This is a genomic window from Ralstonia sp. Ralssp110, from assembly GCF_047325135.1.
Lineage (GTDB): Bacteria > Pseudomonadota > Gammaproteobacteria > Burkholderiales > Burkholderiaceae > Ralstonia > Ralstonia mojiangensis.
In genome coordinates this window covers 2,995,006-3,049,077 of the sequence record NZ_CP168610.1, presented here as the reverse complement: position 1 = coordinate 3,049,077, position 54,072 = coordinate 2,995,006, and the positions used below count along the sequence as shown (strand labels likewise).

Here is a 54,072-nt window from a genome sequence, read left to right as displayed (position 1 = left end):
TCACCATCACGCGATGCGCGTGTACGCCAGCGATGACCTTGTCGGCGTGGAGGTGGGCGGTGCCGTGAAGAACGTGCTGGCCATCGCGACAGGCGCCGCAGACGGCCTGGGCCTGGGGTTGAACGCGCGCGCCGCACTGGTGACACGCGGGCTGGCCGAGATGACGCGCCTGGGCTTGGCGCTCGGCGGTCGGCCGGAAACCTTCATGGGGCTGACCGGCATGGGCGATCTGCTGTTGACCGCCACCGGCGACCTGTCACGCAATCGCACGGTCGGGATGCAGCTCGCGCAGGGCCGCACGCTGAACGACATCCTCCACAGCCTGGGTCACGTTGCAGAGGGCGTGCGTTGTGCGCGGGCGGTGGCGGCGCTTGCGCGCGCCAAGGGCGTGGATATGCCGATTACCTTTACCGTCTGCGAAGTCCTGTTCGAAGGGCTTCCTGCTGCGAAAGCGGTCGAGCGTCTGCTGCAGCGCGACGCCAAATCCGAATCGGCACGCTAGCCACGTCGCAATCAACGGTGCGTTTGGTCTGAATCAGGCGCCGCCCGCGAACCCGTTCTGCCGCCACGCTTCGAACACCACCACCGCCACCGTGTTCGATAGATTTAGGCTGCGGTTGTCCGGCCGCATCGGCAGGCGAATCCGCTGCGAAGCGGGAAACCACTCGCGCCGCTCTTCCGACAACCCGCGCGTTTCCGATCCGAAGACAAACCAGTCGCCCGGCTGGAACGCCATGCTGGCAAACGGCGTCGAGCCGCGCGTGGTGAGCGCGAACATGCGCGTGGGATCGGGCTGCGCATCGCGCAGAAAGGCGTCCCAATCGGCATGCACGCGCATCGTCGCGTACTCGTGATAGTCGAGCCCCGCGCGGCGCATCCGGGCATCTTCGAGCGGAAAACCCAACGGTTCGATCAGATGCAGCTGGGCGCCCGTGTTGGCGCACAGGCGGATCACATTGCCCGTGTTGGGCGGGATTTCGGGCTCGACAAGGACGACGTTGAACATGATCGGGCGGCAGGAGGAATTTCGGCGGCGAGCTTATCCACATTGGGAAGGGTTGTCACCCCGCCACAGCTTGGCATAAGTGGCGCGACACAATGTCGCATAAGCACGGAATCAGGGCGTGCGCAAGGCGACAACGTTGGTGACGCGGGTGGCGCCGGCGCGTTTGAGTTGCGTGGCGATCTCGCCGAGGGTCGTGCCGGTGGTCATCACATCGTCGACGACGCCGACATGGCGCCCCGCGATGCGCGCAGGTTCGGCGACAACGAATGCGCCGTGCAGGTTAGTCAGCCGTTCGGCGCGGTCCAGCATGGCCTGCGCGGGGTTGTCGCGCACACGGTGCAGGGCATTCGCATGACCGGGAATGTCCAACTGGCGCGCCAGCCGGCGGGCAATTTCCCACGCCTGGTTGTAGCCGCGCGAGCGCAGGCGTGCAGGCGAGAGCGGCACCGGCAGCAGCACGTCCGGCAAGTCGCCCGGCGCAGCGGCGAGTGCGTTGCCCAATTGGTGCGCCAACCAAGCCGCCAACGGCAATTGCGCCCGAAATTTCAATCCGGTGACAAGGTGGTCAAGCGGCCAGTCGTAGTCGGCAATGACGATGGTCGCGTCAAAGTCGGGCGCACCGGCTAAACAAGTGCGGCAATGTCGGGCGGCGTGCCGCGCTTCCAGCGCAATGGCGCATTGGATGCAGCGCCGCCTGTGCAACTGCGGCGCCAGATCGCTCGTGCAGCCCGTGCACACCAAGCCGCCCTGCACCGCGCCGCACAGCGCGCAGGCGCACGGCAACAGATGACGCAGGCCGGCGCGAAACCATGCCGATAACGCGTGTTTATGCATGCAAAAAGCCACTATCCAAGCCGATTTGCGGCCGCTGCGCTATCGGACGGCACCTCAAACTGCGGGCCGGTATACTTGGCAACCGCAGTATTCCGTCCCGCCTTGTCGATGTCTGATCCCGCTCTTGCCCGTCCTGCCGCCTTGCGGCGCGCCTTTGATCGCCGCGCCGCGCGTTTCGCCGACGTGGATTTCCTGCTGCGCGAAGTGGGCAGTCGCATGCAGGACCGGCTGTCCTACATCAAAGCCACGCCTGCGCGTGCGCTGGATTTGGGTTGCGGCCTGGGACAAGGCCTGGCAGTACTGCGCGCGCAATATCCGGACGCGCAGATTTGCGGGATCGACTGGTCGTCCGCCATGCTGGCGCAAGCGCAGAAACTCGATCCGCAGCGCACCGATGCGGGGTGGCTCGGCCGGCTGCTGAAGAAGCGACCGGTCTTTGATTTTGCCCAGGCGGATTTCCGCGCGCTGCCGTTTGCCGACGCGTCATTCGATCTGCTGTGGTCGAACCTAGCGCTGCACTGGGACCCGGCGCCCCACGCGATCTTTCCGGAATGGCACCGCATCACCACGGAAGGCGGCCTGCTGATGTTCAGCCTGTTCGGCCCCGACACCTTGCGCGAGCTGCGTAGTGCCTTGGCCGGCATCGACGCGGGTGTCCATACGCTGCGCTTTGTCGATATGCACGACATTGGCGACATGCTGGTGCACAGCCGCTGGTCCACGCCCGTCATGGACATGGAACAGCTCACAATCACCTACGAAACGCCGCAGGCGCTGCTGGCCGATGTGCATTTGCTTGGCGGTATGGCTGGCTTGACGGACGAAGCAGGCCGCGGCCTTGCTGGCGCCGGTCTGCACACGCCGCGCTGGCGCCAGCAGCTATTCGACGCACTGGATGCGCAACGCAATCCCGACGGACTGATACCGCTCACCTTCGAAATCGTTTACGGCCACGCCTGGAAGCTTGCGCCGACCCAGCGGCAGGCGCTGGACGAGGAGGGGAGAGCCATGATTCCGATCGATCAGATCGGCCGCAAACCGCGCGCCTGAGATGTTTTTAATGCGAAAACGGCATTGGCGCACCTTGTCAAGCCGGGACTTGCATAAAGGCGCTTTACCTTGTTTGGGGTCAATCGCGGCCATATAATGCGCCAGTTTGTCGCAGCAGTCCCCCCAAAGGCCTATCCCGTTTTTTGCCACGGGCGAACCGTTCGGGTATGCATCCGAGGCAGGAGTGGTTCAATGCACGACATTGAAACCGCGCTCCACCCAGCATGCGGCGCGTCCACCATCTCGGAATCGCCGCGCAAGAACTGGCTCATGAAGCGAAACTGCTCGCTTTCAACCCGCCAGATTGGCTGGTCCACCCCCTTGGTTGTCATTCCCCCGTTCGTAATCGCTTGGTTTTCTGTCTGGCAACGCGCGTGATTGGTGTTGCCTGACGCGGGGCTGGAGGTCGCGATTCTCGGATGGGCATTGCTGTACTATGCCCGCCACGCCTCCGATTACGGGCAAGTCTGGCTGGAAGACGGCCGGCTCGTGATCTAGCAGGTGCGCGTCAGGCGGCGCAAGCTTGCGGACGAGCTTTCCCGGTGTTTGGGACACGGGCAACCAACCCAGGTCTCATGAGCCGCGCACCGGGGCAGAGTGGAATCTGTCAATTGGGTAGATAAAAAATGAAAATGTTGAATAAGACATTGGCAAGTTTGCTGGCGGCAGGCTCTCTCCTCGCCCTCAGTCAAACGGCCCTGGCAGTGGAAGACATGCCGGGCGGCCCCGCAGTGCGGCAGCTCAATCTCGCGCCCCCGGTCACCAAGATCGCCGCCGAGATCCATTGGCTGCACTGGATGATGCTGATCATTTGTATCGTGATCTTCATCGGTGTATTCGGGGTGATGTTCTACTCCATTTTCAAGCACCGTAAGTCGGTCGGCCACAAACCGGCGACGTTCCACGAAAGCACCACGGTTGAAATCATCTGGACCATCGTGCCGTTCCTGATCGTGATCGGGATGGCGCTGCCGGCTACCAAGGCTGTGGTCGCAATGAAGGACACCACCAATTCTGACCTCACCATCAAGGCCACCGGCTACCAGTGGAAGTGGGGTTACGACTACCTGAAGGGCGAAGGCGAGGGCATCTCGTTCCTCTCCACGCTGACCACGCCCCGTGACCAGATCAACAACCAGGCGCCCAAGTCGAACACGTACCTGATCGAAGTCGATAATGAACTGGTCGTGCCGGTCAACCGCAAGGTGCGCATCGTCACGACCGCCAACGACGTGATCCATTCGTGGATGATTCCGGCGTTTGGCGTGAAGCAGGATGCGATTCCGGGCTTCGTGCGTGACGCATGGTTCAAGGCTGAGAAGGTCGGCGTGTATCGTGGCCAGTGCGCTGAACTGTGCGGCAAGGAACATGCGTTCATGCCGATCGTCGTGCGCGTGCTTTCGCAGGACGACTACACCAAGTGGGTCGACGGCAAGAAGAAGGAAATGGCCGCCAAGGCCGATGACCCGAACAAGACCTACACGCTTGAAGAGCTGAAGTCGCGCGGCGAGAAGGTCTACACCGCCAACTGCGCGGTCTGCCATCAGCCGAACGGCAAGGGCGGCGGTCCGTTCCCGGCGCTTGATGGTTCGAAGATCGCCAATGGCCCGCTGGCTGACCACGTTGGCATCGTGCTGCACGGCAAGGGCGCCATGCCGCCTTGGGCTTCGGCACTGAACGATGTCGAAATCGCTTCCGTCATCACTTACGAGCGCAACCACTGGGGCAACCATACCGGTGACCTGCTGCAGCCGACGCAAGTGAAGGATGCGCGCGGCGGCAAGATGCCCGAAGGTGGCAGTGCCAAGACCGCTGCAACTGAATCCGCCGGCAAGGTGGCGTCCCAACAAGCGAATGCGGCCGAAGACCGCAACGCTGGCTGATTGATCGTCTGCGTGACGAACCGAACCCTAGGAGTTCCTCGATGAGCACCGCTGTTACGCACCCGCAAGATCACGCGCACGGTCATGGAGACGACCACGCGCACGACCATCCGCACGGCTGGCGCCGTTGGCTGTTTGCGACCAACCACAAGGACATCGGTACGCTGTACCTGCTGTTCTCTTTCATGATGCTGCTTTCGGGCGGCACGCTGGCCCTGCTGATCCGCCTTGAGCTGTTCCAGCCCGGCTTGCAGTTCTTCCATCCGGAGCTGTTCAACCAGTTCACCACGCTGCACGGCCTGATCATGGTGTTCGGCGCGATCATGCCGGCCTTCGTGGGCTTTGCGAACTGGATGATCCCGCTGCAGGTCGGCGCGTCCGACATGGCCTTTGCGCGGATGAACAACTTCAGCTTCTGGCTGTTGCCGCCTGCGGCGCTGCTGCTGGTGGGCTCATTCTTCGCACCGGGCGGCGCCACGGCTGCCGGCTGGACGCTCTATGCACCGCTGTCGGTCCAGATGGGCCCGGGCATGGACATGGCGATCTTCGCGATCCACATCATGGGCGCATCGTCGATCATGGGCGCGATCAACATCATCGTGACCATCCTGAACATGCGCGCGCCCGGCATGACGCTGATGAAGATGCCGATGTTCTGCTGGACGTGGCTGATCACGGCGTACCTGCTGATTGCTGTGATGCCGGTGCTGGCTGGGGCGATCACCATGGTGCTGACCGACCGCCACTTCGGCACGAGCTTCTTCTCGGCTGCAGGCGGCGGTGATCCGGTGATGTACCAGCACATCTTCTGGTTCTTCGGGCACCCCGAGGTGTACATCATGATCTTGCCGGCGTTCGGCATCGTCAGCCAGATCGTGCCGGCCTTCGCGCGCAAGCCGCTGTTTGGCTACAGCTCGATGGTGTACGCCACGGCGTCGATCGCCATCCTGTCGTTCATCGTGTGGGCGCACCACATGTTCACGACCGGCATGCCAGTCACCGGCCAGCTGTTCTTCATGTACGCGACGATGCTGATTGCGGTGCCGACCGGCGTGAAGATCTTCAACTGGGTGGCCACGATGTGGCGCGGCTCGATGACGTTCGAGACGCCGATGCTGTTCGCGATCGGCTTCATCTTCGTGTTCACGGTGGGCGGCTTCACTGGCCTGATCTTGGCCGTGGCCCCGATCGACATCCAGCTGCAGGATACCTACTACGTGGTGGCGCACTTCCACTACGTGCTGGTGGCCGGCTCGCTGTTCGCGCTGTTCGCGGGCTTCTACTACTGGGGTCCGAAGTGGTCGGGCTACATGTACAGCGAGACGCGGGGCAAGATCCACTTCTGGGGTTCGATGATCACCTTCAACCTCACGTTCTTCCCGATGCACTTCCTGGGCCTGGCTGGCATGCCGCGTCGCTATGCCGACTATCCGCAGCAGTTCGCCGACTTCAACGCCGTGGCGTCGATCGGTGCACTGGGTTTCGGCCTGATGCAGGTGTATTTCTTCTTCTTCGTGGTGCTGCCGTCGTACCGCGGTGGCGAGAAGGCCGCCGACAAGCCGTGGGATGGCGCGGAAGGCCTGGAGTGGACCGTGCCGTCGCCGGCGCCGTTTCACACCTTTGAAGAACCGCCGCACGTCAAGTAATGCAGGTGTCGCGGGGCCGGCTGCCGATACTGGCGCTGGCTCCGTGATCCTCCGGACAACGATGTCGAATCCAGAAAAAAGCCCAACGCCCGAGCAACGCGCTGCCAACCGCCGTCTGGGTCTCATCCTCGGCACCATCGCGTTGGTTTTCTTTCTGGGTGTGATTTTCAAGCGCGTGGTATTCGGCGGCTAGCCGGGCAAGCGACGCGCTGATCGCTGAACCGAGATTTCGCGAGACCTCTATGAGCCAGACACCGGCGCAGCCGGATCCGACCCAAAACGACAAAGCCCTCGAGCGCGGCCTCAACCGGTCCATGCTCGGCAAGCTGGCCGTGGTGGTCGTGATCATGTTCGGCTTCGGCTACGCGATGGTGCCGCTGTACAAAAAGATCTGCGAGCTTACGAACATCAACGTGTTGAACACACGGGATGAAGATGGCGGCGCGCTGCGCAATTCGCAGGTCGACAAGACGCGCACGATCACGGTGGAATTCGATTCGAACAGCCAAGGGCCGTTCCGCTTCCGCCCTGTGAAGAACAGCATGGATGTGCATCCCGGCGAGATCAACCAGATCGTCTACGAGGTGGTGAACAAGGAGGGGCGTACGGTCGAGGCGCAGGCCATCCCAAGTTACGCGCCCAAGCAGGCAACCGAGTTCTTCAAAAAGATTGAGTGTTTTTGTTTCAAGCAGCAGACGCTGACGGCCAACGAATCACGTGAGATGCCGGTGGTGTTTGTGATTGATCCGGATCTTCCCAAGGACGTGAAGACGATCACCTTGTCCTACACTTTCTTTGAAATCCACGCGCCGTCGGCTATTGCGCCGGCGATGCCGAACAAGGGAACGTGAGGACATGGACGAACTGAAGGAGGCGACCAAGCGACGCGCATCATTCGCACAGACGATGAAGGCGGTGTTCTGGTCCTTCTTCGGTGTGCGCAAGGGCCGCGATCATGACCGTGACATGGCGCAGTTGAATCCCGTGCACGTGATCATTGCGGGCATTCTGGCGGCGGTCATGTTTATCGTTGTGCTGCTGTTGATCGTGCGGGCAGTAGTCGGTTAAGAATTGAGAAGGTTGAGGAGACGGCCCGAGCAGCATGGGCCGGGCAACATCGATTGGATTCTTAAAAAAAATAGAGCTGGAGAAAAAGAGATGAGTGCGAATCGAGCAAACGCTCCGTACTACTTCGTGCCCGGGCCGTCGCGGCATCCGATTACGGCAAGCCTCGGCCTGCTGATCGTGCTGTTGAGCTCCGCTGCATGGGTGAATGCTCAGCCCTGGGCCCCGTGGACGTTCCTGGTCGGCCTGCTGTGGTTCCTCTTCGTGCTGCGCGCGTGGTTTGCTGACGCCATCTCCGAGTCTGAGACCGGCAAATACGGCGACCGCGTGGATGCGTCGTTCCGCTGGTCGATGAGCTGGTTCATCTTCTCGGAAGTGATGTTCTTCGCGGCGTTCTTCGGCGCGCTGTTCTATGCCCGCACGATTGCCATGCCGTGGCTGGGTGATCTGAACAACAAGCTGCTGTGGCCTGACTTCAATGCGCTGTGGCCGAACGCTGGACCGGCCGGCACGGTCGCTCCATTCACGACGATGGGCCCGTGGCCGATTCCGACCATCAACACGGCGCTGCTGCTGACTTCGGGTGTGACGCTCACATGGGCACACCATGCGCTGCGTGAAGGCAAGCGCGCGCAGGTCATCCAGGGCTTGCTGCTGACGATTCTCCTGGGCTTCACGTTCATGGGTTTCCAGGCGTTCGAGTACATCCACGCCTATCACGAACTGAACCTGAAGCTGACGTCGGGCATCTACGGTTCGACGTTCTTCCTGCTGACGGGCTTCCACGGCTTCCACGTGACCATGGGCGCCATCATGCTGTCGGTGGTGCTAGGGCGTGTGATCAAGGGCCACTTCACGCCGGAGCATCACTTCGCATTCGAAGGCGCTGCGTGGTACTGGCACTTTGTGGACGTGGTGTGGCTGGGCCTGTACGTGGTGGTGTACTGGCTGTAAGACAGCATCGGATTGGGGCGGCGCAGCGTCGCTCCATGACCTGGCCAACGGCCGGCGAAGACAATGCCGCAGACGGGACACCGCTGCGGCGTTTTCGCTTTTCTGGCCTGACTGATTTGACTTGGGTTATTGGCCGAAACGGATGCCGGTACTGTGGATCCACCCCAGACGGTTCGCGACGAGGATGAAGATGAACAGCGCGATCGAGAAACCGACGCGGAACATCAACGAGCGAACGGTGCGGTTGCTGTGGCCCTTGTCGCGCATCAGGAAGAACAGCGCGGAGGCAAGGCTGCCGAGGATCAGCAGAAACGCAATGGCAACGACGATGCGCATGGAGGGCTGCCGGTTGGGCAATGACGGGTTGAAAATGACTGCCGAGCATTATCGCACCGGGGCCGAGCGATGACCGGGCGCGTGCCGATGCGGCAGTGGTTTGCGCCTGTGCCGATGTTGGCAGGCGTGGCGCTGATCGCGCTGACGTGCTCGCTCGGGCGTTGGCAGCTTTCGCGTGCGCACGAGCGCATCGAGCGCCAGGCCCGCATCGTGGCGCTGGAAAATGCACCCGCCCAGCGCATCACCGCGCAGCCCGTGACAGCAGAGTCCGTGATGTACCGGCCGGTGCTGCTGCGTGGAACGTTCGACGTGGCGCACACGGTGCTGCTTGAGAACCGTCCGCACGTCACCAACGACGTATCGCGCCCGGGTTTCGAGGTGCTCATCCCGCTGAGGCTGGAAGGCGCCGGCGGGCGCGCCGTGTTGGTCGACCGGGGCTGGTTGCCGCGCGATCCGGCCGACCGCACGCGCATCGCGCCGTACACCACGCCAGCGGGCGAAGTGCAGGTCGAGGGGATGGCGGTGCCGCATGCCAGCCGGGTCTTCAGTCTGGGCAGCAAGGACGGCGCTGATGAAGTCGGCCAGCGACTTAGGCAGAATATCGACCTCGACACCTTCTCGCGCGAAATCGGCGTGCCACTCCAACCGTTCGTGGTGCAGCAGCAATCCGACGTGGAGGACGGCCTGTTGCGCGATTGGCCGCGCGCAGACCTGGGCGCTGAGCGCAATTACGGCTACGCATTCCAATGGTTTGCGATGGCGGCGGCAGTGTTTGGGCTGATGGTCTTCTACAGCGTGCGGCGTTATCGCCGCTTGGTGGGCACCTCCGAGCCCGCCTGAACACGAACTCGCGTTGCGGCTTAGTGCCGCAGCGGAATGTATTGGGAATCACATGGTGAATCAGGAATCCGCACCCGGCGCGCCGGGCACACTCGGGGCGTCCGAAGACCCGCGCATCGACGCGCGCACACGTCGGGGCCGCTGGATGATGCTGTTGCTTCTGTTGGTGTGTGCCTCTCCGGTGATCGCGTCGTACCTCGCGTATTACGTGTTCACCCCGGCCGGCGGCAAGGCGGCGTACGGCGCCTTGGTCGATCCGCAGCGCCCCATCCCGAGCGGCCTGATGGTGCAGGACGAGCACGGCGCTGAAGTGCCGCTCGCCAGCCTCAAGGGCAAATGGCTGATGGTGTCGGTGGATAGCAGCGCCTGCGACGACAACTGCGCGCGCAAGCTGTTCACTATGCGCCAGCTGCGCATCGGCCAAGGCCCGGACCGCGACCGCATCGTCCCCGTCTGGCTGGTGACCGACCGCGGTGAAATCGACCCCCGCCTCATCAAGGCCTACAACGACGATTACGGTGCCGTGCGCTTCCTGCGCGCCCCCGATCTGCCGAAGAACTGGCTTGCCGACGGCAAGACGCCGCCGACGGACCACCTCTTCCTGGTCGATCCGCTTGGCAACCTGATGATGCAGTTCCCGAAAGATCCGGACCCGAAGAAGGTGCGTGGAGACATGACGCGGCTCTTGAAGTATTCGCGCATCGGATAAGCCATGCTGCTGCAACTTGCTTCCATCGGCATCCTGATCGCGCTGATCCCGCTGTGCTACGTGCTGGTCAAGGGGGATCGCAACAAGTACCGCAAGCTGGTGTGGATCACCGCTTTCCTCACGCTCGACCTGATCATGTTCGGCAGCTTCACGCGTCTGACGGATTCAGGCCTCGGTTGCCCGGACTGGCCGGGCTGCTACGGCACGTCCAACCCGTTCCACGCCCGTGACGACATCCATGCCGCACAGGCCGCCATGCCGAGTGGCCCGGTCACGTGGATGAAGGCGTGGATCGAGATGACGCACCGCTATTTCGCGCTCGCGCTGGGCGTGCTGATCATCACGCTGGTGGTGCTGGCGTGGGTCAAGCGCAAGGAGCTGAAGCAATCGCCTTGGTATGCGACGGCCGTGCTGGCGCTGGTGTGTGTGCAGGGTGCCTTTGGCGCGTGGACGGTCACGCTCAAGCTGCAGCCGGCCATCGTGGTGACACACTTGCTGCTCGGCATGTCGTTGCTCGCCGCGCTGATCTGGCTCGGCTGCAAGAACGATGTGCCGCGTGTGGTGGACGAGCGTGGCGCCTCGTTGCGCATGGCCGCGGCCATCGGGCTCGTGCTGCTCGTTGTGCAGATTGCCCTGGGCGGCTGGGTCAGCACGAACTACGCTGTGCTGGCCTGTACCGATTTCCCGCTGTGCAACGGCCAGTGGGTTCCGCCAATGGACTTTGCGCACGGCTTCACGGTCTGGCGCCAACTCGGCAAGACCGCCGGCGGCGACTTTATCTCGCACGATGCGTTGGTGGCTATCCATTGGACGCACCGCGTGTTTGCAGTCGCTGTGCTGAGCTACCTGGCGTGGCTGGGCCTGCATGCGCGTCGCATCGACGGCATTGGCCGTGTCGCGACGGTGCTGCTCGTTGTGCTGGCCGTGCAATTGGCGACCGGACTTTCGAACATCGTGCTGGGGTGGCCGCTGCTGGCCGCCGTGGCGCACAACGGCGGCGCGGCCGTGTTGCTGTTGCTGATGGTGCGTCTGCATTACCTGATCGGGCTCGCGCAAGCGCGGGCGCCGATGCCTGTGGCGGCTGCCGTCGTCTGAATGCCGTCTGAACGTCTTTTATGAATACCGTGGCAACCCCAACAACTTCCACTCAACTTCCTGGCTGGCGAACGACCGCATCGCAGTATGCGGCGCTCACCAAGCCGCGCGTCACGCAGCTTGCCGTGTTCTGCGCCGTGATCGGCATGTTCCTGGCCACGCCGGGCATGGTGCCGTGGCCGGTACTGGTCGGCGGCGCGGTCGGCATCTGGCTGTTTGCCGGCGCCGCCTTCGCCATCAACTGCCTCGTCGAGCGCAAGATCGACGCGATGATGCGCCGCACGGCGTGGCGCCCCTCGGCCAGCGGCGAGCTGGGCACGCGGCAGATCCTGGTGTTTTCAGTGGTGCTGGGCGGTGCGGGCATGTGGACGCTGCACGTGTTCGCCAACGACCTGACGATGTGGCTCACGTTCGCGACCTTCATCGGTTACGCGATCATCTACACGCTGCTGCTCAAGCCGGCCACACCGCAGAACATCGTGATCGGCGGCCTCTCGGGGGCGATGCCGCCAGCGCTGGGCTGGGCGGCCGTCGCCAACAGCGTGCCTGCCGAGGCGTGGATCCTGGTGCTGATCATCTTCTCTTGGACGCCGCCGCACTTCTGGGCGCTCGCGCTGTACCGCCGCGCAGACTACGCAAAGTCCGGCCTGCCGATGCTGCCAATCACGCACGGCGAGAAATACACGCTGCTGCATATCCTGCTCTACACCCTCATCATGATTGCCGCGACCATCCTGCCGTTCGTCTACGGCATGAGCGGCTATATCTATTTGGCGACAGCGCTTGTGCTCGGCTTCGGCTTCCTGTCGTATGCGTGGCGCATGTACCGCAAATATTCGGATGCACTGGCGCAGAAGACTTTCCGCTATTCGATCATCTACCTGTCGATCCTGTTTGCCGCGCTACTGGTGGATCACTACTTCAAGTTCGGCCCGGCGCTCATGCAAAGCGCGGCGCTGTGACGCACAGCACCGCCAGCAAGCGTGTGCCGTTGGCGGTACGCTAGGCGGTCTGTTCCCAACACGATGACCATGCTCTCTTTCCGACACTTCCGCGCCGCGCTCTTCGCCATGCTGGCCGTCGCTGTGCTGGCGCTGACGGCGTGCAGCGACAAGCCCGCCTTCAAGAACCTCGACATCACCGGGTCCAAGAGCTTTGGCACCGATTTCTCGCTGACGGACCACACCGGCAAGCGCCGCACACTCGAAGATTTCCGCGGCAAGGTCGTCGTTATGTTCTTCGGTTACACGCATTGCCCCGATGTTTGTCCGACCACGCTGGCCGAACTGCGTGCTGTGATGGAAACCCTCGGCAAAGACGCCGATCGCGTCCAGGTGCTGTTCGTCACCGTCGACCCGGAGCGCGATACGCAAGACTTGCTGGCCAAGTACGTGCCTGCGTTCGATCCGCGCTTCATTGGCCTGCGTCCGGCAAACGAAGCTGAACTCAAGAAGGTCGCGTCTGATTTCAAGGTGTTCTACAGCAAGGTGCCGGGCAGCTCGCCCGACAACTACACCATGGACCACACTGCCGGCAGCTACATGTTTGATCCAAAGGGCAACCTGCGTTTGTTCATCAAGCACGGCCAGGGCCCCGAGCCGATCGCCCACGACATCAAGCAATTGCTGGCCGACTGATCTCCGGTCGCCGCGCAAAGAAAAAGCCCGCCAAATTGGCGGGCTTTCTTTATGGCGAGGCGGGCAGCTTAGGCGAAGGCCTGCAGCGCACCCTTCATCTTCTTCATCGCGGCCGATTCGATCTGGCGAATGCGCTCGGCTGACACACCAAACTCGTCAGCCAGCTCGTGCAGCGTCGAGCCGCCCGATCCGTCGTCATTCACGTTCAGCCAGCGGGCTTCAATGATGCGGCGGCTGCGGTCGTCCAGCTTGGCGAGGGCAGCTTCGATGCCTTCACTTTGCATGCGGTCGTTGCCGCGAGCTTCGATCACGCGGGTCGGCTCGTTGTGCGTGTCCGCCAGATAGGCGATCGGGGCAAACGACTCTTCGCCGTCGTCCATCTGGCCTTCCAGCGCGATGTCGCCGCCCGAGAGGCGCGTTTCCATCTCGCGCACTTCAGCGCCCTTGACGTTCAACTCGGCCGCTACGGCGTCGATCTCATCCGAAGTGAAGGTCGCCTGCGCATCCTGCTTGTGGCTGCGCAGGTTGAAGAACAGCTTGCGCTGGGCCTTGGTGGTGGCCACCTTGACCATGCGCCAGTTCTTCAGGATGTACTCGTGCATCTCGGCCTTGATCCAGTGCATCGCGTACGAGACGAGACGCACGCCCTGATCCGGGTCGAAGCGCTTGACGGCCTTCATCAGACCGATATTGCCTTCCTGAATCAAGTCGGCATGCGGCAGGCCGTAACCGAGGTAGCCACGGGCAATCGACACCACGAGGCGCAGGTGCGAGAGCACCAGCCGGCGGGCGGCATCGAGATTGTCGTTGTCGCGGTATTCGCGGGCCAGACGCTGTTCTTCTTCGGCCGTCAACATCGGCACACGGTTGACGCTCTGGATATAAGCGTCGATGTTGCCCAGGTTGCCGGGGAACGCCAGCGCCCATCCATTACCGGCGTTGCCGGACGGCTGGGTGGCGATTGCGGAAACGGTATTCACGGGGATGACTGCGTTCACTCAGGACTCCTGTCGAAATCCAGTGGAGGTTTGGAAAGGCATCTTAGCACTCCAACCGGATGAGTGCTAATAGGACATTTTTGTCCGGTTAATAGTTCCCGTAAATCAGGGTTGATTTTTCAATAGTGTGATGTTTGCGGCGCAACAAAAAGGGCGCCGCACCCAGTCATAGACCGCAGCGGGCGGTATCGGTTCTCGACTACGCCGCCGTGTTACGGCCGCGTGACTTCGCCCAGTAAAGTGCGCGATCGGCTTCGCGCAGGGCGGCGTCGGGGTCACGTACTTCGGGGCCCGGGCAGGCCACGCCAATGCTCGTTGTGACGTGGAGCACCGTGCCATCGGGCAGGTGGATCGGGGGGCGGATCGCGCCAACGGTCTTCTGCGCGGTGTGCAGCGCATCATCCGGGGCGTCGATGGGGTCGAGCAGGATGATGAACTCGTCACCTGCGAGCCGGGCGACGGTGTCGGTGCGGCGCACGGCACGTTGCAGGCGGTGCGCGACCTCCACCAGCACAGCATCGCCGGCGGCGTGGCCGTAGGTGTCGTTGATGTGCTTGAAGTGATCCACGTCCAGATAGAGCACGCCCAGCGGCGCGGGCAGGCGCTGCCGGCGTTCCAGCGCGGCGCGCAGGCGCTCGTAGAGTTCGTAGCGGTTGGGCAGGCCGGTGAGGGCATCAAAGCGTGCCATGCGCGAAAGCTCCATCTCGCTGCGCTTGGCTTCGGTTACGTCCTGCACGAAGGCGTAGAAACCGCAGCGGCCGTCGCGCGCTTCTCCGGCATCGGGGACGAGCTGGCCGCGGAAATGCCGGGTGCGGCTGCGCGGGCCGTTGGCGTGCGGCTTTTCGTACCAAGGCGCGGTGATCTCGAATTGGACGGATTCTCCGCGCCGGGCGCGCACCAGATACGGTGCCAGCAAGGCGTACGTGCCCGGCGTGAACACGCGCTCCGGCATCTGGCCGCAGACCTCCTCGGGCGTGCGCTGCAGCCAGCGTGCATGCGTGACATTGCAGAAGGTGAAGACGCCGTCGGGGTTGATGTGCGACACCAGCAGCGGCGCGTTGTCGAGCACGAGCTTGAGTGCGCGTTCACTGCGCGCCAGGGCCAGCTCGGCGCTCGTGCGGGCCGTCAGATCCTGCAGCACCGAGAAATAGCCGCGCAGCGTGCCGCGATCATCATAGTCAGGAAAGTAGTGGCCGCTCAGGTAGCGGGGCACGCCGGTGCGCATGGACTGGATCTCGAATTGCACCGGGTAACCGGCCAGCACCTCCGTCATGTAGGGCAGCAGCGCGCGGTAGTCCTCGGGGGCGTAGATGTCGCGCACATGGCGGTCGAGCAGCTCGTCTTCATTGCGGCCGAAGGCTTCGAGCAGCGTGCGGCTGGCAAAGCGGACGATGCCGTCAGGGTCGACATAGCTGAGCTGCGCGGGCACGTTGTCGGCCACCAGGCGCAGTTGTTCGCGGCTGGCGCGCAGGGCGTCACGGCGGCGCTCGAGGCTTTCGTTGGCGGTGCGCAGCGCACGTTCGGACGCGGCGAGCCGGTTGGCAAACGGCCGTACCGTCAGGCGAATGGCCAGCACGCTGCCAATCATCAGACACAGCATCAAGGCCGCAAGCCGCTCGAACTGCACACGCATCGGGGCATACAGCTCGGCGCTGGCGATCTTGCTGATCAGCGCCAGACCTGTGTGGCCGATGGGCGTGTAGCTGAACGACGTCGGCATGCCGTGGATGTCCTGCCACTGGCCGTAGCCGGCCTGACCCGCCAGCGCCAAGCGCGACGGCAGCGGCCGATGATCGACCGTAAGCTGCGGCAGCTCGAACACATACGCGTCAAAGCGCTGCGGAAACGACATGGCGCGGCCGCGCGCATCAAAGCCCGACATCGCCAGCGTTTCCGTCATCCCCGTGCCGCGTTGGTTGGTGTAGCGGCCTGTCATGTGGGCGAGCGGTTGCTCGGCGACCAGCCAGCCGATCTGCATGCCGTCTGCCATGACCGGTGTTTCGGTGCGCATGGCAAAGCCATGTACCCATTGCAGCGTGACGCGCTCGGGCGCGAGGCCGGCGTGCAGCGGTATCGACAGTTCGGGTTCAAGCGTTTGCGTCCCCAGGCTGACGATGCCCTCGCCGGCGAGCGTACGCAGTTGCAGGTACGAGTAGCCTTGCTCGCGATACGCCTGCAGCGCGCTCGCGCTGCGCAGGCGCGCTGCGTTGTCGGCCGGATGGCGCAGTACTTCCTGGATGTGCGTGGCAGCAGCCACCAGGCGCGGGTTTTCTGCACGCATGGCGAGCAGTTGGTCGAATTCTTCAGCGTAGCTGGAAAGCGCACGGGCCCGCGTGGTACCGAATGTCAGGGTGGCGCTATCCACCTGGATGATGAATGCCGTGATGGTGGCCCCCAGCCCTGCCACCACCACACAGCCGCCGCTGATCCAAACGATGGTGTCTTCCGGCGACAAGCGCAGGCGCAACAGGCCAGGATGCCTGGCCACCGCGGCGCACAGCACGCCCGTGACCACCAGCAGCGAGCAGACGGCAGCCACGTCCGAGGCGCGCCACCGCAGCCACGCCGGATACAGATATTCGAGTGCCATGGCGCGGCCCAGCAGGTCGCCCGCGCAGAGCAGCATCGCCAGGCCGAGGAGCCCACAGAACCACCGCGCGCGGTGCGGTTTGTGCAGCGAGGGGACGAGGCTTAGGGCCGTCGCCGATGCGGCCATCGCCAGCGCGTGGCTGGGGTGCATCCCGCCAATCCATCCGGTCACCCATTGGCGGTCGAACCAGGCGTGCAGGCCAGGAAAATCGAGCCCGATCGACCATCCCGTGATCATCTCGGCCAGTCGCAGCGTAGACAGCAACGCCACCGCGCCACTCAGCCCGCGTGCCGTCAGGTCTGCCCACCGGGCGTTGGGTCGTACCGTCCCGACCAGCAGCGCCCCCAGGCCAGCGCCCAGCAGCGTCAGGTTGATCCCCGTGGCGAACACGATCAGCAGCCGGTCCGTGCCCAGCTTCACTGCCCATGGCCAATGCTGCAGCCAGCCGACCATCACGGTCAGCCCGACAAGGACGAGGAGGAAGCCGATGCCGCCGGCAATGGCGACAAGCGGCCGGCGAGGAACCATGCAGGTGAGGCGTAAGCGGGGCGGTTTCAGGGCGGGATGTCTTCTAACCGGAAGATCGGCGTAAAACCGCGCCGCTTGAGCGTTTCCACCCAAATGGGTGGGCCAAATTGCCATGTCTGCAATGTCGCGTGATCGACGGGTCATTGAATGCGGTGCACCCCGCACATGGGCTCACGTCCCGTGCCGTCACGCAAGTTAGCTACACTGCCCGGACATCGCAGACACCGTTACAGGAGCCGTCATGACCATCGTCGTCAGCAAGGACACCGAAGGCCTTTTCCGTCACAAGATCACCTTCCCCGAAGGCGTGACCTACACCGACGTGCCCAAGCCGGCGGGCGAGGGCAGTGCGCCCGATCCGCACGCCTACTTTGATGCAGCATTGGCAAGCTGCAAGGCGCTGACCGTGACGCTGTATGCACGCCAGCGCAAGTACCCGCTCGATTCGATCGATGTGGCCGTCGAGCACGACGGCACCCAGGAGCGCCAGGGCCGTTACAAGCTGCGCACGGTGCTGACCCTGCACGGCGACCTGAGCGACGAGCAGCGCGCCGACCTGCTGCGCGTGGCCGGCAAATGCCCCGTTCACAAGCTGATGACCGAAGTTGAGATCAGCGTCGACACCGAACTTGCCGAGCGCGTCTGAGGAGCTTTCCACCATGACTTCCATTCAGCACATCATCGGTCCGCACGTGCGCGACCTGGGCGGTTTCTCAGTCAAGCGCGTGCTGCCCTCGGCGGCGCGCCAGACGGTCGGGCCGTTCATCTTCTTCGATCACATGGGCCCCGTGGATTTCGCCCCGGGCGAGGGCATCGACGTGCGCCCCCACCCGCATATCGGCCTGGCCACCGTCACGTATTTGTTTGACGGCAGCATGGTCCACCGTGACAGCCTTGGCAGCGTGCAGACCATCACGCCCGGTGACGTGAACTGGATGACGGCCGGCAACGGCATCGTCCACTCCGAGCGCTCCTCGCCCGAGGGACGCGAAAAGGGTGCGCGCGTGCATGGCATCCAGACCTGGGTGGCGCTGCCGAAGGATCAGGAAAAGGTGAACGCCAGCTTCGCCCACCACGCCGCCGACACGCTGCCCAAGCTCGAATGCCCTGGCGTGCAGGGCGTGGTCATTGCGGGGGATGCGTTCGGGCTGACGTCGCCCGTGAAGGTGAGTTCGCGCACGTTGTACGTGGCACTGGAACTGGCGGCCGGTGCGTCGCTGGTGATTCCGCCTGAGCATGCAGACCGCGGGCTGTATCTCGTCGACGGCGCCGTCACCATCGACGGCGAGGTGCTCGACCCGCAGCACCTCGCCGTGCTGGAACCCGGCGGCGACGTAACGCTCACCGCGCAGGCATCGTCACGCGTGATGCTGCTGGGCGGCGACCCGACCGACGGCCACCGCCACATCTACTGGAACTTCGTCGCCAGCGACAAGGCCGACATTGAAGACGCCAAGCAGCGCTGGGAGGCCGACGCCTTCGCCCACGTGCCGGGCGAGACGGAGCGCATTCCGCTGCCGTCCAAGTAAGACCGAGCGATCGATCAGGCAGCCTGCGCCGGTCGTGCACACCGCACGATCGCGCGGACCTGCTTGGCGATCGGCTCCGGCACCGGCTGCTCGCCGTTGAGCACCGCTTCAATCCACCGCGCCGTTGCCGCCACGTCCGTCCCCGCAGGCAATTCAGGCGGCGCATCGCTTGACCCTTCCACCGCTTCAATCACGGTTTCGTGTGAGCCGTCGTGCAGCCACTCCACCGCGCTGCCGCGCCGAGCATCGGCCACGGTCTCGCCTTCGGTGCCGCGGGCGAGCAGCACATTGGCCGGATGGCGCAGGAAGTAGTCGGTGAGCGTGTCGCGGTATTCCGGGTGCGTGTAGCTGACCAACCGTAGCGCCTCGTGCGGGGCGTGTCCGCCAATGGGCTGCAGCATCTTCACCACCGTGTGGGCCGAATTGCGCAGGCCGACGATCTCGCGCTTGTCCAGCAGCGACGCCAGCTCGGGCGATAGCACGTCGATCGGCACGTAGGCCAGGCGATCGCTCTCCAGGCGCTCGCGGGCGTCGTCCATGTGTTCGCAAACGGGCCAGCCGAGTGCTTCGAACAGCGCCGCCGTGGTGATGCGGCCGTCGAAGCGGCGGATGCCATGCACCAGCACCGGCACACCTTCGCGCGCCAGCAGCTTGGCCAGCAGCGGCACGAGGTTTGGCTGGCGGCGGGCACCGTTGTAGCTCGGGATGACGACCGGCAACGCGCGCTCGGGCGTATCCGGTGCCGGCAGCGGCCGGCAGTGCGCATGCGTGGCTTCCAGCATGCCGTCGAGTTCTTCCGGCGTCTCTCCTTTGATGCGGTAGGCCATGAGGATGGCGCCGAGCTGCACGTCGGAGATGCGGCTTTCCAGCATGGCGGTGAAAAGCGCGCGGGCGTCGTGCTTGACCAGGGCGCGGGCGCCGTCTGCGCCGCGGCCGATTTCCTTGATGAAGCGGGCAGCGGGGAAGGGGCCGTTGGCGAAGGCGTCTTCAGTGGCGGTGGCGGGGAGGATGGGGGGAGCGGGCATCAGGATGTGGCGGGGGTGTTTGCTTGGGTTTGATCATAGCGCTGGGGTTTGCGCTGGCGCTAGCGTGGGACGTGGGATGTTCTTTGTTGGTGGTGCATCTCTTATTTCATCCCCTGCCGGGGCTGAGTCACTTTCTTTGTCTTGCCAAAGAAAGTAACCAAAGAAAGGCGCGCCCGAGATGGCGAAAGACTCCTTGAATTTATGTCGCAGGGAGGGGAAGGGAAAAACTCGCTTCGCTCAGACAGTTTCCCTTCCTTTTTCCTCCCTGCAACAGAAATTCAAGGCGCCATCTAGGGCAAGAACTTCAACGGCCACACCGGCGGTGGGCCGGGCGTGGCGATGTGCACGTCGTTGCGTTGGCGCCGGGTGTCACGAACTGATGGCGGCGGGATCCATCCAGATGGCTTCCCAGATGTGGCCGTCCAGGTCGGCCAGGGCGCGGCCGTACATGAATCCCAGGTCCTGCTTCGGGTTGATGTCGGCCGTGCCGCCGCATTTCACTGCTGCATCGTTCATTTGGTCGACGGCGTCTTTGTTGTCGCAGGTCAGGGCGAGCATCACTTCGCTCGACCCGCTTTGCGGGAGCGGGCGGCTGGTGAACGTTTGCCACTTTGCGTGCGTGAGCAGCATCACGAAGATCGACTCGCTCCACACCATGCAGGCGGCCGTGTCATCGGTGAATTGCGGGTTGTTCGCGAAGCCGAGGGCTTCGTAGAAGGCTTTGGATTGCTGCAGGTTTGCGACCGGAAGGTTCACAAAGATCGACTTCGTCATGACAGGTCTCCTTGGTTGAGGGCGAGCACCGCGCTTGCCTGCCTGAACGATACGGGCGCGAAGATCGTAGGCGCATTGACTATTGGTAAGACGCGACCCAGCTCACCCAACACCAAGGGCAATCGCCTTTCTCACACGGCTCAGGCTCTCGGGAGTAATACCAAGCCAGGCGGCGATGTGATGCTGCTTCAGACGCCTGTGCAGATCGGGTTCACTGCTGATGAAATTGCGATAGCGCTTCATGGCGCTGTCGTGGCGGAAGGCGATTTCAACCGGCTCCTTTTCGATGATCCAGTGGCGCTCCATGTAATGGATGTAGAACGCCGCGATATCCGGGAAGCGCGCCGTCAACGACCGAAACGCGGCGAAGTCGTACTCCAGGACGCTGCAGTCTTCGATGGCGGTGATCGTAAATTGGCTGGGTTTGCCAAGCAGCGTCGCACTGACCGAGCCGGCAATCCGGCCCTCCGGAAAGAAATACTTGATGACCATGTCTCCCTCGGGCCCGACATAGTGCTGGAAGAACAGGCCCTCAAGAACAAACGCAAACCGTGTCGGCACTTCGCCCGCGGCCACGAGCGACTCGTCCTTCCGGTATTGCCTGGGTTGCAGCAGAGAAGCCCACGCCCGCTCAGCCTCTTCCGAGATCTCCGCATAGGTCCGGACTTTCTTGAAGAACGCTTCCGTGTCCACTCGATCACTCTCCTGGCTTGGCAAAGCGAACTACCCCGAGGGAAAGCTGCAGGGTCAAAGCTCGCCCCCGCATTTGTACCAGAACGGTTTTCCACCAACCCAGCCAGAGAAAGCATCAACACAGATGAAGTGTCCAGGGCATCCAAACAGGGAGCGAAGCGAACCGCCCACCTACCACCAACGCTAGAGGTTTACGCAAACGGCCAAACCACGCCGGTTTGGCCGTTGAAGTTCCTGCCCTAGATGGCGCCTTGAATTTCTGTTGCAGGGAGGAAAAAGAAGGGAGGCCTGTTTGAGCGAAGCGAGTTTGCCTCCCTTCCCTCCCTGCGACATAAATTCAAGGGGATGTCGCCATCTCGGGCGCGCCTTTCTTTGCTTACTTTCTTTGGCAAGACAAAGAAAGTGGGTCAGCCCCGGCGGGGGATGAAAGGGAGTCAGACCACCAAGGCCAAAATCAAAAACCAAAAAATCAGGCCGCCTCCGCCACCGGATGCCTCTGCTTCCGATACAGAAAATCCAACACCGCCGTCCGGCAAGCGTGATAAGTCGCATCCTCCGCCAACGCCATCCGATCCCGCGGCCGCGGCAAATCCACCGTCAACACTTCGCCAATCGTCGCAGCCGGCCCATTCGTCATCATGACGATGCGATCCGCCAGCAGCACCGCCTCATCCACATCGTGCGTGACCATCACCACCGTGCTGCCGGTCGCGGCCACGATCTTCAGCAGCTCATCCTGCAGATGCGCCCGCGTCAGTGCATCCAGGGCGCCAAAGGGCTCATCCATCAGCAGCACCTTAGGCTCCATGGACAGCGCCCGCGCAATCCCGACACGCTGCTTCATCCCGCCAGAAATCTCGTGCGGATGTTTCTGCTCTGCATGCGTGAGTCCCACCAGCGCCAGCGCCGCATGCGTACGTTCACGCAACTGCCCCTTCGTCTCCGTCTTCCCAAACACACGCTCGACGGCGAGATACACGTTGTCAAAGCACGTGAGCCACGGCAGTAGCGAGTGGTTCTGAAACACCACCGCCCGATCCGGCCCCGGCCCCGCAATCTCGCGCTCGGCGAGGATCAATCCACCCGTGGTCGGCCGCGTGAGGCCGGCAATGAGATTGAGCAACGTTGATTTGCCGCAGCCCGAGTGCCCGATGAGCGCGATGCACTCACCGCGCGCCACCGTCAGGTCGATGTCGCGCAGGGCGACGAACGGGCCGCGCTTGGTCTTGAACGTCTGTCCGACGTTTTCGATGCGCAGGAATTTGTCTGTCATGGCGCTCCCCCAATGTCCTCAAACCGCGTCGTACGAGAAGCGCCGCGCAATCGCCAGCAGCGCGTGCTCGAGCAGCAAGCCCACCACCCCAATCACGAAGATGGCGATGACGATGTGTTCGACCTTCAGGTTGTTCCACTCGTCCCACAGCCAGAAGCCGATGCCGACACCGCCGGTCAGCATCTCCGCCGCTACGATCACCAGCCACGCCGTGCCGATGGACAACCGCACGCCCGTCAGCATGTACGGCAGCACCGCCGGAAACAGCACGCGCGTGAACACCTTCCATTCGGACAGGTTCAGCACGCGCGCCACGTTCAGGTAGTCCTGCGGCACGCGCGTCACGCCCACGGCAGTGTTGATCACCATCGGCCAGATCGAGCAGATGAAGATCGCCCAGATGGCCGCCGGGTTGGCGGACTTGAACAGCAGCAGCCCAATCGGCAGCCACGCCAGCGGCGACACCGGCCGCAGCAGGCTGATGATGGGCGAGGCCATCGCGTTGAGAAACGCAAAGCGCCCGATCAGGAAACCCGCCGGAATGCCGATGACCGCCGCCATGCCAAAGCCCGCACCCACGCGCGCCAGCGATGCGAGCACATTCCAGCCTACGCCCTGGTCATTCGGCCCATTGCGATAGAACGGATCGGCGAAGAGCGCAACGGCCGCTTTCCACGTCACCGCCGGTGTCGGCAATGCGGGGATGGCCGTGGCAATGCCCTGCCACGCCAGCACAAAAAGCACCAAGCCCAGCACCGGCGGAAAGCCGCGCACCACGGCAGCGACAAACCAGTCGCGCGCAACGAACCGGCGGCGTTCAGGGGCGGCGTCGGACTGCACGCCGGACAACGTTTTGACGAGCGTGTTCATGTCGGGCTCCATCGACGTGAGGACCGCAATCAGAATTCAGGTGGGCAACGGCGTCAGGCTTTCAGCTTGAAGCCGTCCGCATACGCGGCGGGGTTCTTCGCATCCCACACCACGCCGTCGATCAACTTGGCCGTGCGCATGTCGCTCTTGGGCAGCGGCGTGCCGGTGGCGGTTGCCGCCTGCTTGAAGATGTCGATGCGGTTGACCTGCTTGGCGACGGCCAGGTAATCCGGATGCGCCTTCAGCAACCCCCAGCGCTTGTGCTGCGTGAGGAACCACATGCCGTCCGACAGGTACGGGAAGTTGACCGCGCCATCGTGATAGAAGCGCATCGGGTCCGGGTCGTCCCAGGTCTTGCCCAGGCCGTTCGAGTAGCGCCCCAGCATGCGGTCGAGAATGATGTCCATGTCGGTGTTGACGTAGGACTTGGCGGCGATGGTCTCGGCCGTCTTGCGGCGGTTCGAGGCCGACGCATCGATGAACTTGCTTGCCTCCAGCACCGCGGCGGTGAGCGCACGCGCCGTGTTCGGATACTTCTGCACGAACTCCGCCGTGGTGCCGAGCACCTTTTCGGGGTGGTCTTTCCAGATGGCCTGTGTTGTCTCGGCGGTAAAGCCGATGTTGTCGGCAATCGCGCGGGCGCCCCACGGCTCGCCCACGCAGAAGCCATCCATGTTGCCCACGCGCATGTTGGCCACCATCTGCGGCGGCGGCACGGTGATCGCCTTGGCATCCTGCAGCGGGTGGATGCCGTGCGCGGCCAGCCAGTAGTACAGCCACATCGCATGCGTGCCGGTCGGGAAGGTCTGCGCGAACACATATTCGCGCTTGTCCTTCGCCATGACGGCTTTCAACGACGCGCCATCCTTGACACCTGCTTCCTTGAGCTTGGACGACAGCGTGATCGCCTGGCCGTTGTTGTTGAGCGTCATCAGCACGGCCATGTCCTTCTTGGGCCCGCCAATGCCGAGCTGCACGCCGTAGATCAGGCCGTACAGCACGTGCGCCGCATCCAGGTCGCCCGACACCAGCTTGTCGCGCACGCCCGCCCACGAGGCTTCTTTCGACGGCGTGATCTTGATGCCGTACTTCTTGTCGATGCCCAGCGTGGACGCCATGACCACCGAGGCGCAGTCCGTGAGCGGGATGAAGCCGACCTTCAGCTCCGTCTTCTCGGGCGCATCGGAGCCGGCGGCCCAGGCCCCGGCACGCACCAGCGGATCGATCAATGCCACGGCACTGCCTCCTGCAATCGTCGCCGCGGCTTTCATGATGCTGCGGCGCTTGGGGTTGATCGGGTTGACGAGAGCGTCGGTCTTGTCTGGCGCGGCCATCCATGGCTCCAAAGAAAAAGCGTCCCGACGCACGGCCGCCGCCCATCCGCAAAGAGGGTCGCGCTGCCGTGCATCGGGACGCCGTTGTCCCGTGCCGATACCCACGTTGGCACCGGCTTCGCAGCGACACTTGCAAGGGGTATGCCAACGTTGAGGGATGGGGCTCGGCGTTTCGCGTTCGGAGCTCCACGGGCCGAGCTTTTTGCTCGGCGCCCCGAGCTCAGAGCTCCGCGTGCGAGGCTTTTTGCTCGGCAATTGGAGCTCAGAACTCCGCGCGTGAGCCTTTTAGCTCGACGATTGGGGTTCGGAGCTCCGCGCGTGAGGCTTTTAGCTCGGCGGTTGAGGTTCGGAACTCGGCGCATGAGCCTTTTAGCTCGACGATTGGGGTTCTGAGCTCGACGCGTGAGGCTTTTAGCTTGACGGTTGGGGTTCGGAACTCGGCGTGTGAGGTTCGGAACGCCGCGCGCGACTGGTGCGTTTCCAGCGCCGGAGTTGTGCGGCGCACCAAAACTGGGCGGCGGCCCGACCGCTCAACTGGCCATCACATCGATCACGCGTTGGGCAGCTTCCACCAGCTTGATGTTGCGGTCCATCGCCATCTTGCGCAGGCGTTTGAAGGCGTCGTCTTCCGACAGGCTCATCTGCTTCATCAGGAGGCCCTTGGCGCGTTCCAGCACTTTGCGTTCGGCCAGCTGCGTCTTGGCGGTGTCCAGCTCGGCGCGCAGTGCACTCTCATGCTCGAAGCGAGCGTAGGCAACATCCAGCACGGCCTTGACGCGCGTGGGCTTGATGCCGTCGACGATGTAGGCCGTAATGCCGGCGGCAAACGCCGTCTTGATGCGCGTGGCGTCGTCGTTGTCGGTAAACAGCACGATCGGGCGGGGGGCGTGCTGCGTGGCCACGCAGACGTGCTCGATGGTGTCCCGCGCGGCCGATTCGGACGCGACGATGACCATGTCGGGCTGTGTCTCGGCAATGCGCTCTGGCAGCGTCAGGTCGGCATCCGCCAGGCCCACATCCACAAAGCCCGCCTCGGCCAGTCCGGCGCGGATCAGCTCGAGGTTGATCTGTTCAGCATCGAGCGGATCGCGCACCAGCAGCACGCGCATCGGCGCAGCCGGGTGCGGGGCGGCGGGCGGGGCAGATGGGGCGGGTGGTTTCGTTTGCATGGTGCAAAGTGGGGCAGAGTGCACGCCACTCATGCAAGAACCGCGCCGGGCCGGTGCGGGTGTATTCTCGCAAACTCGTCGGTCGCCGGGGGGCGGTGGCCGCAGTGTCCCCACCTGTTCCAATCCAGCTTAGCCTCAGGAGACCCGCATGACCGAGTTCGTCGTCACCCCGCCCGCCGTCAATGGCATTCCCGTCCGTGGCGGGCATGGCCAGTTTCCGGTGCGCCGCGTGTATTGCGTCGGCCGCAACTACGCCGCCCACGCCCGCGAGATGGGCTCCGACCCCGACCGCGAACCGCCGTTCTTCTTCTGCAAGCCGGCCGACGCCGTGCGCTACATCCCCGACGGTGAGACCGGCCAGTTCGTCTACCCGACCGAAACCAAGGATTGCCACTACGAGATCGAACTCGTGGTCGCCATCGGCACGGGCGGCCGCGACATCTCCGTGGAAACCGCGGCCAACCACATCTACGGTTACGCCATCGGCCTGGACATGACGCGCCGCGACCTGCAGAACGCCGCCAAGAAGGGCGGCCGCCCGTGGGAGACCGGCAAGGCCTTCGACGGCTCGGCGCCCATCGGCCCGATCGTGCCGGCCAAGGATGTCGCCCGCGCAGACAAGGGCGCCGTCACGCTGTCGGTCAATGGCCGCGAACACCAGCGCGGTGATCTGTCGGACCTGATCTGGTCGGTGCCGGAAACCATTGCGTATCTGTCGCGTCTGTTCGAACTGCGCCCCGGCGATCTGATCTACACCGGCACGCCCGAAGGCGTCGGCCCGGTCGTCGTCGGCGACTTGATGGTTGGCAAGATCGAGGGCGTGGGCGAGCTGCACGTGAAGGTCATCTGATAGACCCGATAGAAGAGTCAGAAGCCATGTCGATCAAGCTGTACAACTATTTCCGCAGCTCGGCGTCGTTCCGTGTGCGCATTGCCCTGGAGATCAAGGGCCTGCCGTACGACTACGCCCCGGTGCACCTGCTCAAGGGCGAGCAACTCGCGCCGGACTTCGTCAAACTGAACCCTGATGCGTTGGTGCCTGTGCTGTGCGACGGCAACGACGTGCTGAACCAGTCGTTGGCGATCGTCGAATACCTGGAAGAGACGCATCCCGAGCCCACGCTGCTGCCGGGCTCGCCGAGCAACCGCGCCCACATCCGTGCGATTGCGCTGGCCATCGCCTGCGAGATCCATCCGCTGAACAATCCGCGCGTGCTGAAGTATCTGAAGAACACGTTCAACGTGGAAGAAGAAGCGCGCAACGACTGGTATCGCCACTGGGTGAAGCTGGGGTTTGCGGCGCTTGAGGCGCGGCTGTCACAGTCGCCGCTGACGGGCGCCTACTGTGTTGGCGACACGCCGACGCTGGCCGACGTGTGCCTCGTGCCACAGGTATTCAACGGCAAGCGGTTTGATGTGGCGGTGGAGGATTACCCGACGCTGGCGCGCATCTTTGAGCACTGCATGGCGCAGGAGGCGTTTCAGAGGGCTGCGCCTGGGGCGCAGCCGGATGCGGCTTCCGCGTAATCTGCAGCGTCACTGCGCAAAACAAAACGCCCTGACCGAGTCAGGGCGTTTCTACGTTGAAGCGTTGCGCGCGAGGGTGGTCAACCCAACAACGCATCCGCAAATTCCCGCGCAGAGAATGGCTGCAGGTCTTCCACCTGCTCACCCACGCCGATGAAGTACACCGGCACCGGCCGCTGCCGCGCGATGGCGGCCAGGATGCCGCCCTTGGCAGTGCCATCCAGCTTGGTGACGATCAGGCCCGTGAGGCCTAGTGCTTCGTCAAAGGCTTTGACTTGTGCGAGGGCGTTCTGCCCCGTGTTGCCGTCGATCACCAGCAGCGTTTCATGCGGCGCCGTGGCCATCGCCTTGGCGGTTACGCGGCGCACTTTCTTGAGTTCTTCCATCAGGTGCAGCTGCGTCGGCAGGCGGCCGGCGGTGTCCGCCATGACGATGTCGATGCCGCGTGCGCGCGCTGCGTTCACTGCATCGAAGATCACCGCAGCCGGGTCGCCCGATTCCTGCGCCACGACCGTGACGTTGTTGCGCTGACCCCAGATCACGAGTTGCTCGCGTGCGGCGGCGCGGAAGGTGTCGCCCGCTGCCAGCAGCACCGATTGACCGTAGGTCTGGAAGTGCTTGCACAGCTTGCCGATGCTGGTGGTCTTACCGGCGCCGTTCACGCCCGCGATCATGATCACCATCGGCTGTTCGCGGCCGAGCACCATGGTCTTTTCCAAGGGGTGCAGCAGCTCGACCAGCAAGTCGCGCAGGGCGGTCTTCACGCCTTCGGCAGTTTCGATGCGCTGAGCCTTGATGCGGCGGCGCAGTTCTCCCAGCAGGTATTCGGTGGCGTCGACCCCGGCGTCGGCCATCAGCAGCGCGGTCTCCAGTTCTTCGAACAGCGCTTCGTCGACCTTCACGCCAACGAACAGCGTGGTCAGGCCCTTGCTCGTCTTCGACAGGCCGGAGCGCAGGCGCGACATCCAGCCCTTGCGGGCCTGTTCGATCACGGCGGGCGTGGGCACGGTCTCGACATCGTCGGCTTGCACGTCGAGTGCAGGCTGCACGGCAGGCGCGTCCGGCACGGCAATGTGAGCCGGGAGGGCAACAGGTACGGGAGCAGGTGCAGCGACGGGCTGGGGGCCGCAACCGGGGCGGGTACGGGCGCGGGGGTAGGGATCGCAGCCAGGGCAGGTGCCTGCGCGGCTTCAGGCGCCGCTGCGGGCGTGGGTTCGGCGGCCGGTTGGGGCTCTGCCTTGCGCTTCTTCCAGAAACTAAACATCGTAAAAGGCAGTCTATTTCGCCGTTAGAATCAAGCGTCGAATTTTATCAGACAGCCCTTATGCGCTCTTCCATGCGAATCGTTTCAAACCGGGCTCGGTCGCGAGTCTGGCAATTGGCTGCGGCGGCCCTGGCGGCAGGCCTGCTGGCCGGCCATGTTGGCGCGCAGGAACTTGCTGCTGCGCCCGGGCGGCCGGTGGCTACCGCCAGCGGCGCCAAAGTGGGCGCCAGCCAGTCCGACACGCACGAATACAAGCTGCCCAACGGGCTGCAACTGATCGTCAAGGAAGACCACCGTGCTCCCACCGTGGCGCACATGGTCTGGTATCACGCCGGCAGCATCGACGAGCACAACGGCACCACGGGTGTCGCCCACATGCTTGAACACATGATGTTCAAGGGCACGAAAGCTGTTGGCCCCGGCGAGTTCTCCCGCCGCGTGGCAGCGCTGGGCGGCCGTGAAAACGCCATGACCACGCGCGATTTCACGATGTACTTCCAGCAGATCGAGAAATCGCACTTGGCCGATGTGATGGGGCTTGAAGCCGATCGCATGGCCAATCTCCAGCTGACCGACAAGGAGTTCAAGCCGGAGATGAACGTGGTGAAGGAGGAGCGCCGCATGCGCATCGACGACTCCGCCCGTTCCACCGTCTACGAGCAGATGCTCGCCACGCTGTTCAACGCCGCGCCGTACCGGAACCCGACCATCGGCTGGCCGGGCGACCTCGACACGATGACGGTGCAGGACGCGCAGAACTGGTACCACGCCTGGTACACGCCCAACAACGTCACCGTGATCGTCGCGGGCGATGTGAACCCCGATGAAGTCTTCCGCCTCGCACAGCGCACCTACGGCAAGCTCAAGCCGCATGCGCTGCCGCGCCGCTATGCGCAGGAGGAGCCCAAGCAGATCGGCGTGAAGCGCATCTGGGTGAAGGCGCCGGCCGAGAACCCATACGTTGTGCTGGCGTACAAGGTGCCGCGCCTGAACGATGTGGAAAAGGACGTCGATCCGTATGCGCTGGAAGTCCTGTCGGCCGTGCTCGATGGCTATGACAATGCGCGCCTGTCGAGCCAGCTCGTCAAGGGTGAAAAGCGTATCGCCGACGACGTCAACGCCGGCTACGACGGCCTGAACCGCGGCCCGTCGATCTTCCTGATGGACGGCACGCCTGCCGACGGCCATACCACCGCCGAGATCGAACAGGCGCTGCGCGCGCAGATCGAGCGCATCGCCAAGGAAGGCGTGACCGATGCCGAACTGAAGCGCGTGAAGGCACAGGTTGTGGCCGCGCAGATCTACAAGCGCGACTCGGTGTTCGGCCAAGGCATGGAGATCGGCATGAACGAGATGAGCGGCCTGTCGTGGCGGTCCATCGATCGCCAGCTTGAGAAGATCAAGGCCGTGACGTCGGCGCAGATCCAGCACGTGGCGCAGACGTACTTCAGCGAAGACAACCTCGTCGTCGCCACGCTGCTGCCGCAACCGATCGATCCCAACAAACCGGCGCGCAAGCCTGTTCCGGGCATGCGCGATGAAGGAGGGCTGCGTTGATGCGCGCCATGTCTCTGACCCTGAAGATGGCGCTGGTCGCCATTGTTGCAGCGGCGGCGCAGAGTGCTCTGGCCGCGCTGCCTATCGAACACTGGACGGCCCCGACCGGCGCGCGCGTGTTCTTCGTGCCGAGCCCGTCGATTCCGATGCTGGACATCAATCTCGACGTGGATGCGGGCTCGCGCTATGAGCCGGCAGCCAAGGTGGGCCTGGCCTCGCTCACAGCGGGCATGCTCGACAAGGGCGTCGCGGCGCAGGGCAACGCGCCCGCCCGCGATGAAGCGGCGATTGCAGATGCGTTCGCCGATGTGGGCGCGAGCTTTGGCGGTGGCGCCGGTGGTGATCGCACGAGCCTGCGCCTGCGCACGCTGTCCGACCCCGTTGAGCGCGGCCCGGCCATCGCGCTGATGACGCAGATCATCTCAGCGCCGACCTTCCCCGACACCGTGCTCGCGCGGGACAAGCAGCGGCTGGTCGCGGCCATCCGCGAATCGCTGACCAAGCCGTCTGTGCTGGCCGAGCGCGCGTTCGGCAAGGCCATCTACGGCACGCATCCATACGGGCAGACCGCTTCGCCGGAAACGGTGGAGAGCATCACGCGTGACGACATCGTGCGCTACTACCAGGCCAACTACACGGCCAAGCGCGCAGTGGTAACGCTGATCGGCGCGATCAGCCGCAAGGAAGCCGAGGCCATCGCCGAGCAGATCACGCGTGGCCTGCCCGCTGACGGTGCCACGCCGCCGGCGCTGCCCGACGTGAAGATGCCGCTGGCGAAGGCGGAGACGATCCGCATACCGCACCCGGCGCAGCAGGCGACGATCATCCTCGGGCAACCGGGCATTGCGCGCGGCGACAAGGATTATTTTCCGCTGCTGGTCGGTAATTACGTGCTCGGTGGTGGCGGTTTCAGTGCGCGCCTGACTAACGAAGTCCGCGAGAAGCGCGGTCTGACGTACAGCATCGGCAGCTACTTTGCGCCGGCCGCGCAGCCCGGTCCGTTCGAGCTGGCGCTGCAGACGCGCAAGGACCAGACCGAAGAAGCGTTGGGCGTCGTGCGTGACACCATTGCCAAGTTCGTCGCTGACGGCCCGACCGACGCGGAACTGAAGGCCGCCAAGGACAACCTCGTCAACGGTTTCCCGCTACGCCTGGACAGCAACCGCAAGCTGCTGGACAACGTGGCCAACATCGGCTGGTACAACCTGCCGCTCGACTACCTGGACACGTGGACGCAGCGCATCGCGGCTGTCACGCGTGACCAGGTGCGTGCGGCATTCCAGCGCGCGCTGCAACCGCAGACCATGGCGACGATCGTGGTGGGCGGTCCGGGGAACGTCGCTGCGAACTGACGCACGGTGGCTGAATCCGAAAAACCGGCGGCATCTCCCGCCGGTTTTTGTTTGCGCTGGCACTACAATCGCGCCCATGGCACCTCGTACTTCCAAAGGCCCCAAGGCCAAGACCACCACGTCGCATGCGCGCGCACCGCAGCAGGTGCGCATCATCGGCGGGCAATACAAGCGCACGCCGCTCCCGGTGGTCGACGCCGACGGCTTGCGCCCGACCAGCGACCGCGTCCGCGAAACCGTCTTCAACTGGCTCGGTCAGGATCTGACGGGCTGGCGCTGCGCCGACATCTTTGCCGGCACCGGCGCGCTCGGCTTTGAGGCGGCTTCGCGCGGCGCCGCGCACGTGACGCTCATCGAAAACCATGCCCCGGCCGTGCGCGCGTTGCATGCGATTCGCGACAAGCTCGGCGCACGCATGGTCGACATCGTCTCCGGCGATGCCTTCGCCTGGCTCGCTCGCCAGCCCGATGCCGCGCTCGATGCGGTTTTCATCGATCCGCCGTTTGCACAGGACTGGACGGTGCGCGCACTGGAAGCCGCAACCCGGGTGGTCAAGCCAGGAGGCGTGATCTACGTTGAAGCGTCGCAGCCGTTAGTGGATGTGAGTACTGATTCACATGGCGATCAGCCGGCCGCCGGCATCGCGCTGCCTGCCGATATGGTGCTTCACAAACACCTGCGCGCCGGTGCGGTGCATGCGCATTTGCTGCTCCGCAAAAACGGTTAAACTACGCCGCTCGCAACCGATGCATGAGCATCGAGCGGCACCTGCAACGCGGGTGCGCTCGGCCCGCATCGGTGGCACAGGCGGCAGGCTCGGGACCTGCCGTGCTCGATAACGCAACGGTGTCCGAATGCAGTACCGGCGCGGCCATGTCCCACGCCGACGCTTGCGGATGCTCTTTTCCCCTTGGTGGAGGAACCATGGTGATCGCGGTTTATCCCGGCACTTTCGATCCGTTCACGCGCGGCCACGAAGACCTCGTGCGGCGGGCGTCCAATATCTTCGACGAGCTGATCGTCGGGGTGGCGCAGAGTCCGAACAAGCGGCCATTCTTTGCGCTGGAAGAGCGCATCGAGATCGCCCGTGAAGTGCTCGGCCATTACCCGAACGTGCGGGTCGAAGGCTTTTCTGGTCTTTTGAAGGATTTCGTGCGCAAGAACGGCGCGCGCGTCATCGTGCGGGGCCTGCGTGCCGTGTCGGACTTCGAGTACGAATTCCAGATGGCCGGCATGAACCGCTACCTGCTGCCGGACGTAGAAACCATGTTCCTCACGCCGTCGGATCAATACCAGTTCATCTCGGGCACGTTCGTGCGCGAAATCGCCGTGCTTGGCGGCGATGTGAGCAAATTCGTGTTCCCCTCGGTCGAAAAGTGGCTCAAGGAAAAGACCGGCAAGACGGAAGGGTCGGGGAAATCGGAATAAAATGACGTTTTGGCGAGCGCGGGCTCGCTGGCCATTTCAAGGAAGGCATCATGGCGCTCATAATCACCGATGAGTGCATCAATTGCGACGTATGCGAGCCTGAGTGCCCCAACGGCGCGATTTCGATGGGCCCGGAGATCTACGTGATTGACCCGGGCAAATGTACCGAATGCGTCGGCCACTTTGACGAACCTCAGTGCCAGCAGGTCTGTCCGGTGGATTGCATCCCCGAGGACCCGGCCCATGAGGAAACGCACGAGCAGTTGATGCAGAAGTACACCCAGCTCACCTCAGCACCACCACGGGCGGCGTGAGGAAAAAAAAGAGACGGCTTTGGCCGTCTCTTTGCATTGGTGCCTACCGTTTCGTTGGCAGCCCGTTTACTGGATTGGCAGGAGGTCTTCCGGCCCTTCGTACGCATAGCCCGGCTCGCAGACGATGCGGTAGTGCGGGTAATGCGGACGTGGCGGGCGCGGCACGACGGGTGCGGGCGCCACCGGCGCTTGTGCGAACGGCTTCGGGCCATTGCTAGGTTGGCGCAGCGCGCCAGCGGGCGGTGTGGGAGGTTGGCGAATTACCGGCATCGGCGTCGGATAGGGTTGCGGGTAAGGCGCCGGATACGGCAACGGCCCCACGTAGACGCGATGGCAGTAGCGCACGCCTTCCTGCGCAACCACCACTTTCTGCCGTTGCTCGCGGCGTGCCTGTTCTGCCGCCTGCGCCGCCATCTGGGCTTGGCGAGTGTCTTCCGCCGCCTGCGCTTTGCGGCGCGCGGTTTCCATCTGCTGCACTTCGGCGGCTTCGGCGCTGGCGCGTTCGCGGGCAGCCTTTTGATCGGCGGCGCTGGGCGTGTTGTCGATCATGGGCACGGGCTGCGCGCGCGTACCGCAGGGATGGTCGGAATAGATCGTCTGGCCGTTCTCGCTGCAGCGATACACCTGCGCTTGCGCCGGCAGGCTGGCCGCCAGGCCGAGCGCCAGACCCGCCAGCACGGCGGCGCGTGAGGTCAGTATGGCGAACCGTGTCATGGCGGTGTCCTCGGTGTTGGCGGATCAGCGTGCGGTGTGCAGGCGCATCATGGCTTTCTCGGCGTTGCCGGCAATCAGTTCGGGTAGCGCATCCAGGCTCTGATCGATGGCGCGGTCGATTAGGTCCTGCTCTTCCTTGCGAGGCGCTTTGAGCACGAAGTTGGCAACGTCATGCTGGCCGGATGGTGACGAGCCCGGAGGCAACAGGTTGCGCGGGTGGCCGATGCCCAGCCGCAGCCGCCAGAACTGTTGCGTGGTCAGGTGTGCGGCAATGTCCTTCAGGCCGTTATGCCCGCCGGAACCGCCACCGAGCTTGAGCTTGACAGCGCCGGGTGGCAAATCCAGTTCGTCATGCACGACTAGGATTTCATCGGGCATTACTTTGTAGAAGCGGGCCAGCGCTACGGTGGCCAGGCCGGAGCGGTTCATGAAGGTTTGCGGCTGCAGCAGCCACACCTCGTTGCCCCAAAGGTTGGCGCGGGCTGCATAGCCGTGAAAGCGCGTCTCGCTGCGCAGCGTCACGTTGCCGATGCGCGCGAGTTGGTCGACCAGCCAGAAGCCGGCGTTGTGTCGTGTCGCCGCATATTCGGCGCCCGGATTGCCGAGGCCGACGATGAGTTTGATCATGCGATTCGTATCAGGTTGAGGTGCAGGAAGCGCCCCTTGATCGTACAAGCATAGCTGCTTTCCGCAGCCTGGAGGCTGTGCGGCGCGCGCCGCTCAGGCAGAAAAAAAGCCCGGCGAGACAGGCTCGGCGGGCTTTTTTCGCTCGCACCGAAGTGCGAGGTGCGGCAACTTAGGCTGCCGGCTTGTCTTCGCCTGCAGCAGCAGCGCCTTCTTCGGCGGCAGCGGACTTCTCGCCAGCCGGCACGCTGATGTTGGCAACAGCAGGGTTCTCATCGCCACCGTGGGTGAGGATGGTCACGCCCTTCGGCAGCTTCAGGTCAGCGATGTGCAGGGTCTGGCCGATTTCCAGCGTACCCAGATCCACTTCGATGAACTCCGGCAGGTCGGCCGGCAGGCACGATACTTCAACGTCGTTCAGGATGTGGTTCACGATACCGTGGCCCAGCTTCACGCCGGGTGCGGTTTCCTGGTTCAGGAAGTGCAGCGGCACCTTGACGTGGATCTTTTCCTTGGCCGACACGCGCTGGAAGTCGACGTGCAGAACCAGTTGCTTGAACGGGTGCAGTTGGAAGTCACGCAGCAGCGCCTTTTCCACCTTGCCAGCCACTTCGATGTCGAGGATCGACGAGTGGAAGGCTTCCTTCTTCAGCGCGTGGTACAGCGCGTTGTGATCGAGTTCGATCAGCTTCGGCTCGGCGCCAGCGCCGTAAATGATGGCCGGGGTTTTGCCGGAATTGCGCAGGCGGCGGCTCGCACCAGTGCCCTGAACGCTACGCTCGAAAGCGACAACTTTCATGATTGCTCCAAACGAAAAAGACGACTCGCGACCAAGCCGTCTGGTGAACGGGGCGCCATATTGCGCCCCGCAGACACCGCAGAAGTGCCGTCTAACCGACGTTTTCTGCAGTAAAGCCTTGAATTATAACAGTAAGCCGCTCGGGTGCCGAATTATTCAGCAAACAGCGACATGATCGAATCACCGCGCACGATGCGGGTGAAGGTCTCGGCCAGCAGCGGCGCGGTCGAGAGTTGGCGGATCTTGCCGCACTTGATGGCGTCTTCGCGCAGCGGGATGGTGTCGGTCACGACCACTTCGTCAAGCGCTGAGTCTGCAATGCGGGCAGCTGCGCCGCCCGACAGCACCGGATGCGTGCAATACGAAAACACTTGCTTGGCACCGCGCTCTTTGAGCACCTGCGCGGCTTTGCACAGCGTGCCGCCGGTGTCGATCATGTCGTCCATGATCACGCAGTTGCGGCCGTCGACTTCACCGATGATGTTCATCACCTCAGCCACGTTGGCCTTCGGGCGACGCTTGTCGATGATCGCCAGATCCACGCCGAGTTGCTTGGCGAGTGCACGTGCGCGCACCACGCCACCGACGTCAGGCGACACCACCAGCAGGTCTTCGTAGTTCTTCTTGCGCAGGTCTTCGAGCAGGATCGGCGACGCGTAGATGTTGTCGACCGGGATATCGAAGAAGCCTTGAATTTGGTCAGCGTGGAGGTCCATCGTCAGCACGCGCTCGACGCCGGCGACTTCCAGCATGTTGGCCACGACCTTGGCCGTGATCGCCACACGCGCCGAACGCGGGCGACGGTCCTGGCGAGCATAGCCGAAGTAGGGGATGGCGGCCGTGATGCGGCGGGCAGACGCGCGCTTGAGCGCATCGACCATCACCATCAGTTCCATCAGGTTGTCGTTGGTCGGGGCGCAGGTGGATTGCAGGATGAACACGTGCTTGCCGCGCACGTTTTCCTGAATCTCGACCTGGACTTCACCATCGGAGAATCGGCCGACGAGGGCCTTGCCTAGGGGAATGCCTAGGTGCTTGACGACAGCTTCGGCGAGTTTCGGGTTGGCGTTGCCGGTAAAAACCATCAAGCCTTCGCTGCTCATCGGGGCACCTGTTTTTCGACTTCAGACGCGCCGGTCAGTTAAAGCACCAACCGGGCTATTGCTGGGAACATGAGGAAGAAAATGGCAGGGGCGGAAGGATTCGAACCTACGCATGCCGGAATCAAAATCCGGTGCCTTAACCAGCTTGGCGACGCCCCTACACAACCTATTGGTTACCGCCTCCATTGCAGAAGCGATAACTGCAAACCTTACACAGCAAATCCTGCGAGCGGGTGATGCGTCAGACCTGCCGCATACCGACCTTCCCATTCGGAAGGCACCTGATCCGCTACCGCTTGCGCATGCTCGACGTTGTCGAACGGAGCAAACACGCAGGCACCGGATCCGGTCATTCTTGCCAGAGGGCTGAATTGACGCAGCCAGACAAGTGCTCGGGCGATTTCGCCGTATTTCCTTTCCGCCACCGCTTGCAGATCGTTGCGACCGTAAGCGAAAACAATTTGTTGGTCAGGAAAGTCCGTAATTATGGTGAGTGGCGTATCGCGTGTCAACCCTTCATCGGAAAAAATTGCGGGGGTGGGCACATGCACACGTGGGTGAATCACCACGAAGGCAGCCGGCGGCAGCGTGACGGGCGTGAGTTCTTCGCCGATGCCCTCGGCGAAGGCGTTCTGGCCGAACACAAAGAAGGGCACGTCGGCGCCAAGTTTGAGGCCGATCGCCATCAGTTGCGTGCGTGGCAGATCAAGGCCCCAGAGGCGATTGAGCGCGAGCAGCGTGGTGGCGGCATCAGACGAGCCACCGCCAATGCCACCGCCCATCGGCAGACGTTTTTCGATGGCGATGTCGACGCCGTAGGTGCAGCCCGTTTCCGCTTGCAACAGGCGCGCGGCGCGGATCACGAGGTCATCATCGGCGGGCACGCCCGGAATATCGGTGATGCGCACGAGACGGCCGTCGGTGCGGCGCGTGAAATGCAGCGTGTCGCACCAGTCGATCAACTGGAAGACAGTTTGCAGCAGGTGGTAGCCATCGGGCCGGCGGCCGACCACGTGCAGGAAAAGGTTGAGCTTGGCGGGCGCTGGGCAATCACGCAGCTCGAAGGGTGCGGAAGACATGACGAAGCGAGGCGTTACTGGTCGAGCACGAGCCGCACCGAGAGCGGGCCATTGGTGCCCTGCGGGCGGTCAAGATCGAGTCGGCGGATGCTGACCTTGGCGCCGTCGGCGTTATTGCCGTCGTCAGTCCAGGCGACGTAGTGGACAGTCCAGCCGTTCTGCTCGATGGTTTCGGGGCGCGATTGCGCATCACGTGCGACGCGTGCCGGTGTGCCGGGGGCAGGGCGAGCGCGCAGCCAGTCGCGCAGGCCCGAGACCGGCAGCGAAAAGCCAAGCGCATCCTGCATCAGCGTGTCGACTTCGGGGGCGCGGCGCGGCGGCTGGTTCGGCAGTTCGAGCGTGGCGCCCTCGTTGCTCTGGCTGACGATGGCCAGCGTCTGGCCCAGCGGAGACATCAATTCAAGCTGCACGTCGGGCCCGCGCTCACGCCAGAGGAAGCTGCCGACGGCGCTTTGCTCGGCGTTGTTCTGCGTGTAACGGGCCGAGAAGCGACCCTGATAGCGCGTGATGGAGGCATCGGCGTCTTGCGTGCCGGCGAAGAGATCGTTAGCTGGCCGCAAGCTTGCGCAGCCGCTGAACAGCGCGCAGCCAGCGCCGAGCATCAGCGCGCCAAGCGCGCGCGTGAACCGCATCGCCATCAATTTGCACTCACGGGAACATTCGGCACCGGCTGGCCAAAGCGGCGCAGCGTGTCGCGCAGCGTGGTGTCGTTCACGTCGAGCTTGGATGCTTCGGTCCAGATCTGGCGCGCGTCGTCTTGCTTGCCCGATTGCCACAGCACTTCGCCCAGGTGCGCGCCGATTTCGGCTTGCGGGGCGGCAGCCCACGCCTTGCGCAGGATGTCTGTGGCGGCGGGCAGATCGCCGCGACGGTATTTGACCCAGCCCAGGCTGTCGGCGATGTAGGGATCATCCGGCGCCAGCGACACGGCTTTCTCCAGCAGCTCCTGCGCTTCCTGCAGGCGCACGTTGCGATCGGCCAGCGAATAGCCGAGCGCGTTGTAGCCGATGGCCTGGCCGGGGCGCAGGTCGATCACCTTGCGCAGCAGCGTTTCCATGTTGTCGTAGTGGCCGTCGTGCTCTTCGAGCATTGCCAGTTGGTACGTGTATTCGACGTTGTCCGGATCGCTCTTGAGCAGCTCGTTGACGCGGGCGCGGGCACGGCCGTAGGCCTTGGCGTCCATCAGCATGCCGATTTCGGCCTGGCGGATGCCATCCATCAGGGCCTGGCGGCGCGGGCCGTCGGGCACGTCTTCGGAATCGGCGACGAGCTCGTCGAAGGTCTGTTGTGCCTCGTCAATGCGACGCAGCTTGCCGAGCAACTGGCCTCGCTTGATGCCGGCTGCCAGTGCGGTCTGACCGTCGGCGTCGCCATTGGCGGAACCGGTGATCTTGTCGACCCAGCCCAGCGCGCCAGCGTAGTCGCGCTTTTCCTCGGCCAACTGGGCAAGGCCCTGGTAGCCGGGTTCGGGGCTCAGGGTGGGCGACTTGGCTGTGGCCGTGACGTATTCCTTCAGGTAACGCTCGGCGTCATCGTACTGGCGCTGCTGCAGGTTCAGCAGGCCCAGGGCAAGCGTGATGCGCGCATCGTTGGGCGCGATCTTCTTGAGCGTTTCGAATTCAGCGCGCGCCTTGTCCTGCTGATTGCGCACGAGGTACATGCGGGCGAGCGCCAGATGGCCGTCGATGGAGGCTGGCGCGGCTTTCAGGAAGCCGCGCAGGCCGGCGATGGCGGCGTCGGGATCGCTGTCGGCGCGTAGTTCGGCGGCGAGGATGGCGGCGTCTTCATAACCGGGGCGCAGCTTGAGCGCGGTGTCCAGTTCCGTCAGCGCGCCGGGAACATCCTTGGCGGCAACCTTCGCGCGAGCTAAGGCCAGATGCGTTTCGGGGCGCTGCATGTCATGCGAGGCGATGCGCTGCAGCGCGCCTACGGCGCCCGCCGGATCGCTGCTCTTGGACATCTGCTGCTGCAATTGCAGCAGGGCATCGGCACGCTGGCCGGGCGAGACCTTGTTCAACTGCGCCTGCAGCATCGGCTCAACGTCCGACCACTGGCCCGTCGCCACCAGCAAGAGCTGCTGCACCTGGCGTGCCGGCATGGACGTGGGCGACAGTTCCACCCACAGGCGCGACGCGGTCAGCGCTTGCGCGGGGGAGCGCGTCAGAAACGCGATTTCCGTGGCGCGCTGGGCAAAGCGGGGGTCGCGCGTGTCCTGCGCGAGCGCGAGGTAGGTTCGATATGCCGGCTCGACCAGCCCACGCTGCAGCGACACTTCCGACGCCAGCACGCGGTACATGATGTCTTCAGTGAGCGCGACGCGCGGCAGATCGGTGCGCTCCGAATTTAGCAGGCCGGTGCGCGGGCGCGAGCGTTCAATCTGGATGGCTGCGCGGCCGCCCGTACCGCCTTCCTGTGCCGCCTGGGCAAGGAGCGGGGTGCTGGCAACCGACTGCGACGACCAGGCCGGCAGGCTCGTCAGCCCTCCCGCCACCAGCGCGGCCAGAAGGGCCGTTCGGCTGCGCAGGAATCGCCGCGGGCGTTGCGTCGCGGGCGAACGGGAGAGGGCGTGAGGCATGGTCTCGAAGCTCCGGATGGGGGTTCGGGGCATTGTAGCCTGACCGCTACAATCGCCCGCATCGTAAAAAAGGTTGGAGCAGCACATGGGATGGAGGTTCGATGCCTGAGTTGCCGGAGGTCGAGGTCACTCGCCTGGGTTTGCTACCGCATATTACGGGGCGACGTATCGTGCGCGCGGTGGTGCGCCATCACGGCTTGCGCTGGCCGATCGATCCGGCGTTGCCGGAGTTGCTCGCGGGCCTCACTGTCACGCGCTTGCTGCGCCGGGGTAAATACCTGCTCATCGAATGCATGCCCGCGGTAAGCCAATCCGCAAGCCACGCCGATGCCGAGGCCACAGGCGGCTGGCTGTTGATCCACCTGGGCATGACCGGCACGTTGCGCGTGCTGGAGGCGCCCGTGCCGCCCGGCCCGCACGATCACGTCGATATCGAACTCGCCGACGCAACTGGCGTACCCATCACACTGCGCTATCGGGACCCGCGCCGCTTTGGCGCCGTGCTCTGGCACGCCGGGGACGAAGCCGGCTTGGCCGAACACCCGCTGCTGCGTAATCTCGGCATTGAGCCGTTCGATGCGCGATTCGACGGCGACTGGATGTTTGCCCGCACGCGCGGGCGCCGGGTTGCCATCAAGTCGGCGCTGCTGGCAGGCGATATCGTGGTCGGCGTCGGCAATATCTATTGTTCGGAGAGTCTGTTTCGCGCCGGTATCCGGCCGACCACGGCGGCGGGCCGCATCAGCCGGCCACGCTATGCGGCGCTGGCCGATGCCATTCGCGCCACGCTGGCCGATGCCATCGCACGGGGCGGCAGCACGCTGCGCGATTTTGTCGGGTCAGACGGACAAAGCGGCTACTTCCAGCTCGAAGCCTTCGTGTACGACCGCGCTGGTCTGCCGTGCCGAGTGTGCGGCACGCCGATCCGCCAGATCGTCCAGGGGCAGCGCTCCACTTTCTACTGCCCCACCTGCCAGCGCTGACCGCCCTGCCAGGGGCATCGAAAGCCGCCTGGAGACGTCGCGCTGGAGCGATCTGGTCGTCATTTCGCAAGGTTTTTGAAGTGGGGTGTCTGGCCGCCGATGGCATCCCGCAACACTTGTCTGCCCGGGCTGGAGAACCTTGCGGAAAGTTCGCCCGGAAGCTGGCGGTTCCCTGTATCGTTCCACCTAAATTTGTGCATTTCTGTGCCGTAATTGAGCGGAACAGCGATGTCGAGGGCGCGCGCATTTTGTTGCGGTCGGGTCGCGCACACAATAAGACAGAACGATGAACAACACACTGAGCACACAGTTCGAGCAGTACAGCGCCTGGCGCGCTTCGGTACTGCAGTCGGTGGGGGAATTCCAAGACTGGCTGCAAGCCCAGGAGCTGTACGACGCGCAGGCTGACATGCGCGCGCAGCGCATCCGCGGCGTCTTGCGCAGCGACAAGCTCAAAGTCGCCTTCATTGCCGAGTTCTCTCGCGGCAAGAGTGAGCTGATCAACGCCATCTTCTTTGCGGACTTTGGCCGCCGCATCTTGCCGTCGTCGGCGGGCCGGACCACGATGTGTCCGACCGAGCTGATGTACGACGAAAGCTATCCGCCGTCGATCCGCCTGCTGCCGATCGAGACGCGTCTGCATGATGCATCGACGGCCGATTTTCGCGATGCGGGCAGCCACTGGCTGTCGGTGCCGCTCGATCCGTCGTCGCCCGAAGGCATGCTCGAAGCGTTCCGCCACGTGGTGGAAACCGTGCGCGTGCCCAAGGAAGAAGCCGAGCAGTTGGGTCTATATAACGACGCCGATCCCGACGCTGCGTTCTCGGTGGATGCCGCAGGCACGGTCGAAGTGTCGAAGTGGCGTCACGCGATCATCAATTTCCCGCACCCGATGCTCAAGCAGGGCCTGGTGATCCTGGATACGCCGGGCCTGAACGCGATTGGTACCGAGCCGGAGCTGACGCTGCGCCTGATTCCGGATGCGCACGTCGTCGTGTTCGTGCTGGCAGCGGATGCCGGCGTGACCAAGAGCGATCTGGAGCTGTGGCGCTCGCACGTGGGCGGTGGCCAGCGCAAAGGCTGCATCGCGGTGCTCAACAAGGTCGATGGCCTGTGGGATCCGCTCAAGTCCGAAGAGGAAGTCGAGAACGAAGTCAGCCGCCAGATTATGACGACGGCGCAGGTGCTCGATATCGATGTCGAGCGCGTGTATCCAGTGTCGGCGCAGAAGGGTCTGGTGGCCAAGGTCAGCCATGACCATGAGTTGCTGGCCAAGAGCCGGCTGCCGGAGCTGGAGTCGGTGCTGTCGGATCAGTTGATTCCGCAGCGTCGCGAGATTGTGACCGAGCAGGTTCAACTGGCCGTGAAGGACATGGCCACCGGCGCGCAGCAACTGCTGCAGATGCGCCGCCGCGACATCGTCGAGCAGTTGTTCGAGTTGCGCGGCCTGCGCGGCAAGAACCACACGATGGTCAAGCACATGCTGATGCGGGTGCAGGGCGAGAAGGAAGAGTTCGAGCAGAGCATCGCCAAGTTCCAGGCGCTGCGTACGGTGTTCGGCCGCCACAGCGCGGAGATCATCAAGAGTGTGCAACTCAAGCAGATTCGCTCGACGATGCGTGAGGCGCGCGAGAAGATGAAGGAGCGCGTGTTCTCGCGCGGCTTGCGTGACGACATGGACAAGCTCTTCGGCCACCTGACGGGCCTGGTGCGCGATGCCGCCAACCGCATCGACCAACTGCACCAGATGGTCGACGGCATGTACAAGAAGTTCAACGCCGAGCACGGTTTCACGCTGTCGCCGCCGTTGCGTTTCCTGGGCACGCGCTACGACGCCGATCTGAAAGAAACGCTGATGCTTGCGCACAACCACTTTGGCGCGTTCAGCTTCCTGACCCGTCCGAAGCCGCAACTCGTGCATGGAGCGTTCTCGACGGTGGCCAGCCGCGTGCTGGATACCTTTCAGGACATGAACCGTGACATCGAGATCTGGCTGAAGTCCGTCATGACACCGCTGGAAGCTCAGGTGCGCGATCACCAGAAGCAACTGCGCAAGCGCGTGGATTCGATCGAGCGCATTCACGAGGCGACCGATACGCTGGAAGCGCGAATCACCGAACTCGAGGCGCTGCTCAATACGCTGGATGAGCGCAGCGGCATGATCGCCCAGTACACCGACCGCATTCTCGCGGCCGGGACGATTCTGGAGCGGCAGTCCGTCGCGGCCTGACGCGTATCGTTGGTCACGGAGAAGGCGCCTGCGGGCGCTTTTTTCGTTCTGGTAGGATCGCCGCCAGCGCGCATCTTCAGTTCGCCGTTTCCTCATCACACGAATGACCGCCACCCCCCGCCGCACGCGCCGCGCCGCGCAACCTGCTGCCGTTCTGCCTTCGCTACCAGATGATTTCGCCGTGCGCGTCATCGCTTGGCAGCAGCGTCATGGCCGTCACCATTTGCCGTGGCAGAACACGGGCGATGCATATCGCACGTGGCTCTCAGAGATCATGCTGCAGCAGACGCAGGTGAGCGCGGTGCTGGGCTACTACGCACGCTTCATCGAGCGCTTCCCGACCGTGCAGGCGCTGGCCGCTGCGCCGGCAGACGACGTGATGGCAGCGTGGGCCGGCCTCGGCTATTACACGCGCGCGCGCAACTTGCATCGCTGCGCGCAGATCGTGGTGGCGGAGCACGGCGGCATCTTCCCGCGCGATCCCGACGTGCTTGCGACGCTGCCGGGCATCGGCCGCTCGACTGCGGCGGCCATCGCCGCGTTTTCGTACGGCGTGCGCGCGGCCATTCTGGACGGCAACGTCAAACGCGTGTTTGCCCGTGTGTTCGGCATCGACGGTTTTCCTGGCGACAAGCGCGTGGAAGACACCATGTGGCGCGTCGCTGAAACCGTGCTGCCGCCAGCCGAAGGTATTCAGCCGTACACGCAGGGTTTGATGGACCTAGGGGCCACCGTCTGCACGCGTGGCAAACCGGCATGCCTGACGGGCGAACGCGCCTGTCCACTCGAATCGCTATGCGAAGCGCGCAGTACCGATCGCGTGATGGAATTGCCCGTGCCGCGCCCGCGTAAGGCGATACCCGAGCGTGCCGCGACGCTCGTCATCGCGCTGCACGCCGACGCGGTCCTGCTGCAGCGTCGTCCGCAACGCGGTATCTGGGGCGGGTTGTGGTCTTTGCCGCTGGTGGGCGAGATGGACGACGCGCTGGATGAGCATCCGCTGGATGTGGGCACCGTGCGTCGCGCCGCGCAGGTATATGGCGCGGTCTCGACCGTGGAAATGGCAGGCGCGCTCACGCACACCTTCACGCACTTCCGCCTGCATATGCACTTGCTGCGCGCAGAGATCGGCACGCCCGCCGAGCTCGACGACGACTGGCGCTGGGTACCGCTTGCCCAACTCAATTCAGTGGGATTGCCCGCGCCGGTGAAGTTGGCGCTGGAGACGCTGGTGCAGCCAAGCCTGATCTAGCCAACCCGGCCCGGGTTGGCTGATACGGCATCACAGAATGTGATGCTGCTTCATGTAGCGATGGACGATCTCGATGCGCATGCCGGCGTCCATCAGTTCCATCAGCTTCTGCTTGGCCTTGAGTGGCACCGGTAGCAGTTCGCAGAGCCGATTCGCGACCCAGCTCGGGCTGGTCCACTCATAGGGTTCCGCCATCGGGACGTTGCCATCTTCGCGTGATCCGAGTGTGGTGATGATGCGGCGCAGGGCACCCACGCAGTCGTCGAAAAGTTCGCCCTTGCAGTCTTCCACGTCTGCGCCGATGGGCTCGACCGTACCGCGCATGAGGCCGTCGGGCGTAGTCTCGAACGACAGTACCTTGAAGCGCTGCGAGCCGCGCACCTTGATCATCAACAGGCCGAGCTGCTCCATGTCGCATTCGACGATGTGGGCGATGCAGCCCACGTCGACTGGTACGGTCGTGCCGTCTGTGGTGGCCACTTCGTTGCCGCGCTCAATCAGGCAGACGCCGAACGGCGTCTTGTCGCGCAGGCACGTGCGCACCATATCGATGTAGCGGGCTTCGAAAATGCGCAGGGGGAGAAGGCCGCCGGGAAACAGCACCGTATGCAGCGGAAACAGCGACAGCTCGGTGGGCAGCGGCGGCAACGGCGAGAACGGTGAGAGAGCGATGTCTTCTTGCATGGACGGGCTTTCAGCAGACGGCGGCAAGACTTTCGCGTGGCGCCGCGCAAGAAGCCGCATCCAAATGAGGCTGGCCGGCGCGGTGAATGTGTCTGGCGCGCGGTTCAGCCGTCTACGGCCAATTCGCGGTGGCGGACCAACACATTACCATGCGCACGGAAGTACGTGGCAAGCCGTTCTGCGATGTACACGGAACGATGCTGACCGCCCGTGCAGCCGATCGCGACGGTCAAATAGCTGCGGTTGTCGGCGATGAAACTCGGCAGCCACTTTTCGACGTAGGCGCGGATGTCCTCTGCCATCGCAAGCACCATCGGTTGGCTTTGCAGGAAATCGATGACGGGCTGGTCGCGCCCGGTGAGGGGGCGCAGTTGCGTGTCGTAGTACGGGTTGGGCAGCGAACGCACGTCGAAGACGAGATCGGCATCGGTCGGTACGCCATGCTTGAAGCCGAACGATTCGAACATCAACGTGATGTCATGCGGCTCGTCGCTGATGAACTCTTTGATGTACGCGCGCAGGGCGTTCGTGCGCAGCGTGCTGGTGTCGATGCGATGCGCCGGATCGGCCAGCGGGCTGAGCAGCTCCCGCTCCATTTCGATTGCTTCGATGAGCGAGGTGTCGAGGCCCTTGGCGGCCGCTTGCACGTTGGCAGCGGTATCGGGGCGGCCGTTACGGATCGACAGCGGATGCCGGCGGCGCGTCTCGGAATAGCGCTGCACCAGGGCATTCGTGCTTGCTGTCAGAAACAGCATGCGCACGTCGTGTTCCTTGCGCAGCACGGTGACCGTCTCGGGCACCTTGCGCAGCGATTCCCGGCTGCGGATGTCAGTGGCCACGCCCAGATGCGTATAACCCTGGTCCGCCAGATAGCGCGCCAGTTCGGGGATGAACTGCGCGGGCAGGTTGTCGACGCAGTAGTAACCTGCGTCTTCGAGCACGTTCAGGGCGACCGATTTCCCTGAACCCGACATACCGGTGATGAGAATGATCCGCATGCCGCGAGGATAGCATCCCTGTGTTGCAAAGCAGCGACCAACAAAAAAGGCGACCGATCCGGCCGCCTTTTTTCGAGCGAGGTTAAGGGAATGCTCAGCCCTTCGAGAGGCACGCTTTCTGGGCGTTCTTGTACTCGTCGCCCTTCTTGCCCTTGTTGGCCTTGGAGCAGGCTGCCATCTTTTCCTGCTGCGTCATCGGCTTGGCGGCCGCGGCCGGTTTGTCCGACAGGCAGCCTTTCATGAAAGCCTTGCGCTCGTCGCCCTTCTTGCCAGCGGCGTCCATGTTGCATTGCTTCATCTTGTCTTGCTGCGAATTCTTGGCTGCCGGGGCGGCAGCCGGTGCCGCCGGCGCGGCTGCGGGTGCGCTGCCTTGGGCGAAAGCTTGGCCGGCCAGGAACGGGAGCGCCAGGGCGCAAGCGGCAATCAGTTGTTTCATCGTCGTATTCTCCTTGGTACCGTCAGAAGAGCGGGCGAAAACAAGCCGCCGCGCTCGCGATGAACGCCGCCGCGTTGTGTGCTCGGCGCATTCCCTCCCACAACGGGGCGGCCGCACGTCGGGTTGACGTTTCGCAGCGAAAACTAGGGTAAACCGGTCTGAATACGAAACTTTGTGGCGGCTTTGTTAAAGCAGACGACCCTGAGGCGAGTGGGAAGCGGCTTCGGCTTGCATGGCGGCGCGCTGGCGGTCCATGAAGTCGCGCAACGTATCGATGCCGCGCAAGCGCAGGATCGTGTTGCGCACGGCCGCCTCGACCAGCACGGCCAAGTTGCGGCCCGCTGCCACCTGGATCTTCACCATGTGGATCGGCAGACCGAGGACATCGAGGTATTGTGAATCGAGCGGCAGACGCTCGAACTCGCCATCGTTGCGGCGCACGAGCTGCACGATCAGCTTGATCTTCATCTTCCGGCGCACCGCCGTCTCACCGAAGATCGTCTTGATATCGAGCAGGCCCAGCCCGCGCACTTCCAGCAGATTCTGCAGCAGCGGCGGGCAGCGCCCTTCGATAAAGTCCGGCCCGAGGCGAACGAAATCGACCGCGTCATCGGCCACCAGACCGTGACCGCGCGAGATCAGCTCCAGGCCCAATTCGCTTTTGCCCAGGCCCGAATCGCCCATGATCAGCACGCCCATGCCGAGGATGTCGAGAAACACCCCGTGCATCGTCACGCGCGGTGCCGAGATGCGAGACAGATACAAGCGCAGATGGTCAATGACCGCGGCCGATGAAATCGGCGACGTGAACAGCGGCGTGGACGAGCGTGTGCAGCGCAGCTCCAGATCGGGCGGCGGATCCACGCCGTCGGCCACCACCAGAAAGGGTGGCTCCAGCAGGATCAACTCGCCCATCTGGCGCTTGCGGTTTTCTTCCGACAAGCGCTGGTAGTAGGTGATCTCGGGCTTGCCGAGCACCTGTATGCGATTCGGGTGGATGAGGTTCAAGTGCCCGACTAAGTCAGCTGCAGATGTCGCCTCCTTGGCGAAATCCACATCGAACGCGCGGTCCGCGCCCTCCAGGCCGGCGACCCACGACAGCTTTAGATCAGCTGCGTTGTCGTCAAAGATCGATTGGGCGATGACGCCGGTCAGTTCCATAGCAGGGCACAGTGGTGCCGACGGGGCATAGCGCGTTCGCAATCGGTTGCGCTTGCCACCGATCGCGCCGCGATCAGGGCCGCCAGTCGGTCAGTAGCTGGTGAATCGCCTCGGGCGACGGCAGGGTGGCGAGGCCTTCGCGCATGTCACGGTCGGACAGCAGCTGGGCGATTTCAGAGAGGATTTCCAGATGCTGCTGGGTGGCCTGTTCGGGCACCAGCAGAAAGATCAGCAGTGAGACAGGTTTGCCGTCCGGCGACTCAAAAGGCACCGGTTCGGATAGGCGCATGAAGGCTGCCAGCGGTTGTTTGAGCCCCTTGATGCGGCCATGCGGGATCGCCACGCCGGCGCCCAGACCCGTGGATCCAAGCGACTCGCGCGCGAACAGGTTGTCGGTGACGACTGCGCGCGTCACGCCGTGGTTGTTCTCGAACAGCAGGCCAGCCTGTTCAAATACCCGCTTCTTGCTGGTTACGCTGACGTCGAGGGCAATGTTCCCGGGCGGCAGCAGTTTGGCCAAGCGATTCATGTGCAATGCGTGAAATGAGCGGCGTCCTTCTGCACCAAAATGGCGCGCGGACAATGAGGTCATTATAGACCACGTGCCGCGCAGCTTTGTGCGGTGCACCAGAGGTGCACCACGCAGGGCAGAGAGGCGAATCCCCCAGGGCTGCGATCAGCCGGTGCCGGCACTGTGCGCACGGCATCGACCCTGTTTTAGCCAGCATCGCGCCAAAAGCCGCGCCACGCCAGCATTCATACTTTCGTCAGATTTTAGCCCGACTTAAATCCGTTGCAATCGGATTCGTCACGAATGCACCACGGCATAAAAAAACCGCGCCAACTCGGGGCGCGGTTTTTGCGGTGCCGTCCTGCTATTGCTGCATCTGCACGGCCTGGAAGGCTTGGTGCTTCATGCTGTCACGATCGTGCCCCTGCACGCGGTCCTTGTACTTGATCACTTGCCTGTCCAGTTTATCGACGAGTAGGTCGATGGCCGCATAAAGATCTTCATGGTGTGATTCGACGAAGACGTCCTTACCCTTGAGGTGCAAGTTGATTTCCGCGTACTGACGCCGATCCTTCTCCTTGTGGTTATCGACCGATAGCAACACGCTGACGCCAATCACCTGATCGAAGTGCCTGATCACACGCTCCAGTTTCGTTTCCACGTACTCACGCAAAGCGGGCGTGATGTCCAGGTGGTGTCCACTGAGTTTGAAGTTCATAGCGGTTCTCCTTCTCAAGATGAGCCGCACCGGAACTGCCCGCGATGCGGCTATAAAGACTTGCGCAAATTCACTGCAGGGATCTTGAGGGCTTCGCGGTATTTGGCCACCGTCCGACGGGCCACCACGAATCCTTGTTCGCCTAACAGCTCGGCAATTCTGCTATCGGACAGAGGATTCTTCGGGTCTTCGGCTCCTACAAGTTGCTTGATGAGCGCGCGTATCGCAGTGGATGACGCGGCCCCGCCGGTTTCCGTCGATACATGGCTGCCGAAGAAGTACTTCAACTCGAACGTCCCCATCGGGGTCGCCATGTATTTGTTGGTCGTCACACGGGAGATCGTGGACTCGTGTAGACCCAGTGTATCGGCTATTTCCCGCAAAACCAAGGGGCGCATGGCGATTTCGCCGTGCGTGAAGAAGCTCTTTTGACGCTCGACAATGGCTTGCGAGACACGCAGGATCGTATCGAAGCGCTGCTGAATGTTCTTGATCAGCCAACGTGCTTCCTGCAGCTTCTGCTGCAGATTGGCGGCGCCCGATTCACCGCGGCTGCTGCGCAGGATTTGCGCGTACATGTCGTTGATGCGCAGGCGCGGCATGACGTCGGGGTTCAGTTGCGCCATCCAGCCTGCGCTGGTCTTGCGCACGATCACGTCGGGCACCACGAAATCCGCTTCAGCACGCCCGAATGCATGACCCGGAAACGGTGCCAGCGAACGAATCAGCTCATGCGCTGCCTTCAGCGCGGGCTCGTCGACGGACAGCGCTTTCTTCAGGCGTGTGTAGTCTCGCGCGGCCAGCAGTTCGAGATGCTGATTGACGATGGTGAGCGCCAGCGCCTTCGCGGGCGAATCGAGCCGATGCAATTGCAGTGACAGGCATTCAGCAGCTGAACGCGCGCCGACGCCAGGCGGGTCGAAGCTCTGCAGCATGCGCAGCGTGGCTTGCAGTTCGTCGAGTTCGACTTCAAGTTCGGCAGGCAGATCGGCGAGGATTTCGTCGAGCGTGCCAGAGAGGTAGCCTTCGTCGTCGAGGGATTCGATCAGGAAGATGACGAGGCCCTTGTCTCGCATGGACAGCTTGAGCGGCGCGAGTTGTTCCATGAGGAATTCGCGCAGACTTTGCTCGGCCTCACGCAACTGCAGCGGGGCGCGGTCGTCTTCGTCGGATTGCGGTTTGCGGGCGAAGTCGTCAAGGCTCCAGTCGGAGCGGTCGGAGCCGTAATCGCTGTCGAAATCGGCGCCGCTGTCGTGACCGTTTTCGTAGCTGTTTTCCGAGCTGTCGCCGCTGTCGGCACCGTTGGGTACGGGTGGGGGTGATTCGGTGGGCAGGGGTGTGGCGCTGTTGCTTTGCAGCGCGTTCACGGAGCCGTCTGCGCCAATGCGCGCAGAGGTGTCGAGCCACTCGTTTTCCCGCTCCAGCAGCGGGTTTTCGGTCAAGGCCTGCTCAACTTCCTGCTGCAGTTCGATGGTCGACAACTGCAGCAGTCGGATCGATTGCTGCAACTGCGGCGTAAGCGCGAGATGCTGAGAGAGGCGGAGCTGGAGCGACTGTTTCATGCGGGCTATTCTATGCCCAACACTCGGCCGATGGAACGGATTTTGCTTTAAGGTGCGGCTTTGCCACGTCCTTAAGGCGTAAGCGTGCGTCGTGGCTTACATCCGGAAGTTATCGCCCAGATACACCTTGCGTACATCCTCGTTTTCGATAATCTGCTCCGGCATGCCCGCGGCCAGCACGGTGCCTTCGCTGATGATGTAGGCGTGATCGCAGATGCCCAGCGTTTCTCGCACGTTGTGATCGGTAATCAGCACGCCGATGTTGCGGTCTTTCAAGAAGCTGACGATGCGTTGAATCTCGCCTACCGCGATTGGATCGACACCGGCAAACGGTTCATCGAGCAGGATGAAGCGTGGCGATGAGGCCAGCGCGCGGGCAATCTCCACACGGCGGCGTTCACCACCCGAGAGCGACAGTGCGGGGTTGTCGCGCAAGTGGGCGATCTGCAAGTCGTCGAGCAGGCCGTCGAGGCGGCGATTGACTTCGTCTTGCGACAGCTTCTTGCCGTTCTGCTCCTGCAGCTCGAGCACCGCGCGGATGTTTTCCTGCACGTTGAGCTTGCGGAACACCGACGCTTCCTGCGGCAAATACGACAGGCCCATGCGCGCGCGCTGGTGGATCGGCAGGCGGCTGATGTGCTCGCCGTCGAGCACGATGTCGCCGGCGTCCAGCGCCACCAAGCCGACGATCATGTAGAACGAAGTCGTCTTACCCGCGCCATTGGGGCCGAGCAGGCCGACCACCTCGCCGCTTTTCACGTCAAGCGACACGTCCTTGACCACCGTGCGCGTGCCGTAGCGCTTCTTCAGATGGCGGACGACCAGCGTGCTGGAAGTCGTGGCCTGCGGCGCTGCAGTTTTGGGGGCGAGGGTGGTGGCAGACATAAGCGAAACAGAAAAGACAGGCAGTGCGGATCAGGGCTTGGCGGCCGGGGTAGATGCCGGCGCGGCAGGCGTGCTTGTGCGCGGTGCGAGAACCGCGCGCACGCGGCCCGACGGGTTGGCCGAGGTGGCGTTTTCCGCGCCGCCGGAGGCCGTGTAGAACTCCTTCTGACCGTCGTACGTGATGACGGCGCCGCGGATCTCGTCGAGCTGCGTTGCGCCTTGCAGGCGCTCCATGCGTGCACGGGTGATCAGCTTGGAAATCTCTTGTTTGCCGTCGTATTCGATGCGCTCGCCCCAACCCTGGATGTATTCGTCGACGTTGTCGCGCTTCTGGCGAATGAAGGCGAGATTGCCGGGCTTGGACGTGGCGACGGCGTAGTTGTAGCCCTCGGGGTCGGTGCGCAGATCGGCCTGATCGGAGCGCAGCACCATGGTGCCCTTGGTCAGCACCACGTTGCCGGTCAAGTGATAGACCTGCTTCAGATCGTCGTAGCTGGCGTTGTCGGCTTCAAGGACGAGCGGCTTGTCGCGGTCGGCGCGCTCAGCGTGCGCGGGCAGGGCCGGGAGCAGCAGCGCAGCGACAATGGCGAGGCCGGCAGCACGGAGGGAATCAGTCATGGGGATCACGTCGGAGAAGGGCGCGGTCGGTGGGCGTTGTCAGGTGTCGGGGGCAGAGTTTACTGCTTCGGCGCCCCCAGCCCTTCGATTCGGCCGCGCACATTGCCCAGCAATTGTACTTGCCGCGTCACGTTATTGAAGGTGAGGCCGTTGGCGTTCATGATCGACGGCCCACGGTGCAGCTCGACGGGCTTGTCGGTGCGCACGATGTCGTCGTTGAGCAGCACCTGGAAGTAGGTCGAATCGGCCGTCATCAGCGGGTCCTGGCGGGCGTCGGGTCCCTGCGCGCGGATGACCTTGGCGTTGTTGTAGAGATCGATGATGGTGCCGTCGCCGTTCATCTTGCCTAGGTCCGCACGGGCGGTGACCTGGGGGCGGTCGGGCGCATATACGCGCAGCGCGGGATACGTGACGTCGTAGGTCAGGTCGTCCTCATAGTGATTCATGTGGACGCCGGTGAAGCGGTACTTGGTCGTGCCGGTCTCGTCCAGCGCCGTAGCCGAGATGCCGTCCATGGTGTAGTCGGCGATGTGGCGTTTGGGCTGGGTGGCGGTTTCGTCGGTTTGTGGCGTGTTGACCTGCACGAGCAGGAACGTGACGCCACAGACAATCGCCATCAGCAGGATCGGCAGCCCGCGCAGCATGACTTGCAGCACGGTGGAGACGAGGCGTTGGGAGCGTTCGCTGGCCATGGAGTCAGAAGGTTTGCGGGGCTTGCAGCAATTGCGCGAGCAGGGCGTCGTAGGCGCCTTGGGCCTTGAGGATCAGGTCGGCGACTTCACGCACGGCGCCTCGCCCGCCCGTAGCCTGGGCCACGTAATGGGCGCGGCTGCGCAGTTCGGCATGGGCCTGGGCGGGGCAGGCGGTAAAGCCCACCATCGTCATCACCGGCAGGTCGGGCCAGTCGTCGCCCATGTAGCCGGCGTCTGTGGCCTCAAGTTGCGTGGCCGCCAACAGGTGGGCAAACGCCTCGCGCTTGTCGGCTACGCCTTGGTACAGATGTTCGATGCCGAGTTCCCCGGCGCGCCAGGCGACGATTTCGGATTGCCGTCCGGTAATGATGGCCGGCGTGACGCCGGCCTGTGCCAGAAGCTTGATGCCGTGGCCGTCGAGCGTGTCGAACGCCTTGCTGATTTCACCCTCAGGGCCGACCAGCAGGCGGCCGTCGGTCAGCACGCCATCCACATCGAACACCATCAGGCGCACACGCGCGGCACGTTCCATTGCCTGCGGAAAGCGTGCGTCGATGTTGCTGTGGACAGGATCGGCCGGGGTGGTCATCAGTGGCGTGGGCGGGTCAGATGACCTTGGCCCGCGTCAGGTCGTGGATGTGCAGCGCGCCGACCAGCAGGCCGGCGGCATCGACCACCAGCAACTGGTTGATGCGGTGCGTTTCCATGACTTCGACGGCTTCAACGGCGAGCTGGTCGGGGCCGACCGAGCGCGGGTTGCTGTGCATGACCTCGTGGATGGGCACGGTGCGCCAGTCGCGTGGGGTTTCGAGCAGGCGGCGCAGGTCGCCGTCGGTGAAGACGCCCACGGCGCGGCCTTGGGCATCGACCACGGCGGTCATCGCCATGCCCTTGCGGGTGATTTCCATCAGCGCCTGCGACAGCGGCGTGTCTTGGTCCACGCGGGGGATGGCGTCGCCGGCGCGCATGACGTCACGCACGTGCGTTAGCAGCTTGCGGCCAAGCGATCCGCCCGGATGCGAGCGTGCGAAGTCTTCTGCACCGAAGCCGCGTGCGTCGAGCACGGCCACGGCCAGCGCATCGCCCAGCGCGATCTGCGCCGTGGTGCTGGCGGTGGGAGCAAGGTTCAGCGGGCAGGCTTCGACATCGACATGCGAGTTGAGCACCA

At 63.6% G+C, this 54,072-nt stretch carries 58 protein-coding genes, 1 tRNA gene and 1 pseudogene (2 of these 60 cut by a window edge); 27 read left to right on the top strand and 33 right to left on the bottom strand.

Going from position 1 to position 54,072, the window contains the following annotated elements; genetic code table 11:
- Positions 1–502, top strand: the 3' portion of a protein-coding gene (locus tag ACEN9T_RS23205; RefSeq protein ID WP_092973779.1) for an NAD(P)H-dependent glycerol-3-phosphate dehydrogenase. The gene continues 515 nt to the left of window position 1, outside the view; the window shows 502 of its 1,017 coding nt (coding positions 516–1,017); its start codon lies beyond the left edge, outside the window; the stop codon is at positions 500–502.
- 33 nt (positions 503–535) lie between these two features.
- Here ACEN9T_RS23205 and trmL read toward each other — a convergent pair whose 3' ends face one another.
- Together trmL and ACEN9T_RS23195 are read right to left on the bottom strand one after the other, a co-directional pair.
- Complete coding sequence (trmL, locus tag ACEN9T_RS23200; protein WP_092973485.1) at positions 536–1,006, bottom strand: tRNA (uridine(34)/cytosine(34)/5-carboxymethylaminomethyluridine(34)-2'-O)-methyltransferase TrmL; 471 nt, start codon at positions 1,004–1,006, stop codon at positions 536–538.
- 111 nt (positions 1,007–1,117) lie between these two features.
- On the bottom strand, positions 1,118–1,840 hold the full coding sequence (locus ACEN9T_RS23195) for a ComF family protein (protein WP_413707171.1): 723 nt from the start codon (positions 1,838–1,840) through the stop codon (positions 1,118–1,120).
- A gap of 108 nt (positions 1,841–1,948) precedes the next feature.
- On the opposite strand from ACEN9T_RS23195, the gene ACEN9T_RS23190 reads away from it, so the two are divergent.
- The 9 genes from ACEN9T_RS23190 (at position 1,949) to ACEN9T_RS23150 (ending at position 8,438) form a co-directional block, all read left to right on the top strand.
- Positions 1,949–2,890 carry a methyltransferase domain-containing protein gene (locus tag ACEN9T_RS23190; RefSeq protein WP_092973481.1) on the top strand — a complete coding sequence of 314 codons (942 nt, stop codon included), beginning with the start codon at positions 1,949–1,951 and terminating at the stop codon, positions 2,888–2,890.
- A 192-nt stretch (positions 2,891–3,082) separates the two neighbouring features.
- Positions 3,083–3,268, top strand: a complete 186-nt coding sequence (locus ACEN9T_RS23185) for a hypothetical protein (protein ID WP_413707170.1) — start codon at positions 3,083–3,085, stop codon at positions 3,266–3,268.
- A 3-nt stretch (positions 3,269–3,271) separates the two neighbouring features.
- Positions 3,272–3,388, top strand: a complete 117-nt coding sequence (locus tag ACEN9T_RS23180; RefSeq protein ID WP_302848169.1) for a DUF2244 domain-containing protein — start codon at positions 3,272–3,274, stop codon at positions 3,386–3,388.
- 128 nt (positions 3,389–3,516) lie between these two features.
- Positions 3,517–4,773 carry a cytochrome c oxidase subunit II gene (gene coxB / locus ACEN9T_RS23175; RefSeq protein WP_092973477.1) on the top strand — a complete coding sequence of 419 codons (1,257 nt, stop codon included), beginning with the start codon at positions 3,517–3,519 and terminating at the stop codon, positions 4,771–4,773.
- A 41-nt stretch (positions 4,774–4,814) separates the two neighbouring features.
- A complete protein-coding gene (gene ctaD / locus ACEN9T_RS23170) occupies positions 4,815–6,419 on the top strand; it encodes a cytochrome c oxidase subunit I (protein ID WP_092973475.1) in 1,605 nt (534 codons plus the stop codon).
- Between the two features lie 61 nt (positions 6,420–6,480).
- A complete protein-coding gene (locus ACEN9T_RS23165) occupies positions 6,481–6,612 on the top strand; it encodes a cytochrome oxidase small assembly protein (protein ID WP_009277177.1) in 132 nt (43 codons plus the stop codon).
- A 49-nt stretch (positions 6,613–6,661) separates the two neighbouring features.
- Positions 6,662–7,270, top strand: coding sequence for a cytochrome c oxidase assembly protein (locus tag ACEN9T_RS23160; protein WP_092973473.1), 609 nt, complete (start codon positions 6,662–6,664; stop codon positions 7,268–7,270).
- Between the two features lie 4 nt (positions 7,271–7,274).
- Entirely contained in the window at positions 7,275–7,487 is a 213-nt protein-coding gene (locus ACEN9T_RS23155) for a DUF2970 domain-containing protein (RefSeq protein WP_024976749.1), read from the top strand.
- A gap of 90 nt (positions 7,488–7,577) precedes the next feature.
- Positions 7,578–8,438: a cytochrome c oxidase subunit 3 gene (locus ACEN9T_RS23150; protein WP_012761058.1), complete on the top strand. Its 861-nt coding sequence runs from the start codon at positions 7,578–7,580 to the stop codon at positions 8,436–8,438.
- 126 nt (positions 8,439–8,564) lie between these two features.
- Here ACEN9T_RS23150 and ACEN9T_RS23145 read toward each other — a convergent pair whose 3' ends face one another.
- Positions 8,565–8,774 (bottom strand): twin transmembrane helix small protein, encoded by a 210-nt coding sequence (locus tag ACEN9T_RS23145; protein ID WP_024976747.1) that lies wholly within the window; start codon positions 8,772–8,774, stop codon positions 8,565–8,567.
- 69 nt (positions 8,775–8,843) lie between these two features.
- Between ACEN9T_RS23145 and ACEN9T_RS23140 the strand changes: the two genes are divergently transcribed.
- The 5 genes from ACEN9T_RS23140 to ACEN9T_RS23120 all read left to right on the top strand — a co-directional run bounded on the left by ACEN9T_RS23140 (position 8,844) and on the right by ACEN9T_RS23120 (position 13,055).
- On the top strand, positions 8,844–9,614 hold the full coding sequence (locus tag ACEN9T_RS23140) for an SURF1 family protein (RefSeq protein ID WP_413707169.1): 771 nt from the start codon (positions 8,844–8,846) through the stop codon (positions 9,612–9,614).
- Positions 9,615–9,666: 52 nt separating this feature from the next.
- Complete coding sequence (locus ACEN9T_RS23135) at positions 9,667–10,323, top strand: SCO family protein (RefSeq protein ID WP_092973469.1); 657 nt, start codon at positions 9,667–9,669, stop codon at positions 10,321–10,323.
- Between the two features lie 3 nt (positions 10,324–10,326).
- A complete protein-coding gene (locus tag ACEN9T_RS23130; RefSeq protein ID WP_413707168.1) occupies positions 10,327–11,418 on the top strand; it encodes a COX15/CtaA family protein in 1,092 nt (363 codons plus the stop codon).
- 20 nt (positions 11,419–11,438) lie between these two features.
- Positions 11,439–12,380 carry a heme o synthase gene (gene cyoE / locus ACEN9T_RS23125; protein ID WP_092973465.1) on the top strand — a complete coding sequence of 314 codons (942 nt, stop codon included), beginning with the start codon at positions 11,439–11,441 and terminating at the stop codon, positions 12,378–12,380.
- A gap of 69 nt (positions 12,381–12,449) precedes the next feature.
- Positions 12,450–13,055, top strand: coding sequence for an SCO family protein (locus ACEN9T_RS23120; protein ID WP_092973776.1), 606 nt, complete (start codon positions 12,450–12,452; stop codon positions 13,053–13,055).
- 68 nt (positions 13,056–13,123) lie between these two features.
- Here the strand turns inward: ACEN9T_RS23120 and rpoH are convergent, their stop codons facing one another.
- The gene (rpoH, locus tag ACEN9T_RS23115) at positions 13,124–14,017 is read right to left on the bottom strand and encodes an RNA polymerase sigma factor RpoH (RefSeq protein ID WP_394373664.1); all 894 of its coding nucleotides are present in this window, start codon (positions 14,015–14,017) and stop codon (positions 13,124–13,126) included.
- A 235-nt stretch (positions 14,018–14,252) separates the two neighbouring features.
- Complete coding sequence (locus ACEN9T_RS23110) at positions 14,253–17,171, bottom strand: diguanylate cyclase domain-containing protein (RefSeq protein WP_413707167.1); 2,919 nt, start codon at positions 17,169–17,171, stop codon at positions 14,253–14,255.
- Positions 17,172–17,412: 241 nt separating this feature from the next.
- On the opposite strand from ACEN9T_RS23110, the gene ACEN9T_RS23105 reads away from it, so the two are divergent.
- Together ACEN9T_RS23105 and ACEN9T_RS23100 are read left to right on the top strand one after the other, a co-directional pair.
- Positions 17,413–17,817: an OsmC family protein gene (locus tag ACEN9T_RS23105; protein ID WP_092973459.1), complete on the top strand. Its 405-nt coding sequence runs from the start codon at positions 17,413–17,415 to the stop codon at positions 17,815–17,817.
- Between the two features lie 13 nt (positions 17,818–17,830).
- Positions 17,831–18,700, top strand: coding sequence for a pirin family protein (locus tag ACEN9T_RS23100; protein WP_413707166.1), 870 nt, complete (start codon positions 17,831–17,833; stop codon positions 18,698–18,700).
- Positions 18,701–18,714: 14 nt separating this feature from the next.
- On the opposite strand, the gene ybiB is transcribed toward ACEN9T_RS23100, so the two are convergent.
- From ybiB to ACEN9T_RS23065, 7 genes are all read right to left on the bottom strand, one after another.
- Positions 18,715–19,725 carry a DNA-binding protein YbiB gene (gene ybiB / locus ACEN9T_RS23095; RefSeq protein ID WP_092973455.1) on the bottom strand — a complete coding sequence of 337 codons (1,011 nt, stop codon included), beginning with the start codon at positions 19,723–19,725 and terminating at the stop codon, positions 18,715–18,717.
- A 369-nt stretch (positions 19,726–20,094) separates the two neighbouring features.
- The gene (locus ACEN9T_RS23090) at positions 20,095–20,499 is read right to left on the bottom strand and encodes a VOC family protein (protein ID WP_413707165.1); all 405 of its coding nucleotides are present in this window, start codon (positions 20,497–20,499) and stop codon (positions 20,095–20,097) included.
- 102 nt (positions 20,500–20,601) lie between these two features.
- On the bottom strand, positions 20,602–21,192 hold the full coding sequence (locus ACEN9T_RS23085) for a Crp/Fnr family transcriptional regulator (RefSeq protein ID WP_413707164.1): 591 nt from the start codon (positions 21,190–21,192) through the stop codon (positions 20,602–20,604).
- Positions 21,193–21,661: 469 nt separating this feature from the next.
- Positions 21,662–22,465 (bottom strand): ABC transporter ATP-binding protein, encoded by an 804-nt coding sequence (locus tag ACEN9T_RS23080; RefSeq protein WP_092973449.1) that lies wholly within the window; start codon positions 22,463–22,465, stop codon positions 21,662–21,664.
- 18 nt (positions 22,466–22,483) lie between these two features.
- Positions 22,484–23,335, bottom strand: a complete 852-nt coding sequence (gene ntrB / locus ACEN9T_RS23075; protein WP_092973447.1) for a nitrate ABC transporter permease — start codon at positions 23,333–23,335, stop codon at positions 22,484–22,486.
- A gap of 53 nt (positions 23,336–23,388) precedes the next feature.
- Entirely contained in the window at positions 23,389–24,669 is a 1,281-nt protein-coding gene (locus ACEN9T_RS23070) for a CmpA/NrtA family ABC transporter substrate-binding protein (protein ID WP_092973445.1), read from the bottom strand.
- A gap of 530 nt (positions 24,670–25,199) precedes the next feature.
- The gene (locus ACEN9T_RS23065) at positions 25,200–25,838 is read right to left on the bottom strand and encodes an ANTAR domain-containing response regulator (protein WP_092973443.1); all 639 of its coding nucleotides are present in this window, start codon (positions 25,836–25,838) and stop codon (positions 25,200–25,202) included.
- Between the two features lie 148 nt (positions 25,839–25,986).
- On the opposite strand from ACEN9T_RS23065, the gene ACEN9T_RS23060 reads away from it, so the two are divergent.
- Positions 25,987–26,688: a fumarylacetoacetate hydrolase family protein gene (locus ACEN9T_RS23060; RefSeq protein WP_413707163.1), complete on the top strand. Its 702-nt coding sequence runs from the start codon at positions 25,987–25,989 to the stop codon at positions 26,686–26,688.
- 26 nt (positions 26,689–26,714) lie between these two features.
- Positions 26,715–27,365, top strand: coding sequence for a maleylacetoacetate isomerase (maiA, locus tag ACEN9T_RS23055; protein WP_413707162.1), 651 nt, complete (start codon positions 26,715–26,717; stop codon positions 27,363–27,365).
- 80 nt (positions 27,366–27,445) lie between these two features.
- Here maiA and ftsY read toward each other — a convergent pair.
- A pseudogene (ftsY, locus tag ACEN9T_RS23050) lies at positions 27,446–28,629 on the bottom strand (signal recognition particle-docking protein FtsY).
- A gap of 60 nt (positions 28,630–28,689) precedes the next feature.
- Between ftsY and ACEN9T_RS23045 the strand changes: the two are divergent.
- The 5 genes from ACEN9T_RS23045 to ACEN9T_RS23025 all read left to right on the top strand — a co-directional run bounded on the left by ACEN9T_RS23045 (position 28,690) and on the right by ACEN9T_RS23025 (position 33,280).
- Positions 28,690–30,186 (top strand): M16 family metallopeptidase, encoded by a 1,497-nt coding sequence (locus ACEN9T_RS23045; RefSeq protein ID WP_175537158.1) that lies wholly within the window; start codon positions 28,690–28,692, stop codon positions 30,184–30,186.
- Positions 30,186–31,538: a M16 family metallopeptidase gene (locus tag ACEN9T_RS23040; RefSeq protein WP_413707161.1), complete on the top strand. Its 1,353-nt coding sequence runs from the start codon at positions 30,186–30,188 to the stop codon at positions 31,536–31,538. The genes ACEN9T_RS23045 and ACEN9T_RS23040 overlap by 1 nt, the downstream gene beginning before the upstream one ends.
- Positions 31,539–31,614: 76 nt before the next feature.
- Positions 31,615–32,265: a 16S rRNA (guanine(966)-N(2))-methyltransferase RsmD gene (rsmD, locus tag ACEN9T_RS23035; protein ID WP_092973432.1), complete on the top strand. Its 651-nt coding sequence runs from the start codon at positions 31,615–31,617 to the stop codon at positions 32,263–32,265.
- Between the two features lie 197 nt (positions 32,266–32,462).
- A complete protein-coding gene (gene coaD / locus ACEN9T_RS23030) occupies positions 32,463–32,966 on the top strand; it encodes a pantetheine-phosphate adenylyltransferase (protein WP_004633426.1) in 504 nt (167 codons plus the stop codon).
- 50 nt (positions 32,967–33,016) lie between these two features.
- Positions 33,017–33,280 (top strand): YfhL family 4Fe-4S dicluster ferredoxin, encoded by a 264-nt coding sequence (locus tag ACEN9T_RS23025; RefSeq protein WP_413707160.1) that lies wholly within the window; start codon positions 33,017–33,019, stop codon positions 33,278–33,280.
- A gap of 66 nt (positions 33,281–33,346) precedes the next feature.
- On the opposite strand, the gene ACEN9T_RS23020 is transcribed toward ACEN9T_RS23025, so the two are convergent.
- The 8 genes from ACEN9T_RS23020 to ACEN9T_RS22985 form a co-directional block, all read right to left on the bottom strand.
- Complete coding sequence (locus ACEN9T_RS23020; protein WP_413707159.1) at positions 33,347–33,994, bottom strand: DUF4124 domain-containing protein; 648 nt, start codon at positions 33,992–33,994, stop codon at positions 33,347–33,349.
- Between the two features lie 24 nt (positions 33,995–34,018).
- Entirely contained in the window at positions 34,019–34,621 is a 603-nt protein-coding gene (gene pth, locus ACEN9T_RS23015) for an aminoacyl-tRNA hydrolase (protein WP_092973428.1), read from the bottom strand.
- Between the two features lie 169 nt (positions 34,622–34,790).
- A complete protein-coding gene (locus ACEN9T_RS23010) occupies positions 34,791–35,417 on the bottom strand; it encodes a 50S ribosomal protein L25/general stress protein Ctc (RefSeq protein ID WP_004633417.1) in 627 nt (208 codons plus the stop codon).
- 152 nt (positions 35,418–35,569) lie between these two features.
- Entirely contained in the window at positions 35,570–36,520 is a 951-nt protein-coding gene (locus tag ACEN9T_RS23005) for a ribose-phosphate pyrophosphokinase (protein ID WP_004633415.1), read from the bottom strand.
- Between the two features lie 82 nt (positions 36,521–36,602).
- Positions 36,603–36,679: transfer RNA gene (locus ACEN9T_RS23000), tRNA-Gln, on the bottom strand.
- A 50-nt stretch (positions 36,680–36,729) separates the two neighbouring features.
- Positions 36,730–37,599, bottom strand: coding sequence for a 4-(cytidine 5'-diphospho)-2-C-methyl-D-erythritol kinase (ispE, locus tag ACEN9T_RS22995; protein ID WP_413707158.1), 870 nt, complete (start codon positions 37,597–37,599; stop codon positions 36,730–36,732).
- A gap of 14 nt (positions 37,600–37,613) precedes the next feature.
- The gene (gene lolB / locus ACEN9T_RS22990) at positions 37,614–38,237 is read right to left on the bottom strand and encodes a lipoprotein insertase outer membrane protein LolB (protein WP_413707157.1); all 624 of its coding nucleotides are present in this window, start codon (positions 38,235–38,237) and stop codon (positions 37,614–37,616) included.
- A complete protein-coding gene (locus ACEN9T_RS22985; protein WP_413707156.1) occupies positions 38,237–40,174 on the bottom strand; it encodes a tetratricopeptide repeat protein in 1,938 nt (645 codons plus the stop codon). The genes lolB and ACEN9T_RS22985 overlap by 1 nt, the downstream gene beginning before the upstream one ends.
- A gap of 101 nt (positions 40,175–40,275) precedes the next feature.
- On the opposite strand from ACEN9T_RS22985, the gene mutM reads away from it, so the two are divergent.
- The 3 genes from mutM to mutY all read left to right on the top strand — a co-directional run bounded on the left by mutM (position 40,276) and on the right by mutY (position 44,639).
- The gene (gene mutM / locus ACEN9T_RS22980) at positions 40,276–41,157 is read left to right on the top strand and encodes a bifunctional DNA-formamidopyrimidine glycosylase/DNA-(apurinic or apyrimidinic site) lyase (RefSeq protein WP_413707155.1); all 882 of its coding nucleotides are present in this window, start codon (positions 40,276–40,278) and stop codon (positions 41,155–41,157) included.
- Positions 41,158–41,443: 286 nt separating this feature from the next.
- Entirely contained in the window at positions 41,444–43,387 is a 1,944-nt protein-coding gene (locus ACEN9T_RS22975) for a dynamin-like GTPase family protein (protein ID WP_092973418.1), read from the top strand.
- Between the two features lie 103 nt (positions 43,388–43,490).
- Complete coding sequence (gene mutY / locus ACEN9T_RS22970) at positions 43,491–44,639, top strand: A/G-specific adenine glycosylase (RefSeq protein WP_092973416.1); 1,149 nt, start codon at positions 43,491–43,493, stop codon at positions 44,637–44,639.
- Positions 44,640–44,669: 30 nt separating this feature from the next.
- On the opposite strand, the gene ACEN9T_RS22965 is transcribed toward mutY, so the two are convergent.
- From ACEN9T_RS22965 to ACEN9T_RS22910, 12 genes are all read right to left on the bottom strand, one after another.
- A complete protein-coding gene (locus ACEN9T_RS22965) occupies positions 44,670–45,323 on the bottom strand; it encodes an LON peptidase substrate-binding domain-containing protein (protein WP_092973414.1) in 654 nt (217 codons plus the stop codon).
- Between the two features lie 104 nt (positions 45,324–45,427).
- Entirely contained in the window at positions 45,428–46,321 is an 894-nt protein-coding gene (gene rapZ, locus ACEN9T_RS22960) for an RNase adapter RapZ (RefSeq protein WP_027678304.1), read from the bottom strand.
- A gap of 94 nt (positions 46,322–46,415) precedes the next feature.
- Positions 46,416–46,757 carry a PsiF family protein gene (locus tag ACEN9T_RS22955; RefSeq protein ID WP_027678303.1) on the bottom strand — a complete coding sequence of 114 codons (342 nt, stop codon included), beginning with the start codon at positions 46,755–46,757 and terminating at the stop codon, positions 46,416–46,418.
- A 186-nt stretch (positions 46,758–46,943) separates the two neighbouring features.
- On the bottom strand, positions 46,944–47,918 hold the full coding sequence (hprK, locus tag ACEN9T_RS22950) for an HPr(Ser) kinase/phosphatase (RefSeq protein WP_004633393.1): 975 nt from the start codon (positions 47,916–47,918) through the stop codon (positions 46,944–46,946).
- A 73-nt stretch (positions 47,919–47,991) separates the two neighbouring features.
- Entirely contained in the window at positions 47,992–48,447 is a 456-nt protein-coding gene (gene ptsN / locus ACEN9T_RS22945; RefSeq protein ID WP_012761097.1) for a PTS IIA-like nitrogen regulatory protein PtsN, read from the bottom strand.
- Positions 48,448–48,793: 346 nt separating this feature from the next.
- Positions 48,794–49,147, bottom strand: coding sequence for a ribosome hibernation-promoting factor, HPF/YfiA family (gene hpf, locus ACEN9T_RS22940; protein ID WP_004633388.1), 354 nt, complete (start codon positions 49,145–49,147; stop codon positions 48,794–48,796).
- Between the two features lie 50 nt (positions 49,148–49,197).
- Positions 49,198–50,709 carry an RNA polymerase factor sigma-54 gene (locus ACEN9T_RS22935; protein WP_092973412.1) on the bottom strand — a complete coding sequence of 504 codons (1,512 nt, stop codon included), beginning with the start codon at positions 50,707–50,709 and terminating at the stop codon, positions 49,198–49,200.
- A 96-nt stretch (positions 50,710–50,805) separates the two neighbouring features.
- Positions 50,806–51,594 (bottom strand): LPS export ABC transporter ATP-binding protein, encoded by a 789-nt coding sequence (gene lptB, locus ACEN9T_RS22930; protein WP_004633384.1) that lies wholly within the window; start codon positions 51,592–51,594, stop codon positions 50,806–50,808.
- 30 nt (positions 51,595–51,624) lie between these two features.
- A complete protein-coding gene (gene lptA / locus ACEN9T_RS22925; protein WP_252691821.1) occupies positions 51,625–52,212 on the bottom strand; it encodes a lipopolysaccharide transport periplasmic protein LptA in 588 nt (195 codons plus the stop codon).
- Between the two features lie 59 nt (positions 52,213–52,271).
- A complete protein-coding gene (lptC, locus tag ACEN9T_RS22920) occupies positions 52,272–52,904 on the bottom strand; it encodes an LPS export ABC transporter periplasmic protein LptC (RefSeq protein WP_092973408.1) in 633 nt (210 codons plus the stop codon).
- Between the two features lie 4 nt (positions 52,905–52,908).
- On the bottom strand, positions 52,909–53,493 hold the full coding sequence (locus ACEN9T_RS22915; RefSeq protein WP_092973406.1) for a KdsC family phosphatase: 585 nt from the start codon (positions 53,491–53,493) through the stop codon (positions 52,909–52,911).
- Between the two features lie 16 nt (positions 53,494–53,509).
- On the bottom strand, positions 53,510–54,072 hold the 3' portion of the coding sequence (locus ACEN9T_RS22910; RefSeq protein ID WP_413707154.1) for a KpsF/GutQ family sugar-phosphate isomerase. The gene runs 421 nt beyond the window's last position; 563 of the gene's 984 nt are visible here — the last part of the coding sequence; the start codon falls outside the window, past its right edge — the gene reads right to left on this strand; its stop codon occupies positions 53,510–53,512.

Excerpts from the sequence above, each read along its gene's own strand:
- trmL (WP_092973485.1), bottom strand. The coding sequence starts at position 1,006 with ATGTTCAACGTCGTCCTTGTCGAGCCCGAAATCCCGCCCAACACGGGC.
- ACEN9T_RS23195 (WP_413707171.1), bottom strand. The coding sequence starts at position 1,840 with ATGCATAAACACGCGTTATCGGCATGGTTTCGCGCCGGCCTGCGTCAT.
- ACEN9T_RS23190 (WP_092973481.1), top strand. The coding sequence starts at position 1,949 with ATGTCTGATCCCGCTCTTGCCCGTCCTGCCGCCTTGCGGCGCGCCTTT.
- ACEN9T_RS23185 (WP_413707170.1), top strand. The coding sequence starts at position 3,083 with ATGCACGACATTGAAACCGCGCTCCACCCAGCATGCGGCGCGTCCACC.
- coxB (WP_092973477.1), top strand. The coding sequence starts at position 3,517 with ATGAAAATGTTGAATAAGACATTGGCAAGTTTGCTGGCGGCAGGCTCT.
- ctaD (WP_092973475.1), top strand. The coding sequence starts at position 4,815 with ATGAGCACCGCTGTTACGCACCCGCAAGATCACGCGCACGGTCATGGA.
- ACEN9T_RS23165 (WP_009277177.1), top strand. The coding sequence starts at position 6,481 with ATGTCGAATCCAGAAAAAAGCCCAACGCCCGAGCAACGCGCTGCCAAC.
- ACEN9T_RS23160 (WP_092973473.1), top strand. The coding sequence starts at position 6,662 with ATGAGCCAGACACCGGCGCAGCCGGATCCGACCCAAAACGACAAAGCC.
- ACEN9T_RS23155 (WP_024976749.1), top strand. The coding sequence starts at position 7,275 with ATGGACGAACTGAAGGAGGCGACCAAGCGACGCGCATCATTCGCACAG.
- ACEN9T_RS23150 (WP_012761058.1), top strand. The coding sequence starts at position 7,578 with ATGAGTGCGAATCGAGCAAACGCTCCGTACTACTTCGTGCCCGGGCCG.
- ACEN9T_RS23145 (WP_024976747.1), bottom strand. The coding sequence starts at position 8,774 with ATGCGCATCGTCGTTGCCATTGCGTTTCTGCTGATCCTCGGCAGCCTT.
- ACEN9T_RS23140 (WP_413707169.1), top strand. The coding sequence starts at position 8,844 with ATGACCGGGCGCGTGCCGATGCGGCAGTGGTTTGCGCCTGTGCCGATG.
- ACEN9T_RS23135 (WP_092973469.1), top strand. The coding sequence starts at position 9,667 with ATGGTGAATCAGGAATCCGCACCCGGCGCGCCGGGCACACTCGGGGCG.
- ACEN9T_RS23130 (WP_413707168.1), top strand. The coding sequence starts at position 10,327 with ATGCTGCTGCAACTTGCTTCCATCGGCATCCTGATCGCGCTGATCCCG.
- cyoE (WP_092973465.1), top strand. The coding sequence starts at position 11,439 with ATGAATACCGTGGCAACCCCAACAACTTCCACTCAACTTCCTGGCTGG.
- ACEN9T_RS23120 (WP_092973776.1), top strand. The coding sequence starts at position 12,450 with ATGCTCTCTTTCCGACACTTCCGCGCCGCGCTCTTCGCCATGCTGGCC.
- ACEN9T_RS23110 (WP_413707167.1), bottom strand. The coding sequence starts at position 17,171 with ATGGTTCCTCGCCGGCCGCTTGTCGCCATTGCCGGCGGCATCGGCTTC.
- ACEN9T_RS23105 (WP_092973459.1), top strand. The coding sequence starts at position 17,413 with ATGACCATCGTCGTCAGCAAGGACACCGAAGGCCTTTTCCGTCACAAG.
- ACEN9T_RS23100 (WP_413707166.1), top strand. The coding sequence starts at position 17,831 with ATGACTTCCATTCAGCACATCATCGGTCCGCACGTGCGCGACCTGGGC.
- ybiB (WP_092973455.1), bottom strand. The coding sequence starts at position 19,725 with ATGCCCGCTCCCCCCATCCTCCCCGCCACCGCCACTGAAGACGCCTTC.
- ACEN9T_RS23090 (WP_413707165.1), bottom strand. The coding sequence starts at position 20,499 with ATGACGAAGTCGATCTTTGTGAACCTTCCGGTCGCAAACCTGCAGCAA.
- ACEN9T_RS23080 (WP_092973449.1), bottom strand. The coding sequence starts at position 22,465 with ATGACAGACAAATTCCTGCGCATCGAAAACGTCGGACAGACGTTCAAG.
- ntrB (WP_092973447.1), bottom strand. The coding sequence starts at position 23,335 with ATGAACACGCTCGTCAAAACGTTGTCCGGCGTGCAGTCCGACGCCGCC.
- ACEN9T_RS23070 (WP_092973445.1), bottom strand. The coding sequence starts at position 24,669 with ATGGCCGCGCCAGACAAGACCGACGCTCTCGTCAACCCGATCAACCCC.
- ACEN9T_RS23065 (WP_092973443.1), bottom strand. The coding sequence starts at position 25,838 with ATGCAAACGAAACCACCCGCCCCATCTGCCCCGCCCGCCGCCCCGCAC.
- ACEN9T_RS23060 (WP_413707163.1), top strand. The coding sequence starts at position 25,987 with ATGACCGAGTTCGTCGTCACCCCGCCCGCCGTCAATGGCATTCCCGTC.
- maiA (WP_413707162.1), top strand. The coding sequence starts at position 26,715 with ATGTCGATCAAGCTGTACAACTATTTCCGCAGCTCGGCGTCGTTCCGT.
- ACEN9T_RS23045 (WP_175537158.1), top strand. The coding sequence starts at position 28,690 with ATGCGCTCTTCCATGCGAATCGTTTCAAACCGGGCTCGGTCGCGAGTC.
- ACEN9T_RS23040 (WP_413707161.1), top strand. The coding sequence starts at position 30,186 with ATGCGCGCCATGTCTCTGACCCTGAAGATGGCGCTGGTCGCCATTGTT.
- rsmD (WP_092973432.1), top strand. The coding sequence starts at position 31,615 with ATGGCACCTCGTACTTCCAAAGGCCCCAAGGCCAAGACCACCACGTCG.
- coaD (WP_004633426.1), top strand. The coding sequence starts at position 32,463 with ATGGTGATCGCGGTTTATCCCGGCACTTTCGATCCGTTCACGCGCGGC.
- ACEN9T_RS23025 (WP_413707160.1), top strand. The coding sequence starts at position 33,017 with ATGGCGCTCATAATCACCGATGAGTGCATCAATTGCGACGTATGCGAG.
- ACEN9T_RS23020 (WP_413707159.1), bottom strand. The coding sequence starts at position 33,994 with ATGACACGGTTCGCCATACTGACCTCACGCGCCGCCGTGCTGGCGGGT.
- pth (WP_092973428.1), bottom strand. The coding sequence starts at position 34,621 with ATGATCAAACTCATCGTCGGCCTCGGCAATCCGGGCGCCGAATATGCG.
- ACEN9T_RS23010 (WP_004633417.1), bottom strand. The coding sequence starts at position 35,417 with ATGAAAGTTGTCGCTTTCGAGCGTAGCGTTCAGGGCACTGGTGCGAGC.
- ACEN9T_RS23005 (WP_004633415.1), bottom strand. The coding sequence starts at position 36,520 with ATGAGCAGCGAAGGCTTGATGGTTTTTACCGGCAACGCCAACCCGAAA.
- ispE (WP_413707158.1), bottom strand. The coding sequence starts at position 37,599 with ATGTCTTCCGCACCCTTCGAGCTGCGTGATTGCCCAGCGCCCGCCAAG.
- lolB (WP_413707157.1), bottom strand. The coding sequence starts at position 38,237 with ATGGCGATGCGGTTCACGCGCGCGCTTGGCGCGCTGATGCTCGGCGCT.
- ACEN9T_RS22985 (WP_413707156.1), bottom strand. The coding sequence starts at position 40,174 with ATGCCTCACGCCCTCTCCCGTTCGCCCGCGACGCAACGCCCGCGGCGA.
- mutM (WP_413707155.1), top strand. The coding sequence starts at position 40,276 with ATGCCTGAGTTGCCGGAGGTCGAGGTCACTCGCCTGGGTTTGCTACCG.
- ACEN9T_RS22975 (WP_092973418.1), top strand. The coding sequence starts at position 41,444 with ATGAACAACACACTGAGCACACAGTTCGAGCAGTACAGCGCCTGGCGC.
- mutY (WP_092973416.1), top strand. The coding sequence starts at position 43,491 with ATGACCGCCACCCCCCGCCGCACGCGCCGCGCCGCGCAACCTGCTGCC.
- ACEN9T_RS22965 (WP_092973414.1), bottom strand. The coding sequence starts at position 45,323 with ATGCAAGAAGACATCGCTCTCTCACCGTTCTCGCCGTTGCCGCCGCTG.
- rapZ (WP_027678304.1), bottom strand. The coding sequence starts at position 46,321 with ATGCGGATCATTCTCATCACCGGTATGTCGGGTTCAGGGAAATCGGTC.
- ACEN9T_RS22955 (WP_027678303.1), bottom strand. The coding sequence starts at position 46,757 with ATGAAACAACTGATTGCCGCTTGCGCCCTGGCGCTCCCGTTCCTGGCC.
- hprK (WP_004633393.1), bottom strand. The coding sequence starts at position 47,918 with ATGGAACTGACCGGCGTCATCGCCCAATCGATCTTTGACGACAACGCA.
- ptsN (WP_012761097.1), bottom strand. The coding sequence starts at position 48,447 with ATGAATCGCTTGGCCAAACTGCTGCCGCCCGGGAACATTGCCCTCGAC.
- hpf (WP_004633388.1), bottom strand. The coding sequence starts at position 49,147 with ATGAACTTCAAACTCAGTGGACACCACCTGGACATCACGCCCGCTTTG.
- ACEN9T_RS22935 (WP_092973412.1), bottom strand. The coding sequence starts at position 50,709 with ATGAAACAGTCGCTCCAGCTCCGCCTCTCTCAGCATCTCGCGCTTACG.
- lptB (WP_004633384.1), bottom strand. The coding sequence starts at position 51,594 with ATGTCTGCCACCACCCTCGCCCCCAAAACTGCAGCGCCGCAGGCCACG.
- lptA (WP_252691821.1), bottom strand. The coding sequence starts at position 52,212 with ATGACTGATTCCCTCCGTGCTGCCGGCCTCGCCATTGTCGCTGCGCTG.
- lptC (WP_092973408.1), bottom strand. The coding sequence starts at position 52,904 with ATGGCCAGCGAACGCTCCCAACGCCTCGTCTCCACCGTGCTGCAAGTC.
- ACEN9T_RS22915 (WP_092973406.1), bottom strand. The coding sequence starts at position 53,493 with ATGACCACCCCGGCCGATCCTGTCCACAGCAACATCGACGCACGCTTT.